General features: G+C 71.6%; 47 protein-coding genes and 2 tRNA genes (2 of these 49 running past the window's edge). 33 read left to right on the top strand and 16 right to left on the bottom strand.

Going from position 1 to position 57671, the window contains the following annotated elements:
• The 8 genes from ACFZBT_RS31175 to moeZ form a co-directional block, all read left to right on the top strand.
• On the top strand, positions 1–965 hold the 3' portion of the coding sequence (locus tag ACFZBT_RS31175; RefSeq protein WP_391110542.1) for an ABC transporter permease subunit. 70 nt of this gene lie to the left of the window's left edge; the window shows 965 of its 1035 coding nt (coding positions 71–1035); its start codon lies beyond the left edge, outside the window; it ends in the stop codon at positions 963–965.
• Entirely contained in the window at positions 962–1960 is a 999-nt protein-coding gene (locus tag ACFZBT_RS31170) for an ABC transporter permease subunit (RefSeq protein WP_391110539.1), read from the top strand. The genes ACFZBT_RS31175 and ACFZBT_RS31170 overlap by 4 nt, the downstream gene beginning before the upstream one ends.
• Entirely contained in the window at positions 1957–3549 is a 1593-nt protein-coding gene (locus ACFZBT_RS31165) for a dipeptide ABC transporter ATP-binding protein (protein WP_391110536.1), read from the top strand. Before ACFZBT_RS31170 ends, ACFZBT_RS31165 begins: the two co-directional genes overlap by 4 nt.
• Before the next feature lie 189 nt (positions 3550–3738).
• The gene (locus tag ACFZBT_RS31160; protein ID WP_391110534.1) at positions 3739–5433 is read left to right on the top strand and encodes a DUF3492 domain-containing protein; all 1695 of its coding nucleotides are present in this window, start codon (positions 3739–3741) and stop codon (positions 5431–5433) included.
• Positions 5430–6716, top strand: a complete 1287-nt coding sequence (locus tag ACFZBT_RS31155; protein ID WP_391110531.1) for a hypothetical protein — start codon at positions 5430–5432, stop codon at positions 6714–6716. Before ACFZBT_RS31160 ends, ACFZBT_RS31155 begins: the two co-directional genes overlap by 4 nt.
• A gap of 146 nt (positions 6717–6862) precedes the next feature.
• On the top strand, positions 6863–7822 hold the full coding sequence (locus tag ACFZBT_RS31150; RefSeq protein WP_391110528.1) for an NAD-dependent epimerase/dehydratase family protein: 960 nt from the start codon (positions 6863–6865) through the stop codon (positions 7820–7822).
• Entirely contained in the window at positions 7810–8568 is a 759-nt protein-coding gene (locus ACFZBT_RS31145; protein ID WP_391110525.1) for a spherulation-specific family 4 protein, read from the top strand. The genes ACFZBT_RS31150 and ACFZBT_RS31145 overlap by 13 nt, the downstream gene beginning before the upstream one ends.
• 63 nt (positions 8569–8631) lie before the next feature.
• Complete coding sequence (moeZ, locus tag ACFZBT_RS31140; protein ID WP_184590710.1) at positions 8632–9810, top strand: adenylyltransferase/sulfurtransferase MoeZ; 1179 nt, start codon at positions 8632–8634, stop codon at positions 9808–9810.
• A gap of 98 nt (positions 9811–9908) precedes the next feature.
• On the opposite strand, the gene ACFZBT_RS31135 is transcribed toward moeZ, so the two are convergent.
• The 3 genes from ACFZBT_RS31135 to ACFZBT_RS31125 all read right to left on the bottom strand — a co-directional run bounded on the left by ACFZBT_RS31135 (position 9909) and on the right by ACFZBT_RS31125 (position 15955).
• Positions 9909–11381, bottom strand: a complete 1473-nt coding sequence (locus tag ACFZBT_RS31135) for an alpha/beta fold hydrolase (RefSeq protein ID WP_391110522.1) — start codon at positions 11379–11381, stop codon at positions 9909–9911.
• Positions 11382–11518: 137 nt separating this feature from the next.
• Positions 11519–13066 carry an alpha/beta fold hydrolase gene (locus ACFZBT_RS31130; protein ID WP_391110519.1) on the bottom strand — a complete coding sequence of 516 codons (1548 nt, stop codon included), beginning with the start codon at positions 13064–13066 and terminating at the stop codon, positions 11519–11521.
• 132 nt (positions 13067–13198) lie between these two features.
• On the bottom strand, positions 13199–15955 hold the full coding sequence (locus ACFZBT_RS31125) for a lysylphosphatidylglycerol synthase domain-containing protein (protein WP_391110516.1): 2757 nt from the start codon (positions 15953–15955) through the stop codon (positions 13199–13201).
• 186 nt (positions 15956–16141) lie between these two features.
• On the opposite strand from ACFZBT_RS31125, the gene ACFZBT_RS31120 reads away from it, so the two are divergent.
• From ACFZBT_RS31120 to nudC, 5 genes are all read left to right on the top strand, one after another.
• Positions 16142–16564 (top strand): MGMT family protein, encoded by a 423-nt coding sequence (locus ACFZBT_RS31120; RefSeq protein ID WP_391110513.1) that lies wholly within the window; start codon positions 16142–16144, stop codon positions 16562–16564.
• 266 nt (positions 16565–16830) lie between these two features.
• Positions 16831–20181: a UvrD-helicase domain-containing protein gene (locus ACFZBT_RS31115; protein WP_391110510.1), complete on the top strand. Its 3351-nt coding sequence runs from the start codon at positions 16831–16833 to the stop codon at positions 20179–20181.
• A gap of 114 nt (positions 20182–20295) precedes the next feature.
• Positions 20296–23802, top strand: a complete 3507-nt coding sequence (locus tag ACFZBT_RS31110; RefSeq protein ID WP_391110507.1) for a UvrD-helicase domain-containing protein — start codon at positions 20296–20298, stop codon at positions 23800–23802.
• Positions 23803–23812: 10 nt separating this feature from the next.
• Entirely contained in the window at positions 23813–25216 is a 1404-nt protein-coding gene (locus ACFZBT_RS31105) for a dipeptidase (RefSeq protein ID WP_391110504.1), read from the top strand.
• A 76-nt stretch (positions 25217–25292) separates the two neighbouring features.
• On the top strand, positions 25293–26237 hold the full coding sequence (gene nudC / locus ACFZBT_RS31100) for an NAD(+) diphosphatase (RefSeq protein WP_391110501.1): 945 nt from the start codon (positions 25293–25295) through the stop codon (positions 26235–26237).
• A gap of 98 nt (positions 26238–26335) precedes the next feature.
• On the opposite strand, the gene ACFZBT_RS31095 is transcribed toward nudC, so the two are convergent.
• Positions 26336–26578: a mycoredoxin gene (locus ACFZBT_RS31095; RefSeq protein ID WP_031132359.1), complete on the bottom strand. Its 243-nt coding sequence runs from the start codon at positions 26576–26578 to the stop codon at positions 26336–26338.
• Between the two features lie 184 nt (positions 26579–26762).
• On the opposite strand from ACFZBT_RS31095, the gene ACFZBT_RS31090 reads away from it, so the two are divergent.
• The 5 genes from ACFZBT_RS31090 (at position 26763) to ACFZBT_RS31070 (ending at position 30670) form a co-directional block, all read left to right on the top strand.
• Positions 26763–28958 (top strand): UvrD-helicase domain-containing protein, encoded by a 2196-nt coding sequence (locus tag ACFZBT_RS31090; RefSeq protein WP_391110498.1) that lies wholly within the window; start codon positions 26763–26765, stop codon positions 28956–28958.
• A gap of 164 nt (positions 28959–29122) precedes the next feature.
• Positions 29123–29449 carry a hypothetical protein gene (locus ACFZBT_RS31085; RefSeq protein ID WP_391110495.1) on the top strand — a complete coding sequence of 109 codons (327 nt, stop codon included), beginning with the start codon at positions 29123–29125 and terminating at the stop codon, positions 29447–29449.
• Between the two features lie 172 nt (positions 29450–29621).
• A complete protein-coding gene (locus ACFZBT_RS31080; protein WP_190049450.1) occupies positions 29622–29990 on the top strand; it encodes a WhiB family transcriptional regulator in 369 nt (122 codons plus the stop codon).
• On the top strand, positions 29987–30310 hold the full coding sequence (locus tag ACFZBT_RS31075) for a hypothetical protein (RefSeq protein WP_391110493.1): 324 nt from the start codon (positions 29987–29989) through the stop codon (positions 30308–30310). Before ACFZBT_RS31080 ends, ACFZBT_RS31075 begins: the two co-directional genes overlap by 4 nt.
• 150 nt (positions 30311–30460) lie before the next feature.
• On the top strand, positions 30461–30670 hold the full coding sequence (locus ACFZBT_RS31070) for a hypothetical protein (protein WP_391110489.1): 210 nt from the start codon (positions 30461–30463) through the stop codon (positions 30668–30670).
• Positions 30671–30709: 39 nt separating this feature from the next.
• Here the strand turns inward: ACFZBT_RS31070 and ACFZBT_RS31065 are convergent, their stop codons facing one another.
• On the bottom strand, positions 30710–32080 hold the full coding sequence (locus ACFZBT_RS31065) for an AarF/UbiB family protein (protein WP_391110486.1): 1371 nt from the start codon (positions 32078–32080) through the stop codon (positions 30710–30712).
• Complete coding sequence (locus ACFZBT_RS31060; RefSeq protein WP_391110483.1) at positions 32073–33287, bottom strand: ThiF family adenylyltransferase; 1215 nt, start codon at positions 33285–33287, stop codon at positions 32073–32075. The genes ACFZBT_RS31065 and ACFZBT_RS31060 overlap by 8 nt, the downstream gene beginning before the upstream one ends.
• Positions 33288–33557: 270 nt before the next feature.
• On the opposite strand from ACFZBT_RS31060, the gene ACFZBT_RS31055 reads away from it, so the two are divergent.
• From ACFZBT_RS31055 to ACFZBT_RS31040, 4 genes are all read left to right on the top strand, one after another.
• Positions 33558–34166: a SprT-like domain-containing protein gene (locus ACFZBT_RS31055; protein WP_391110480.1), complete on the top strand. Its 609-nt coding sequence runs from the start codon at positions 33558–33560 to the stop codon at positions 34164–34166.
• 142 nt (positions 34167–34308) lie between these two features.
• A complete protein-coding gene (locus tag ACFZBT_RS31050) occupies positions 34309–36036 on the top strand; it encodes a TerD family protein (protein ID WP_391110477.1) in 1728 nt (575 codons plus the stop codon).
• An 11-nt stretch (positions 36037–36047) separates the two neighbouring features.
• Positions 36048–36728, top strand: coding sequence for an AIM24 family protein (locus tag ACFZBT_RS31045; RefSeq protein WP_391110475.1), 681 nt, complete (start codon positions 36048–36050; stop codon positions 36726–36728).
• Between the two features lie 16 nt (positions 36729–36744).
• The gene (locus ACFZBT_RS31040; RefSeq protein ID WP_328343207.1) at positions 36745–37500 is read left to right on the top strand and encodes an AIM24 family protein; all 756 of its coding nucleotides are present in this window, start codon (positions 36745–36747) and stop codon (positions 37498–37500) included.
• Positions 37501–37629: 129 nt separating this feature from the next.
• On the opposite strand, the gene ACFZBT_RS31035 is transcribed toward ACFZBT_RS31040, so the two are convergent.
• A complete protein-coding gene (locus tag ACFZBT_RS31035) occupies positions 37630–38163 on the bottom strand; it encodes an NUDIX domain-containing protein (protein WP_391110471.1) in 534 nt (177 codons plus the stop codon).
• The gene (locus ACFZBT_RS31030; protein WP_391110469.1) at positions 38160–39617 is read right to left on the bottom strand and encodes a zinc-dependent metalloprotease; all 1458 of its coding nucleotides are present in this window, start codon (positions 39615–39617) and stop codon (positions 38160–38162) included. Before ACFZBT_RS31030 ends, ACFZBT_RS31035 begins: the two co-directional genes overlap by 4 nt.
• A 193-nt stretch (positions 39618–39810) precedes the next feature.
• Here ACFZBT_RS31030 and ACFZBT_RS31025 point away from each other — a divergent pair, with 193 nt between their 5' ends.
• From ACFZBT_RS31025 to ACFZBT_RS31015, 3 genes are all read left to right on the top strand, one after another.
• Entirely contained in the window at positions 39811–40932 is a 1122-nt protein-coding gene (locus ACFZBT_RS31025) for an NAD-dependent epimerase/dehydratase family protein (RefSeq protein WP_391110466.1), read from the top strand.
• A 93-nt stretch (positions 40933–41025) separates the two neighbouring features.
• Positions 41026–41487, top strand: a complete 462-nt coding sequence (locus ACFZBT_RS31020) for a molybdenum cofactor biosynthesis protein MoaE (RefSeq protein WP_391110463.1) — start codon at positions 41026–41028, stop codon at positions 41485–41487.
• A gap of 379 nt (positions 41488–41866) precedes the next feature.
• Positions 41867–42958, top strand: coding sequence for a PDZ domain-containing protein (locus ACFZBT_RS31015; protein WP_391110460.1), 1092 nt, complete (start codon positions 41867–41869; stop codon positions 42956–42958).
• 122 nt (positions 42959–43080) lie between these two features.
• Here ACFZBT_RS31015 and ACFZBT_RS31010 read toward each other — a convergent pair whose 3' ends face one another.
• On the bottom strand, positions 43081–43626 hold the full coding sequence (locus tag ACFZBT_RS31010) for a PPA1309 family protein (protein WP_391110457.1): 546 nt from the start codon (positions 43624–43626) through the stop codon (positions 43081–43083).
• Positions 43627–43790: 164 nt separating this feature from the next.
• On the opposite strand from ACFZBT_RS31010, the gene ACFZBT_RS31005 reads away from it, so the two are divergent.
• The 4 genes from ACFZBT_RS31005 to ACFZBT_RS30990 all read left to right on the top strand — a co-directional run bounded on the left by ACFZBT_RS31005 (position 43791) and on the right by ACFZBT_RS30990 (position 49078).
• Positions 43791–46739: a UPF0182 family protein gene (locus ACFZBT_RS31005; RefSeq protein ID WP_391110573.1), complete on the top strand. Its 2949-nt coding sequence runs from the start codon at positions 43791–43793 to the stop codon at positions 46737–46739.
• A 57-nt stretch (positions 46740–46796) separates the two neighbouring features.
• Positions 46797–46870, top strand: a tRNA-Met gene (locus ACFZBT_RS31000).
• A gap of 234 nt (positions 46871–47104) precedes the next feature.
• Positions 47105–48925: a tetratricopeptide repeat protein gene (locus tag ACFZBT_RS30995; RefSeq protein WP_391110454.1), complete on the top strand. Its 1821-nt coding sequence runs from the start codon at positions 47105–47107 to the stop codon at positions 48923–48925.
• A gap of 79 nt (positions 48926–49004) precedes the next feature.
• Positions 49005–49078, top strand: a tRNA-Met gene (locus tag ACFZBT_RS30990).
• Between the two features lie 143 nt (positions 49079–49221).
• On the opposite strand, the gene ACFZBT_RS30985 is transcribed toward ACFZBT_RS30990, so the two are convergent.
• From ACFZBT_RS30985 to hisN, 3 genes are all read right to left on the bottom strand, one after another.
• On the bottom strand, positions 49222–49638 hold the full coding sequence (locus tag ACFZBT_RS30985; protein ID WP_391110451.1) for a transcriptional repressor: 417 nt from the start codon (positions 49636–49638) through the stop codon (positions 49222–49224).
• 91 nt (positions 49639–49729) lie between these two features.
• Complete coding sequence (locus ACFZBT_RS30980; protein WP_391110448.1) at positions 49730–50122, bottom strand: CBS domain-containing protein; 393 nt, start codon at positions 50120–50122, stop codon at positions 49730–49732.
• 131 nt (positions 50123–50253) lie between these two features.
• A complete protein-coding gene (hisN, locus tag ACFZBT_RS30975; RefSeq protein WP_391110445.1) occupies positions 50254–51054 on the bottom strand; it encodes a histidinol-phosphatase in 801 nt (266 codons plus the stop codon).
• Between the two features lie 409 nt (positions 51055–51463).
• Here hisN and ACFZBT_RS30970 point away from each other — a divergent pair, with 409 nt between their 5' ends.
• Positions 51464–52069: a TetR family transcriptional regulator gene (locus tag ACFZBT_RS30970; RefSeq protein WP_391110443.1), complete on the top strand. Its 606-nt coding sequence runs from the start codon at positions 51464–51466 to the stop codon at positions 52067–52069.
• A gap of 7 nt (positions 52070–52076) precedes the next feature.
• On the opposite strand, the gene ACFZBT_RS30965 is transcribed toward ACFZBT_RS30970, so the two are convergent.
• The 4 genes from ACFZBT_RS30965 to ACFZBT_RS30950 all read right to left on the bottom strand — a co-directional run bounded on the left by ACFZBT_RS30965 (position 52077) and on the right by ACFZBT_RS30950 (position 55708).
• Positions 52077–52400, bottom strand: coding sequence for a multidrug efflux SMR transporter (locus ACFZBT_RS30965; RefSeq protein WP_193481056.1), 324 nt, complete (start codon positions 52398–52400; stop codon positions 52077–52079).
• Between the two features lie 106 nt (positions 52401–52506).
• On the bottom strand, positions 52507–53517 hold the full coding sequence (rsgA, locus tag ACFZBT_RS30960) for a ribosome small subunit-dependent GTPase A (protein ID WP_391110438.1): 1011 nt from the start codon (positions 53515–53517) through the stop codon (positions 52507–52509).
• A gap of 17 nt (positions 53518–53534) precedes the next feature.
• Positions 53535–54875: a 3-phosphoshikimate 1-carboxyvinyltransferase gene (gene aroA, locus ACFZBT_RS30955; protein WP_391110435.1), complete on the bottom strand. Its 1341-nt coding sequence runs from the start codon at positions 54873–54875 to the stop codon at positions 53535–53537.
• A gap of 110 nt (positions 54876–54985) precedes the next feature.
• On the bottom strand, positions 54986–55708 hold the full coding sequence (locus ACFZBT_RS30950; RefSeq protein WP_391110432.1) for a M50 family metallopeptidase: 723 nt from the start codon (positions 55706–55708) through the stop codon (positions 54986–54988).
• A 50-nt stretch (positions 55709–55758) separates the two neighbouring features.
• Here ACFZBT_RS30950 and ACFZBT_RS30945 point away from each other — a divergent pair, with 50 nt between their 5' ends.
• The 3 genes from ACFZBT_RS30945 to sigR form a co-directional block, all read left to right on the top strand.
• Positions 55759–56574 (top strand): SOS response-associated peptidase family protein, encoded by an 816-nt coding sequence (locus tag ACFZBT_RS30945; RefSeq protein WP_391110429.1) that lies wholly within the window; start codon positions 55759–55761, stop codon positions 56572–56574.
• A 10-nt stretch (positions 56575–56584) separates the two neighbouring features.
• Positions 56585–57232, top strand: a complete 648-nt coding sequence (locus ACFZBT_RS30940) for an alpha/beta family hydrolase (RefSeq protein ID WP_391110570.1) — start codon at positions 56585–56587, stop codon at positions 57230–57232.
• 256 nt (positions 57233–57488) lie between these two features.
• Positions 57489–57671 carry the beginning of an RNA polymerase sigma factor SigR gene (gene sigR, locus ACFZBT_RS30935; RefSeq protein ID WP_189723136.1) on the top strand. The gene runs 504 nt beyond the window's last position, so only the first 183 of its 687 coding nucleotides appear in the window; its start codon is at positions 57489–57491; the stop codon falls past the right edge of the window.

Raw genomic sequence — 57671 nt, 5'->3', positions numbered from 1 at the left:
TCTGGTGGCGGCTGCGCACGCGGCGCGCCGCCCTCGCCGCGGCGGCCGTCGTCGCCCTGCTCGTCCTGGTCGCGCTGGCCGCACCCCTGCTCACGGCGCTGGAGGGCCAGGACCCGACCACCTACCACCCCTCCCTGGTGGACTCCGCGCGCGGGGGCGTGCCCATCGGGTCGCTCGGCGGCATGAGCGCCGACCACTGGCTCGGCGTCGAACCGCAGACCGGACGCGACCTGTTCGCCCGGCTGACGTACGGTGCGCGGGTCTCGCTGGGCGTGGCGCTGGCTGCGACCGTCGTGCAGGTCGCCATCGGGATCACCATGGGCGTCGCGGCCGCACTCGGGAAGCGATGGGTTGATCAACTGTTGAGCCGGTTCACGGACATCATCGTCGCGATGCCGCTCATGATCATGTCGTTGGCCCTGCTCGCGATCGTGCCGTCGAGCTTCCCGCGGCCCGTGCTGGTCGCGCTCGTCATCGGCCTGGTCGGCTGGGGCAACATCGCCCGGATCGTGCGCGCGCAGACGCTCACCCTCAAGGAACTCGACCATGTCTCCGCCGCCCGGCTCAGCGGCTGGGGCACCTGGAGCATCGCCCGCCGCGAGCTGCTGCCCGGGATCGCCGCGCCCGTCATCACGTACGCCGCGCTGCTCGTCCCGTCGAACATCACCGTCGAGGCCGCGCTGTCCTTCCTCGGAGTCGGCGTGAAGCCGCCGACGCCCTCCTGGGGACAGATGCTCACCGCCGCCGACGTCTGGTACCAGGCGGCCCCGCAGTACCTGTTGCTGCCCGCGGGAGCGCTGTTCGTGACGGTACTGGCCCTGACCGTCCTCGGCGACGGCGTGCGCATCGCGCTCGACCCGCGCGCGGCCTCACGCCTTCGCATCGGGACGGGGCGGAAGCGGGAGTCGAGGGCGGCCGAGGAGCGCGGGCATGACGCGCAGGCCGCCGGGGGAGGTGCGGCATGAACGGTCTCACCGGCTTCGTCCTGCGCCGGACCATCGGCGCCGCGGTCACCCTGCTCGCCATCTCGGTGATCGTCTACATCGTCTTCTACGTCACCCCCGGCAACGTCGCCCAGATCACCTGCGGCCCGCGCTGCTCACCGGAACAGGTGGACCAGGTCGCCCGGCAGCTGAACCTGGACGACCCGTTGTTCGCGCGGTACTGGCACTTCCTGCAAGGGCTCGTCGCCGGCCAGGACTACTCGACGGGTACGTCCGTGCAGCACTGCTCCGCGCCCTGCCTCGGCCTGTCGTACCAGAGCGACCAGCAGGTCACACAGCTGATCTGGGCAAAGCTCCCGGTCAGTCTGTCCCTGGTGTCCGGCGCGATGGTGCTCTGGCTGCTCCTCGGCGTCGGCACCGGCGTGCTCTCCGCCTGGCGGCGCGGCCGGTTCTCCGAGCGGGTGCTGACCGGCATCACCCTCGCCGGCACGGCCACCCCGGTCTTCGTCATCGGCCTGGTCCTGATGATCGTCGTCTGCGGGGAGCTGCGGTTGCTGCCCTTCCCGCAGTACGTCGCCCTCGGCGACGACCCCGAACAGTGGGCGTGGAACCTGGTGCTCCCCTGGCTGTCACTGGCCCTCATCGAGGCAGCCGCGTTCGCCCGGCTGACCCGGGCGTCGATGCTGGAGACGCTGGCCGAGGACCACATCCGCACCTTCCGCGCGTACGGCGTCGGCGAACGGTCGATCGTCGGACGGCACGCGTTGCGCGGGGCGTTCGCGCCGGTCATCGCGCTGAACGCCAACAACGTCGGGTCGGCGATCGGCGGCGCGGTGCTCACCGAGACGCTCTTCGGCCTGCCCGGCATCGGACAGGAACTCGTCCATGCCGTCAAGGTCGTCGACCTGCCGGTCGTGGTCGGCATGGTCCTGGTCATCGGTTTCTTCGTGGTCCTCGCCAACGCCGTCGCCGACGTGCTGTACGCGGTGGCCGACCGACGGGTGGTGCTGACATGAGCCTGGTCGACGTGACCGACCTGAGCGTGGACTTCGGCGAGCTGCGTGCCGTCGACGGACTCTCCTTCCGCCTTGAGCAGGGCGCCGCCCTGGCCCTGGTCGGCGAGTCCGGCTCCGGCAAGTCGACCGTGGCGTCCGCCCTGCTCGGCCTGCACCGCGGCACGGGAGCGCGGGTCGGGGGCTCGGTCGAGGTGGCCGGCACCGACGTGCAGCGGGCCTCCGACCAGGAGCTGCGGCGGCTGCGTGGCGGGCAGGCCGCGATGGTGTTCCAGGATCCGCTGTCCTCCCTCGACCCGTACTACGCGATCGGTGACCAGATCGCCGAGGTGTACCGCGCCCACGCGCGGGTGTCCCGGCGGGCGGCACGCGCGCGTGCCGTCGAGGTCCTCGACCGGGTGGGCATCGCGGACGCGGCCCGGCGGTCCAGTTCCCGGCCGCACGAGTTCAGCGGCGGTATGCGCCAGCGCGCCCTGATCGCCATGGCGCTCGCGTGCGAGCCCCGCCTGCTGATCGCCGACGAGCCGACGACCGCCCTCGATGTCACCGTCCAGGCCCAGGTCCTCGACCTGCTGCACACGCTGCGTGAGGAGACCGGCATGGGCCTGCTGCTCGTCACCCACGACGTGGGCGTCGCCGCCGAGAGCGTCGACGAGGTGCTGGTGATGCGGCACGGGCGGGCGGTCGAGCACGGCTCGGTGTCGGGTGTGCTGGGCGCGCCGGCCCAGCTGTACACCCGGGAGCTGCTGGCCGCCGTGCCACGGCTGGACGCGCCCCGGAAGGCCTCGTCGGCGCCCGAGGAGGTCGTGCTGGAGGCGACCGGGCTGAAGCGCGTGTTCGGGCGCGGGAAGCGGGCGTTCACGGCCGTGGACGAGGTGTCGCTGACCCTGCGGCGCGGTGAGACGCTCGGCGTCGTCGGCGAGAGCGGCAGCGGGAAGACGACCCTGGGGCGCATGCTCGTCGGGCTGCTGGAGCCGACGGCCGGATCGCTGAGGTTCGAAGGCCGCGCGCACACGGGGGTGAACCCGGCCGTCCAGATGGTCTTCCAGGACCCCGTCTCCTCCCTCAACCCCCGCCGCGGCGTGGGCGAGTCCATCGCCGATCCGCTCCGCGCGCGCGGCGAGTCCGAGGAGGGGCGCATCAGGGAGCGCGTGGCGGAACTGCTGGAGCGCGTGGGGCTCGAAGCGGCGCATCACGACCGCTACCCGCACGAGTTCAGCGGCGGCCAGCGCCAGCGCGTCGGGATCGCGCGGGCGCTCGCGGCCGACCCGCGCGTCATCGTCTGCGACGAGCCGGTCTCGGCCCTCGATGTCACCACCCAGGCGCATGTGGTCGAGCTGCTGGGGGAGTTGCAGCGCGAACTCGGGCTCGCGCTGGTCTTCATCGCGCATGACCTGGCCGTCGTACGCCAGGTCAGCGACCGGGTCGCGGTGATGCGCGAGGGCGTCGTCGTCGAGGAAGGTCCCGTCGCCGAGGTGTACGGGGCACCGCGGGAGACGTACACCAGGCAGCTGCTGGCCGCCGTACCGGCGCTCGACCCGGAGGCCGCCGCGCGACGCCGGGCGGAACGGCGGGAGTTGGCCGCGGCATGACGATCCGTGTCCGCTTGATCTCCTAGCGCGACAGAACGCGACCCGCACGGGAAAGTTACGACCGTTCACCCCTTTTGGTGGTGCGACGGACAACCGTCCGTCGCACCACCGCCTTGACCGCATACGTTCGTCCCGCTGCGAGCCGCCGGGCAACGGCGGCTCCCCATACGGGAGATCGGGGGTGCACACGTGCGCATCGGACTGCTTACGGAGGGTGGCTATCCGTATGTGAGCGGTGACGCCAGGCTCTGGTGCGATCGGCTGGTGCGCGGGCTCGCACAGCACGAGTTCGACGTCTACGCGCTCAGCCGCAGTGAACGCCAGGAGGACGAGGGCTGGACCCCGCTCTCGCCGAACGTCCGCAGGGTGCGCACCGCATCGCCGTGGATGACCGAGGGTGACGGAGCGATCCTGGGCCGCCGCGCACGCCGGCGGTTCACCGAGTGCTTCGGGGAACTGGCCGCAGTGCTGTGTGGGGCGTCGTCCGAGGACGGGACGCCGACCCCCGAGGCGGACCGTTTCGGCAACGCTCTGTACGGGCTCGCCGAACTCGCCCGCGAGGAGGGCGGCCTCGCCGGAACGCTCCGCTCCGAGGCCGCCGTACGCGCGCTGGAACGCGCCTGTCGTGCGCCCGGCGCCCACCGCGCCGCGCGTGAGGCCCGGGTCCCGGATCTGCTCGCCGTGGCCGCGTATCTCGAACGGGCGCTGCGACCCCTCTCCCTCGACTGGTACGAGGACGACGGACTCGGCGCGGTCGACCTCTGCCACGCCGCGTCCGGCGGCCCGGCCGCCCTGCCGGGCCTGCTGGCCCGCCACTTCACCGGTGTCCCCCTGCTGGTGACCGAGTACGGCGTGCGCCTGCGGACGCACTACCTCACCGCCCCCGACGCCCCGCCCGCCGTACGGTCCCTGCTGGCGGCCTTCCACGGCCGGCTCGCCGCCGAGGCCTACGGACAGGCCGAGGTCGTCGTCGCCGGCAACACGCATGCCCGCCGCTGGCAGGAGCGCTGCGGTGCCGACCGCGAGAAGCTCCGCACGGTCTACCCCGGCATGGACGCCCGGCCCTTCTCGGAGGTGGGCGAGTCCGTGGAGTGCGCCGATCCGGGAGCGCTCGTCTGGGTCGGCCGCGTCGAACCAGCCAAGGACCTGGTCTCGTTGCTGCACGCCTTCGCCGAGATCCGCAAGCAGGAGCCGAGGACGCGCCTGCGGATCGTCGGCGCCCCCACGGGGGCAGAGGGCGCGGCCTATCTCGACCACTGCAGGGCGCTGGCCGCCCATCTCTTCCCCGACGAGGCCGAGGGTCCGCACACCGCCGGCCACAACCCGGTGTCGTTCGAGGAGATCGGCGGGCCGGAACTCCCGGCCCTCGCCGACGCCTACGCCTCGGGTGCCGTGACCGTCCTGTCCAGCGTCGTCGAGGGCTTCCCGACCGGCTTGGTCGAGGCCATGCTCTGCGGGCGCGCGACGGTGTCGACGGACGTGGGCGCGGTCGTGGAGGTCATCGGCGGCACAGGGCTGGTCGTGCCCCCGCGCAACCCGCGAGCGCTCGCCGAGGCGTGCGTCGCGCTGCTGCGCGACCCGGAGCGCCGTGAGCGCCTGGGAGCAGCCGCCCGGGCTCGAGCCCTCGAACTGTTCTCGGTCGAGCAGAACATCGAGGCATTTCACGGCATTTACCTGGAGATCGTCTCGCGTGCTCCCGTCCGTCGTGCCGTCCTCGACGCGGCGGGGGAGCCACTGCCCTTCGCGGTGCCCGCCGAGGCCCGCGTCCCGGTCCGCTGGGCCGCCCCGACACCCGGCCCCGCCGCCCGCGGCGTCCCCGGCTGGGCCGGAGGCAGCCCCGTACGAGCCACCACTTCCGTCCCCGCCCCGGAGAGAGCGCGATGAACGACTTGGGCGAACTGGACCGTCCCGGAACACCGGCCGGCCCCGGAACACCGGCCCGCTCCGGAACCCCGGCAGGCCCGGGAGCGACGGATGCCCCTTCGGAGAAGGTACTCGGCCCTGCGGCCACGACCTCACCTGCCCCGGAACCGGCCGCCGACCGCGGTACGTCCGTGACACAGGGGCAGACCGCCGACCATGAGCCGCCCTCCCCGCGCCGCGGTGCCGACCCCGTGAAGGCGCTGATGCACCGTCATCGGGAACTCTGCGAACGCGCGGTGGACCCCCTCGAGATCGCGGCGGGACTGGAAGCGCACGGCATCACCGAGCGGACCGCGGCCCGCTTCCGTCACCGGGACGTCTTCTCCCTCGCCGAGGAGATGTACGCCCGCGCCACCCGGGACGGGGGCGCACCAGCGTCCCCGGCGCCCACGGCCCCCCGGGCACGTGCCGACTGGGTCCTCCTGACCCTCCTGCCGGGCGCGCTGTGCGCCGGCGCCGTGACCGCCGCGCACCTCACCCACGGCCGGACGCGCCTGATCGCCGTGGCAGCGGGCATCCTCGCCGTGGGCCTGGCCCTCCGCGCGGCACTCCGTCGAGGCCCCCTGAGCCGGACCGACCACACCTCCCCCCGTGGAAGCGCCTTCTGGATCTCCTGGCTCGTCGCCTACTCCGTCCTGGGCGACGGTTTGCTCCACAGTGCCGTCACCGGCGGCCCCGACGGTCTGCCCACCGGCACGGCCGACGACCCCTGGCTCCTCACCGCCGCCCCCGTCCTGGCCCTCGCCCTGGCGTGCGCGCCCGCGGCCTGGTCCGCCCACCTCTTCACCGCGCGTGGCCGCCGCAGGCTCGCGGCAAGCCGCGGCCTCGAGGACTTCGCCGCCGCCGTACGACCGCTGCTGCTCGGCACGGTCGTCCTCTTCCTGGGCGCCCTGGCGGGCCTGCTGGCCCTCTGCGCGGCAGTCCTCGACGAGCCCGCGGGCTACGCGGAGGTCCTCGCCCTGGGCGCCCTCCTCTTCATCGCCCGCCTCCTCACCACCCACGGCTTCCCTTACGCGCCGGCCGTGGTCCTCACCGCGACGGCCACGGTCCAGGCGGCCGCCCTCGCCACGGTCTTCATCGCCCGCCTCCCCGGACTCGGCTTCCTGAGCACCCCCGTGGAGACCCTCGTCACCCACTGGGGCACCGGCAGCGTCCCCACCCTCGCCTGCGGCGCGGCGGCCCTGGCCCTCCTCGTCCACGCGACGCGCCAGCTGACCAGGGCCTCGGCCCACGCACCGACCTAGAGAGCTCGCCCCCGAAGAGCCGTCACCTCGCAGCCACCGACACTGGCCCACCGCCGGGGGCAACCGCACCACCCCGCCCGCACCGCCCCAAGGAGAACCCCGATGACCACCCACCCAGGAGTCCCAGCCGCCCCAGGAGCCGCGCGATGAGAGTCCTGCTGATCGGAGCCAACGGCTACATCGGGCGCTTCGTCGCCGACCGCCTGCTCGCCGACCCCGCCGTGCAACTCACCGCACTCGGCCGCGGCGACGACGCCGACGTCCGCTTCGACCTCGCCTCCGGCAGCCCCGGTGCCCTCACCCGCTTCCTCGACGCGGTCCACCCGGGCGTCGTCGTCAACTGCGCCGGCGCCACCAGGGGCGGTGCCCGCGAACTCACCCGCCACAACACCGTCGCCGTGGCCACCGTCTGCGAGGCCCTGCGCCGCAGCGGCTGCGGCGCCCGTCTGGTGCAGATCGGGTGCAGCGCGGAGTACGGCCCCAGCCAGCCAGGCTCCTCCACGGCCGAGGACGCCGTCCCCCGGCCCGGCGGCCCGTACGGCGTCAGCAAACTCGCCGCCACCGAACTGGTCCTCGGCTCCGGCCTGGACGCCGTCGTCCTGCGCGTCTTCTCACCGGCCGGACCCGGCACCCCCGCGGGCTCCCCGCTCGGGCGTCTCGCCGAGGCCATGCGCCGTGCCATGCAGTCCGGCGACGGCGAGCTGAAGCTCGGCGGCCTGGGCGCGCAGCGCGACTTCGTCGACGTCCGGGACGTCGCCCGCGCCGTCCACGCCGCCTCGCTCTCCGCCGCGCAGGGCGTCATCAACATCGGCTCCGGCCGCGCCGTGCGCCTGCGCGACGCCGCCGCGGTCCTCGCCCGGGTGGCCGGATACGGCGGCGCCCTCCACGAACTCGACGGGCCTCCCGGCGCGCTTCGCCCGGCCATCGGCCACCCCCGCCCGGACTCGGACCACGCACCCCAGGTCACGTACCCGTACCCCGACGGCTGCGGCAGCTGGCAGCAGGCCGACGTGCGCACCGCCCGTGACCGGCTCGGCTGGCGTCCCCGGATCGGCCTCGAGGAGTCCCTCGCGGACATCTGGATGGAGGCGGCATGCCGCATCTGACCAGCACACAGCCGCGCACCTCCGGCACGGAACTCCGCCCCGGCGTCGGGGTCCCCGGCTATGCCCACCCCCTCCTCGCTCCCACCGAGTGGGGCGAACTCACCCGCCCCGGCACCCCGCTGCACTGGGTCGTCCTCAATGTGGCCGACGGCCCCGGTGCCCGCCCCGACCCGCACTGCCTGGCGGCGGCCGGCCGGCTGCGGAACGCGGGCATCCGGGTCCTCGGCCACCTCGACACCCGGTACGGCACCCGGAACTTCGGAGAGCTGATCTCGGATGCCCACCGGTTCGTCGACTGGTACCAGGTCGACGGCTTTCTCCTGGAGCGCTGCCCGGCGGACCACGTCGGGCTGCCCGAGGTGCGCCGCACGGTCGCCACCCTCCGCGTGATCCGTGACGCGGCCCACATCGTCCTCGGCCACGGCATCCACCCGCACCCGGGGTACGCCGAACTCGCCGACCAGCTGGTCACCTTCTCCGGCCCGTGGAGCGACTACCGCTGGTCGCAGGTGGCCGAGTGGACCGCCGACCACTCGCCCGAGCGCTTCTGCCACTTCGTCCACGGAGTGCCCCGCCCTCAGCTGGGGGAGGCGCTGGGCATCGCGCGCTGGCAGGGCGCCGCGACGATCTACTTCACCGACCGCACGGACCGCACGGACTGCGGCGGACACGCCGATCCCTGGGAGACCATGCCCGGCTACTGGGACGAAATCGTCTCGCGTGTCGGAACAGGTGTCTCGGAATGAAAAAGCACATGGCACTGTTACGGGGAGAACAACCGTAGTGATTGACCGACCAACGGAGCCCCCGTGTCGCTGCCACCCCTGGTCGAGCCGGCTTCCGAGCTCACCGTAGACGAGGTCCGCAGGTACTCCCGCCACCTGATCATCCCCGACGTCGGGATGGACGGGCAGAAGCGGCTGAAGAACGCCAAGGTGCTGTGTGTGGGCGCCGGCGGCCTGGGCTCGCCGGCGCTGATGTACCTGGCCGCCGCGGGCGTCGGCACCCTCGGCATCGTGGAGTTCGACGAGGTCGACGAGTCGAATCTGCAGCGCCAGATCATCCACAGCCAGGCCGACATCGGCCGCCCCAAGGCCGAGTCCGCCCGTGACTCCGTCCTCGGCATCAACCCGTACGTGAACGTGATCCTTCACGAGGAGCGGCTCGAGGCCGACAACGTGATGGACATCTTCAGCCAGTACGACCTGATCGTCGACGGCACGGACAACTTCGCGACCCGCTACCTGGTCAACGACGCCTGTGTGCTGCTGAACAAGCCGTACGTCTGGGGTTCGATCTACCGCTTCGACGGCCAGGCCTCCGTCTTCTGGTCCGAGCACGGCCCCTGCTACCGCTGCCTCTACCCGGAGCCCCCGCCCCCCGGCATGGTCCCCTCCTGCGCCGAGGGCGGCGTCCTGGGCGTGCTGTGCGCGTCCATCGGCTCCATCCAGGTCAACGAGGCCATCAAGCTGCTCGCCGGCATCGGCGACCCGCTGGTCGGCCGGCTGATGATCTACGACGCCCTGGAGATGCAGTACCGCCAGGTCAAGGTCCGCAAGGACCCGGACTGCGCGGTCTGCGGCGAGAACCCGACCGTCACCGAGCTCATCGACTACGAGGCCTTCTGCGGCGTCGTCTCCGAGGAGGCCCAGGCGGCGGCCGCCGACTCCACGATCACTCCCAAGCAGCTCAAGGAGTGGATCGACGACGGTGAGGGCATCGACATCATCGACGTCCGCGAGCCGAACGAGTACGAGATCGTCTCCATCCCGGGCGCCCGGCTGATCCCGAAGAACGAGTTCCTCATGGGCACCGCCCTGGAGAGCCTCCCGCAGGACAAGAAGATCGTCCTGCACTGCAAGACGGGCGTCCGCAGTGCGGAAGTCCTCGCGGTCCTGAAGTCGGCGGGCTTCTCGGACGCGGTCCACGTCGGCGGCGGCGTGATCGGCTGGGTCAACCAGATCGAGCCGGACAAGCCGGTCTACTGATCCGTGCGGCTCCTCTGAGCCGTATGCGCTCCTCCCTTCTGAGCGCTCCGAGCGGCGGGGGCTTCGGGCACCACGGGTGTGCGAAGCCCCCGCCGTCGTCATGAGCAGACCTTGCCGTCCTTCGGGACCGACCCGTCCAGCAGATACGCGTTCACCGTGGAGTCCACGCAGTCGCTGCCGCTGCCGTACGCGCCATGGCCTTCGCCCCGCCAGGTGAGCATGACGCCGACGCCCTTCCCCAGCTCGCCGGCCATCCTCCGGGCGCCCTCGTAGGGGGTGGCCGGGTCGCCGGTGTTGCCGATCACCAGGACGGGCGCCGCGCCGGGGGCGCTGACCTCCGGGGTGTCGTGCTGTCCGGGCACCGGCCAGTCGTGGCACCAGCCGGCCGTGTCCCAGCCCAGGAAGGCGCCGAAGACCGGGGAGATCTTCTCGAACTCCGGCAGCAGCTCCTTCGTCCGGGCCGCGGTCGGCCGCTGCCTGTCGTCCAGGCACGATATGACCCGCTGTGAGTGGGTCGTCGTGCCGTAGTGGCCCGAAGGGGCGCGGTCGTTGTAGCCGTCGGCGAGGGTGAGCAGCTCCGAGCCGTCACCCCGCTCGGCCGCGTCGAGGGCGCTGGTCAGGGTCGGCCAGCTCTCCTTGCTGTACAGCGGCAGGGTGAGGCCGGTGACCGCGAGCATCTGCGTCAGCTTCCGTCCGGGCGTGGACGTCGGCAAGGGCCGGGCGTCGATCCGTCGTAGCAGGTCCGCGATCTTCCGCGTGCCCTCATCCGGGTCCTGGCCCGTGGATTCGAGATAGCCGTTCAGCGCGCGTTGGAAGCCCCTGGCCTGGTTCTGGGCGTGGCCCACGGTGTCCGCGCCGGGGTCGACGACCGCGTCCAGCGTCATCCGCCCCACGTTCTTCGGGAACAAGTGGGCATAGGTGCCGCCCAGTTCGGTGCCGTACGAGATGCCGAAGTAGTTCATCCTCTCGTCACCGAGGGCGTCCCGGATGCGGTCCATGTCGCGGGCCGAGTCGGCGGTCGAGACATGCGCCATGAGTTTCCCGGCGTCCTTCCGGCAGCCCTTGCCGAAGTCGGCGGCGTCCTTGAAGTACGTCTTCTCCTCGGCCGGTGTGTCGGGGGTGACGTCCACCGACTCGGCGGCCTGGATCTCCTGGTCGCCGCGGCAGCGCACCCCCTCGCTCGCGCCCACCCCGCGCGGGTCCCAGCTCACCAGGTCGTACCGCTCACGGAGCGGGGAGACCGTCGGGGCGTACGACGGCATCATGGTCAGGCCCGAGGCGCCGGGCCCGCCGAAGTTGAACAGGAGCGAGCCCACGCGGTCGTCGCCGCGGGCCCTGGCGCGGATCAGCGCCAGTCCTATCGTCTTGCCGTCCGGCTTCGACCAGTCCAGCGGCACCTTCAAGGTCGCGCACTGCCAGTCGTTGCCCGGCGCGGGGGCGTCGGCGGTGGCCTTGCAGCGGCCCCAGGACAGCTCGCCGCCCTTGTCGTCGTCGGACGAGCCGCCGCCGCAGCCCGCCGCCAGCAATGCCGAGGTGACCGCCACAGCGGTCCACCGTACGAAGCGCGACATGCGCCCAGTCCCCCCTCGCAGGCCGTCCGCACCGTGCTGCGGATGGCGGTCAGGCCATGGTAGGCAGATCCCGCGTCGGCCGTTCCGGCCTGTGGATAACCTTCTGACCTGTGGCTTTGTCGAGGCTGTCGCTGTTCTCAGGTGCAGACGGTCCCCGCCTGCGGCACCTTGCCGTCCAGCAGATAGCCGTCCACCGCGCCCTTCACACACTTGTTCTTGCTGTTGTAGGCGCCGTGCCCCTGCCCCCGGTACGTCAGCTCGACACCGACGCCCTCGCCCAGCGCGTCCACCATCTTCCGGGCGCCTTCGTAGGGGGTGGCCGGGTCGCCGGTGTTGCCGACGACCAGGATCGGCGCCGAGCCCGGCGCGCTCACGTCCGGGTGGTCGGCGGCGCCCGCCACGGCCCAGTCGGTGCAGCCGATCATGCCCCACGCCAGATAGTCGCCGAACAGCGCGGACGCGGCCCGGAACTCGGGCAGCTTCCGCTCCACATAGGCGGTGTCGTAACGCGGCTTCGAGTCGGAGCAGCTGATGGCGGTGTGGGCGGCGGTCGAGTTGTCGTACTCGCCGTTCTCGCTGCGCCCGTTGCTCGAGTCGGACAGCAGCATCAGGATGCTGCCGTCGCCGTCGTACGCCTGCTCGAGGCCGTCCGTGAGGTACTCCCAGAAGTCCTGCGAGTACAGCGCCTGCACGATGCCGTTGGTCGCCGCGGACTGGGTCAGCTCCCGGGGGAAGACGCCCGGGATCGGCTTCCGGTCGAGGTCCTTCAGCAGCGTGGCGATACGGTCCTTCACATTCTGCGCGCTGTCGCCGATGGGGCACTCCTCGGTCTTGGACACACAGTCCTCGGCGAAGTTGTCGAGTGCGAGCTGGAAGCCCTTGGCCTGTCCGAGCGAGCCCTGCTCGGGGTTCTGTGTGGGATCGACGACGGCGTCGAACACGGCACGGCCGACCCGCTTGGGGAACAGGTGTGCGTAGACGCCGCCCAGTTCGGTGCCGTAGGAGATGCCGAAGTAGTGCAGCTTGTCGTCGCCGAGGACCTGGCGCATCAGATCGAGGTCGCGGGCCGCCTCGGTGGTGCGCACGTGCGGCAGGATCTTCTCGGAGTTCTCCTCGCAGGCGTCGTTGAACTCCGTGGTGCTGTCCAGGAGCTCGGTGCGTTCGGCGGTGTCGTCGGGCGTGGCGTCCTGCTGGAAGTACGCGTCGAGCTGCTGGTCGTTCTCGCAGATCACAGGGTCGCTGCGGCCGACTCCGCGCGGGTCGAAGCTGACCAGGTCGTAACGGGTGCGCAAGGTGTCGTAGTCCTCGGCGAAGCCGGGCAGCGCGGTGACGCCCGAGCCGCCGGGGCCGCCGAAGTTGAAGATGAGTGAGCCGATGCGTTCGCTCGCGGGGCCGCTGGTCCGGACCCGGATCAGCTCGATGCCGATCGTGTCGCCCTTGGGATCGTCCCAGTCGAGCGGCGCCTTCATGGTGGCGCACTGCCACTCGCCGTTGTCCGGCAGGGGAGAGGGCGGGGGGCCTTCGCCCTGGGCCTCGTCCGGCGCCGGGCACGCCTTCCAGCTCAGCTCCTGCCGCGTGAGGTCCTGGTCCTCGGCGCCGTCGTCGCCGCAGCCCGCCAGCACGGTCGACAGCAGCACGGCGGTGGCGGTCAGGACGACGGCGCGCAGCCGGAGGAGCGAAGGCATGGTTCCATCCTGCGGCGGCACGGGCGCCCACGCGCGGGACGCGTGTCGTACGAGGTAGGAGGGGCTGGTGTTGCCAAAAGGTGTGCCGGAATCCGGGCCCGCCGGACGGGCGGGCATCCGCGCCCGCCGGCGTCAGAGGGCCTGCTTGCGGGTGAGGTGGTTGAAGGCCAGCCAGCCCGGCAGTACGGGCAGCCACAGCGTCAGCAGGCGGAACAGCAGCACGGCCGGTGCCGCGACCTCCTTCGGGAGGCCGACGGCGATCAGACCGACCGTCAGGGTCGCCTCGACCGCGCCCACACCGCCCGGTGTCGGAGCCGCGGACCCCAGGGCGTTGCCCGCGAGGAAGACGACCGCGACGCTGGCGAGGCTGATCGAGGTGGACTCGTCGCCGAACGCGCGGATCGACGCGTCCAGGCACATCACGAAGCAGGCGGTCAGCAGCAGCATGCCGCCGATGCCGGTGACCAGCTTCTGCGGCCGCTGCAGCACGTCCAGCATGCGCGGCACGACACCCGCGAACAGCGACCGCACGCGCGTGACGACGAACTTGCGCAGGAAGGGCACCGAGGTCACCACGAGCACGAGCACCGCCACCGTCAGCAGCCCGGCGATGACCGTCCGGGACGGCGACAGCGACGGCGTCTTCTCCGTTCCGGTCAGATAGCCGAAGGCCAGCAGCATCAGGATGTGGCAGCCGAGCCCGAACAACTGCGACGCGCCCACGCTCGCCACCGCGAGCCCCGGCCGCACACCCGCGCGCTGCAGGAAGCGCGTGTTCAGGGCGACACCACCCACCGCCGCCGGGGCGACGATCTTCACGAACGAGCCGGCGACCTGTGCCGCAACGGTCCGCAGGAACGGCACCCGCTCGGGCACGAATCCCAGCAGCGCCATCGCCGCCGCGAGGTAACTGCACATCGAGAACAGCACCGCCGCGGCGACCCAGCCCCACTCGGCGTTCGCGATGAGCGGCCCGAACTCGATGTGCGTGAGCTGCGTCAGCAGGAAGTACGCGCCGATCGCCCCGGCCATGAAACTGATCAGCGTGCGCGGCCGTACCCGCTCCAGCCGGGCCGGCTCGACCGGTGCCTGCGGCCTGATCAGCAGCACCTCGTGGCGGATCTGCGTGAGCAGGTCCTCCTCGCGCGCTTCCTCCACGGCCTCGTCGATGGCCCGCTTCTCGGCCCGCTGCTCCGCCCGTACGGTCTTCTTGTCCGTCTTCTCCGGGACCGGCGCGGCCTCGTCCGACGAGGACTCCTCCAGGCGCGCCTGCTTGGCCAGCCGGGACGCCTCCAGAACCGCCTCGCGCTCGCGCTGCGCCCGCTCCCTGGCCAGTCTGCGCAGCGTCGCGCGCGTGGAGCGGCTGAGCGCGATGGGCTGGAGCATCGGCAGACAGTCCGCCACCGAGTCCGGGCCGAGCACGCCCACCGCCGAGGCCACCGCCCGCTCGGCGCCCACCCGGAGGCCGAGAGTCACCAGCAGCTGGGAGATGTCCATGCGCAACAGCAGCTCGCCGGCCGCGATCTCGCCGCCGCGCAGGTCGGTGAGGATCACCGTGCCGGAACGATCCACCAGGATCGCGTCGCCCACCAGCCTGCGGTGTGCGATACGCCGGGACTGCAGGGCCTTCACCTGGTGCCAGGTGTCGCGCAGCAGATCGTCGGTGATCTCCTCGTCCGGCAGCGAGTCGAGGGTGTGCGCGCCGCTGTGCTCGTAGACGAGCATGACCGCGTCGGGGCCGAGCTCGGAGGTGGCGATCAGCTTGGGGGCGTTGGCACCGGCCGCGATGGCCGCGTACGCCAGCAGCGCCTCCTGCTCCAGGGCCTGGCGCAGCGACTGGAGGCTGCTGCGGGTGGCGAAGCCGCGCAGGGTCAGATTGCGCCACGCGCGGTAGAAGAAGCCCTGAGCCTGCTGCTCCCGGTCGACCACCGTGACGTCCAGCGGCGGGCCGTCCTCGAGCGTGACGAAGTAGCGCCGGCCCCGGTCGCCGGTGTCCGGGTTGTCCGAGGCGTCCTCGCGTGACGCGCTGACCGGGCGGAAGCCGACGGTCCGCAGGCCGGCCATCAGGGTCTGCCCGGTCGGCCGGACATTGGGCGAGCCGACCGCGTACAGCGTGCCGTAGGCCACGGTCCAGCCGATCAGCACGGTCAGGATGATCGAGAACGGTGTCGTGTACCCGGTGACGAGCATCGAGAAGGCGTCGAGCAGCAGCACGACCCACAGCACTGTGCGCCACCTGGGTCTGCGTGACATGCCGACGGCGGTCATATAGGCGATGACCGGCGCCAGATAGCCGTGCACGGGATCGGTCAGCGCGTGGATGTCCCCGGGGGAGGGCTGGGTGAGCGCCTCCTGGATCGAGTCGGGGGCGGCCCGCGCGACCCACAGGTCGGTGGCGAGCGTCACACCGTGCGCCAGGACCGCCGCGAGCACGCCGTCGGCGATTCTGAGGCCGTCCCGCTTGATCAGCCGCTCGATGGCGAAGGCGACCGGCACCAGCAGGATCGCGATGCTGGAGGCCAGACCCGCGATCTTGATGAGCAGGTCGGGTGCCTGTCCGGTGCCCTTGTTGATGTCCTGTTCCAGGCCCGAGGTGGTGCCGTGCGCGAACGCGGCGATGCCGATCAGCACCGCGACGGCGAGCACGCCCACCAGGAGGCGCATCAGATCGGACGGGCGGTGCACGCGCGCGGGGAGCAGCGGTTCGTCGCCCTCCACCTCGTCGATGTGCGCGATGTCGGGCTCGTCGGCGACCGGCCGTTCCTTCGAGCCGGCCTCCTCGGTGCCGTTCCCGCCGGCCGTCTTCGGGCGGTCGTCCGGAGTGCCCGGGCGCGACGAAGCGTCAGAGGTGCCGCCCGTGTCCTCGGAATGCGCGCCCTGCTGCTTCATCGTCTCTTCTTGGTCTCGTATCACCGGTCACCGCCCGCACGATGGTGGCATGCCGCACCGACACACGGGGGCATCAGGGTGCACATGCGGGGGCGGACAGTCTGCCCGACGTGGTCCTGCCGGGCGAGGGAAACGCTCGTGGGTACCCGCCTCCCGTTGTCGGTGGGGTGGGGCAGGATGGGGCGGATGAGCGAGGAGAGCCTTCCGGAGGACGTCGGCGCGCAGGACACCCGCACGGGGGACGACGGCGCCCCCGCGGAGCCCGGGGAAGCCCTGCCCGCGTACGCCGAGCGGGTCCTCGACGTCGCCGAACTGATCCCGCCGGGCCGTGTCATGACATACGGGGATGTCGCCGAGTGGCTCGAGGAGGGCGGTCCGCGGCAGGTCGGCCGTGTGATGGCTCTTTACGGCGGAGCCGTTCCGTGGTGGCGGGTCGTCCGTGCGGACGGCGTCCTGCTCCCGGGGCACCAGCAACGGGCGCTCGGCCACTACCGCGCGGAGGGCACGCCCCTGAAGGAGGCGAGCCGGGCCGCCGAGGGCCACCTGCCGCGGATCGACATGCGACGGGCGCGGTGGGACGGCGGCGGACGCGCGGAGGGTCACACCTGACAGCTTCCGCCATCGGGCGGCCTCCCGTGTGGCCCGTGATCCGGACGGGGGAATCGGGGCACGTCGGTGCCATGACGTACGTTCGTGAGGCGAGGGGCATGAGTGGCGCGAGCGCCGCGAGTGACCGGCGGGAAGAAGGGGAAGCCCTGCTTCCGCCTCACTCGTCGGCGTAGCGTCGGCTGCGCGTGTCCCCGTCACCCCGCGGTCACCGCCCGCCACGCGCGGTGGCCCGCCAACCAGTACTTCCACCAGGACCGGCGAACCACGTGAGCTCCTCTTCCTCCACCAGCGGCCTGTCACACCCCCGGGTGCGGCGGGGGAGCCGTGGCGCTTACCGACTGGTACGTACCCCTCCCGCCCGGGTGGACCCCCCTCTTCTGGACGCCTCGCAGCGCTCCGTGGTTGACCACGAGGCCGGTCCGCTGCTCGTCCTCGCCGGTCCGGGCACCGGCAAGACCACCACGCTCGTCGAGTCCGTGGCCGAGCGCATCGCCCGGGGCGGGGACCCCGAGCGCGTCCTGGTCCTCACGTTCAGCCGCAGGGCGGCCGTCGAACTGCGCGACCGCATGGCCACCAGGGCCGGGTCGGCCCGCGCTCCCCGGGCGACCACCTTCCACTCGTTCTGCTACGCCCTGGTCCGCGCCCACCAGGACAGCGACCTGTTCGTGGAGCCGATGCGGCTGCTGTCAGGCCCCGAGCAGGACGTCTCCGTACGGGAGCTGCTCGCGGGCCAGGTGGACCTGGAGCGGCTCGGCCTCGCCCATGTGCGCTGGCCGGACGAACTGCGCGCCTGCCTGACCACGCGCGGTTTCGCCGACGAGGTCCGCGCGGTCCTCGCCCGCAGCCGTGAGCTGGGCCTCGGCCCCGACGCCCTGGACGCCTTCGCCCGCCGCACGGGACGCCCCGACTGGCGCGCGGCGGCCGCCTTCCTCGCCGAGTACCTCGACGTGCTCGACCTCCAGGGCGTGATCGACTACGCCGAGCTCGTCCACCGGGCGGTGCTCCTCGCCCGCAGGCCCGAGGCCGCCGCGTGGCTCGCCGCCCGGTACGACGCCGTCTACGTAGACGAGTACCAGGACACGGATCCCTCTCAGGTACGACTTCTGCACGCCCTGGCCGGAGGTGGGCGCACCCTTGTCGCCTTCGGGGACCCCGACCAGTCGATCTACACGTTCCGCGGGGCGGACGTGAACGGCATCCTCGACTTCCCGCACGCCTTTCCACGCGCGGACGGCCGCCCGGCCCCCGTCGCGGTGCTGCGCACGTCACGCCGCTCCGGAGCCGGCCTGCTGGCGGCCACCCGGCTGCTGACCCAGCGCATGCCGCTGACCCGCCTGCCCGCCGAGAAGGTGCGCGCCCACCGCGAACTCGCGCCCGTGAGGGACGGCGGCCGGGTCGAGGCGTACACGTACCCCACCTCCGGGACGGAGCTGGACAACATCGCCGACATCCTCCGCAGGGCCCACCTGGAGGACGGCGTCCCGTGGAGCGAGATGGCCGTGCTGGTGCGCGCCGGCTCCCGCACCGTCCCCACGGTCCGCCGCGCCCTCACGGCGGCCGGCGTCCCGGTGGACGTCGACGGCGACGACGTACCTCTGCGGCACGAACCGGCGGTGGCGCCGCTGCTGACGGCGCTTCGGGCGGTGGCCGCTGCGGAGGCGTCGGGAGGTCCCGAGGGGGAGGACTCGTCCAAGGACGGCCCTTCCGCTTCCATGGAGGGTCCTTCCGCCGCGCCGGCCCTCTCCTGGCTCGACACCGAGACCGCCCTCACCCTCCTCACCTCCCCCCTCGCGAGCATGGACGCCGCTGATCTGCGCCGCCTCGGCCGGGCCCTGCGGGACGAGGAGCGCGCCGCGGGCAACCCGCTGCCGCCGCCCTCCGACGTGCTTCTGGCCCGGGCGCTCGCCGAGCCGGAGCGGCTGGCCGTGCACGACCCCGCGTACGCGCGCGGCGCCCAGCGCCTCGGCGCTCTGCTCCGCAAGGCCCGCGAGCGCCTGGCGGGCGGCGGTACGGCCGAAGAGGCGCTGTGGGACCTGTGGGACGGCACACCGTGGCCCGCGAGGCTGGAACGTGCCGCCCGCCGGGGCGGCGCGGCCGGGCGCAACGCGGACCGCGACCTGGACGCGGTCTGCGCGCTGTTCGCGACGGCGGCCCGCGCCGAGGAGCGAACCGGAGGCCGGGGCACGCTGAACTTCCTGGAGGAGATCGAGGCCGAGGACATCGCCGCCGACACCCTCACACGGCGTGCCGTACGCCCCGAAGCGGTCCGCCTGATGACCGCGCACCGGTCCAAGGGCCTCCAATGGCACCTCGTGGTCGTCGCGGGCGTCCAGGAGGGGCTCTGGCCCGACCTGCGCCGTCGCGGCTCCCTCCTGGAGGCCGACCGCATCGGGCGCGACGGACTCGCCGAGCCCCTCACGCCCGGCGCGCTGCTCGCCGAGGAACGCCGCCTGTTCTACGTGGCCGCCACGCGCGCGCGTGAACGCCTGGTCGTCACCGCGGTCAAGGCCCCGGCGGACGACGGCGACCAGCCCTCCCGTTTCCTCACCGAACTCGGCGTCGAACCCAAGGACGTCACCGGACGCCCGCGCCGCCCGCTGTCCGTCGCGGCGCTCGTCGCCGAACTGCGCGCCACCACCGTAGACCCGCGCGTCTCCGACGCACTCCGGGAAGCCGCCGCCCGCCGCCTGGCCCGGCTCGCCGCCCTCGCCGACGAGGACGGCCGCCCCCTGGTGCCGTCCGCGCACCCCTACCGTTGGTGGGGCATGTTCGAGCCGACCCGCTCCAAGGTGCCGCTGCGCGACCGCGACCAGCCCGTCGTGCTCTCCGGCAGCGCCCTCGACCAGCTGGCCAACACCTGCGCCCTGCAGTGGTTCCTGGGCCGCGAGGTGAAGGCGGACGCGCCCGCGACCGCCGCGCAGGGCTTCGGCAACGTCGTGCACGTCCTCGCCGACGAGGTCGCCTCCGGGCACACCCCGGCCGACCTCTCCGTCCTCATGGAACGTCTCGACTCCGTGTGGAACGCCCTCGCCTTCGACGCACCCTGGAAGTCGGACCAGGAGAAGGACAACGCGCGCGTGGCGCTCGAACGGTTCCTCCAGTGGCACGTCATGGACCGCACCGGACGTACGCCGGTCGCCAGCGAGCACGATTTCGACGTCACCCTCGCAGCGGGCGATTACCAGGTGCGCATCCGGGGCCAGATGGACCGCGTCGAGGCGGACGGCGACGGCCGCGCCTACGTGGTCGACTTCAAGACCGGCAAGCAGGCGCCCACCGGCAAAGAGGTGGAGCGCCACCCGCAGCTCGCCGTCTACCAGCTGGCCGTCCGCGAGGGCGCCGTCGACGACGCCTTCGACGGACGGCGGCCCGAGCCGGGTGGTGCCGAACTCGTCCATCTCCGGCAGGGCGCCGCCCGGCGCGACGGCGGCGAGACCCTGCCCAAGACGCAGGCCCAGGAGCCGCTGGAGGGGGAGTGGGTCGGCGATCTGCTGGCCACCGCCGCCGGAAAGGTCCTCGACGAGCGGTTCACGCCGACCGCCGGGCAGCACTGCACGCACTGCTCGTTCCGGGCTTCGTGCAGCGCGCGCCAGGAGGGCCGCCATGTCGTCGAGTGAGCTATCGCACCACCTGCTCTGACCTGGTCTTCCTCCTCCCCTGGGCCTCCCCGGGCCCTCCCCGGAGACCGATCCGGCCGCCGCTGTCAGTGGTCACCACTAGCCTCTTTCGTTGTGCCCGCCCTGATCACCGATCCCGAACAGCTCAAGGAGCTCCTCGGCATCCCGTTCACCCCGGAGCAGACGGCCTGCATCACCGCGCCGCCCGCCCCGCAGGTGATCGTGGCCGGTGCCGGCTCGGGCAAGACGACGGTGATGGCGGCCCGCGTGGTGTGGCTGGTCGGCACCGGCCAGGTCGCCCCCGAGCAGGTGCTCGGCCTCACCTTCACCAACAAGGCCGCCGCCGAACTCTCCGAGCGAGTCCGCAAGGCACTGGTCAAGGCCGGTGTCACCGACCTGGACGCGATCGACCCGGACAACCCGCCGGGCGAGCCGGTGATCTCCACGTACCACTCCTTCGCGGGCCGTCTGCTGACCGACCACGGCCTGCGTATCGGCCTGGAGCCGACCTCCCGGCTGCTCGCCGACGCGACCCGCTTCCAGCTCGCCGCGCGCGTCCTGCGCGAGGCCCCGGGGTCCTATCCGGCCCTGACCCGTTCCTTCCCGGACCTGGTCGGCGACCTACTGGCCCTCGACGCCGAACTCGCCGAGCACCTCGTACGCCCCGAGGCGCTGCGCGCGTACGACGCCGAACTGCTGCTGACCCTGCGCGGCGTCAAGCTCGGCAACGCCGATCTGCGCAAGGTGCCCGAGGCGGCCGCCGCGCGCCGTGAACTGGCCGGGCTGGTGAACCGCTACCGGGCCGCCAAGCGCGAGCGGGACCTGCTCGACTTCGGCGACCAGATCGCCCTGTCGGCCCGGCTCGCCCAGATCCCCGAGGTGGGCCGCCTCCTGCGCGACGAGTTCCGGGTGGTCCTGCTCGACGAGTACCAGGACACCTCGGTCGCCCAGCGCGTCCTCCTGGCCGGCCTGTTCGGTGAGGGCACCGGCCACCCGGTCACCGCCGTCGGCGACCCCTGCCAGGCGATCTACGGCTGGCGAGGCGCCTCCGTCGCCAACCTCGACGACTTCCCCGAGCACTTCGCCCGCTCCGACGGCCGCCCCGCGACGCGCCAGGCGCTCAGCGAGAACCGCCGCAGCGGCGGCCGTCTCCTCGACCTCGCCAACGGCCTCGCGGAACCCCTGCGTGCCCTGCACGCGGGCGTGGAGGCACTACGCCCCGCCCCTGGGGCCGAACACGACGGCATCGTGCGGTGCGCCCTGCTGCGCACGCACGCCGAGGAGATCGACTGGGCCGCCGACTCCGTCGCCCACCTCGTGAGGACCGGGACGGCACCCGGCGAGATCGCGGTCCTGTGCCGCACGGCGACCGATTTCTCCGAGATCCAGGGCGCGCTGGTGGCCCGGGACATCCCGGTCGAGGTCGTCGGCCTGTCCGGGCTGCTGCACCTGCCCGAGATCGCGGACCTCGTCGCCGTGTGCGAGGTCCTCCAGGACCCCGGCGCCAACGCCTCCCTGGTCCGCCTGCTGACCGGCCCGCGCTGGCGCATCGGCCCGCGCGACCTCGCCCTGCTGGGGCGGCGGGCCCGGCTCCTCGTGACCCACGCGCGCGTGGAGGGCGACGACGACCCGGACCGGCGCCTCGCCGAGGCCGTCGAGGGGGTCGACCCGGCCGAGGTGATCTCCCTCGCGGACGCCCTCGACACCTTCCTGGAGACGCCGCTGGACGGCCACGAGGACGACGACCGGCTGCCCTTCTCGCCCGACGCGCGCGTGCGCTTCGCCCGCCTGGCCACCGAACTGCGAGACCTGCGACGCTCCCTGTCCGACCCGCTGATGGACGTCCTGCACCGTGTCCTCGCCGTCACCGGCCTGGAGGTGGAGCTGTCGGCGTCCCCGCATGCCCTGGCGGCGCGCCGCCGTGAGACCCTCTCCAACTTCCTGGATGTCGCCGCCTCCTTCGCCGCCGGCGACAACGAGGCGACCCTGCTCGCCTTCCTCGGCTTCCTGCGCACCGCCGCCCAGTACGAAAAGGGCCTCGACAACGCCCTTCCCGGCGGCGAGAACACGGTCAAGGTGCTCACCGCCCACAAGTCCAAGGGCCTGGAGTGGGACGTCGTGGTCGTCCCCGGCCTCGTCACCGGAACCTTCCCCAGCAGCCAGGGTCGCGAGAAGTGGACCTCCCAGGGCAAGGTCCTGCCGCACGAACTGCGCGGCGACGCCGACACCCTCCCCGGCATCACCTCCTGGGACGCCAAGGGCCTCAAGGCCTTCCACGAGGCCATGAAGGAGCACCAGCACACCGAGGAACTCCGCCTCGGCTACGTCACCTTCACCCGCCCCCGCTCCCTTCTCCTGGGCTCCGGCCACTGGTGGGGCCCCACCCAGAAGAAGCGCCGCGGACCCTCCGCGTTCCTCCAGGACCTCTACGACCACTGCGCGGCCGGGTACGGCGAGATCGAGGCCTGGGCGGACGAACCCGCCGACGACGAGGAGAACCCCGCCCTGCACCGGGCCACCGCCGACCAGGTGTGGCCCCTGCCCCTGGACGAGGCGGCCCTGGCCCGCCGCCGCGCCGCCGCCGATACCGTCCTGGCTCACCTGGAGGACCTCGCGTCCCCCGAGGACGGGCACCCCGCGGCCGTGCACGACCCGGACGCGTTCGACGACCCGGAGTGGCCCCCGCCTCCCGAGGACGACGAACCTCCGTACGACGAGGCTCCGTACGACGAGCCCGACCCCTTCGACTTCGCCGAAACCCCCTTCGCAGAGGCAGCGGCAGCAGGCGCGATGGCGGACGGAGACCCCCGGCCGGCGGACGGCCCCACGGTCCCCCACCAAGCAGGCCCACCGGAACCTCAGAACCCACACCCACACCGCAGCCCACACCTCACCCCGGAGGAAGCCCGCACCATCGCCTCCTGGGACCGCGACCTCGACGCCCTCACCGGCGAGCTCCTGCGCGCCCGCGACAGCGTCACCGAGGTCCCCCTGCCCGCCTCCCTCACGGCCACCCAGCTGCTGCTCCTGGCCGCCGACCCGGACGGACTCGCCCAGGAGCTGGCCCGCCCCATGCCTCGCCCGCCCCAGCCCGCCGCCCGCCGCGGCACCCGCTTCCACGCCTGGGTCGAGGCCCGCTTCGAAGAGCTGACGCTTCCCCTGCTGGAGCCGGAGGAGCTGCCCGGCGGCGAAGCGGAGATCGCCGACGAACGGGACCTGGAGGCCCTCAAGGAGGCCTTCGAGCGGACCGAGTACGCGCACCGCACGCCCTACCGAGTGGAGGCCCCTTTCCAGCTCGCGCTCGCCGGCCGCGTCGTACGGGGCCGCATCGACGCCGTCTACAAGGAGGGCGACGGTGAGGGCGCGACGTACGAGATCGTCGACTGGAAGACCAACCGCGCACGCACCGCGGACCCCCTCCAGCTCGCCGTCTACCGCATCGCCTGGGCCGAGCAGCAGGGCGTCCCGGCGGAGTCCGTCACGGCGGCGTTCCTGTACGTGCGCAGCGGCGAGGTCGTCCGCCCCGACGACCTGCCGGACCGCGCGGCGCTGGAGCGGCTGCTGAGCGAGGCGCCGCTCGGTGAGGAACCGCACTCCGAGGACGTCAGTGCGGGCCGATAGGCTCGTGACCATGAGCCAGACCCCGGACAGCGTCGTCCGTACGTACATCCAGCAGCATCGCGACGCCTTCCTCGACGACCTCGCCGAGTGGCTGCGCATCCCGTCGGTGTCCGCCCAGCCGGACCACGCGCCCGACGTACGACGCAGCGCCGACTGGCTCGCCGCCGAGCTGAAGGAGACCGGGTTCCCGACGGCCGAGGTCTGGCAGACCCCCGGCGCGCCCGCCGTCTTCGCCGAGTGGCCCTGCGACGACCCGAAGGCACCCACGGTGCTGGTCTACGGCCACCACGACGTGCAGCCCGCCGCCCAGGAGGACGGCTGGGACAGCGACCCCTTCGAGCCCGTCGTCCGCGAGAACCGTCTCTACGCGCGCGGGGCGGCCGACGACAAGGGCCAGGTGTTCTTCCACACCCTCGGTGTCCGCGCCCACCTCGCCGCCACCGGCCGCACGACCCCGGCCGTGCACCTGAAGCTGCTGATCGAGGGCGAGGAGGAGTCCGGCTCGCCCCACTTCCGGACCCTCGTCGAGCAGCACGCCGAGCGGCTCGCCGCCGACGCCGTGATCGTCTCCGACACCGGCATGTGGTCCGAGGACACCCCCACGGTGTGCACCGGCATGCGAGGCCTCGCCGAGTGCGAGATACGGCTGCACGGCCCCGACCAGGACATCCACTCCGGCTCCTTCGGCGGCGCGGTGCCCAACCCGGCGACCGCCGCCGCCCGCCTCGTGGCCGCCCTGCACGACGAGCACGCGCGCGTGGCGGTCCCGGGCTTCTACGACGGCGTGGTCGAGCTGACCGACCGCGAGCGCGAACTCCTCGCCGAACTGCCCTTCGACGAGTCGCAGTGGCTGCGCACGGCCAAGTCGTACGCCACCCAGGGGGAGGCCGGGTACACCACCCTGGAGCGCGTCTGGGCCCGCCCCACGGCGGAGGTCAACGGCATCGGCGGCGGCTACCAGGGACCCGGCAGCAAGACGATCGTCCCGTCCTCCGCCCTGGTGAAGCTGTCCTTCCGGCTGGTCGCGGGCCAGGACCCCGACCACGTGGAGAAGGCCGTCCGCGCCTGGGCCGAGCGGCAGGTGCCCGCCGGGGTCCGCTGCGAGATCACGTTCAGCGGGGCCACGCGCCCGTGCCTGACCCCGCTGGACCACCCGGCCCTCCAGTCGGTCGTCCGCGCGATGGGCCGGGCCTTCGAGAAGCCCGTCCGCTTCACCCGAGAGGGAGGCTCCGGGCCGGCCGCGGACCTCCAGGACGTCCTCGGTGCTCCGGTGCTGTTCCTCGGCATCTCCGTCCCGTCCGACGGCTGGCACGCCCCGAACGAGAAAGTCGAACTCGACCTGCTCCTCAAGGGCGTCGAGACCACCGCGTACCTGTGGGGCGACCTCGCCGAGAACTGGCGCGATGCGCCCTGAGCCTCCCGGGCCCGCCGTACGTCCCGCTGATCAGCCCGCCGAACCCGACCGTTCCACCGGGGAGTTGGAAGCACCAGTGACCACCTGGACCGACCAGAACGCCGACCGACCCATCTCGCTCACCGCCCCGAACGGCATCGACAGGGCCGCGCACCACCGGCTCGACGAGGCCTGGCTCGCGGCGGCGTGGAGCCATCCCTCGACGCGCTGTTTCGTGGTCTCCGGCGGCCAGGTCCTCATCGACGAGACGGCGGACGGGCACACCGAACTCGTCATGACCCCCTCCTTCGAGGCCCCCCTCACCGAGGCACACCGGTACTTCCTCGGCATCGACGAGGACGGCGTCAGCTACTTCGCCCTCCAGAAGGACTCCCTGCCCGGACGTATGGACCAGTCCGCGCGGCCGGCCGGCCTGCGCGAGGCGGGCCTGCTCCTGTCGGCCCGTGACGTGGGCCTGATGGTGCACGCGGTGGGTCTGGAGAACTGGCAGCGCACGCACCGTTTCTGCTCGCGCTGCGGCGAGCGCACCGTCATCGCCGCGGCCGGCCACATCCGCCGCTGCCAGGCCTGCGGAGCCGAGCACTACCCGCGTACGGACCCCGCCGTGATCATGGCCGTGACCGACGAGGACGACCGCATCCTGCTCGGCCGCCAGGTCCACTGGCCCGAGGGCCGCTTCTCGACGCTGGCCGGCTTCGTCGAGCCCGGCGAGTCCATCGAGCAGTCGGTGCGCCGCGAGGTCCTGGAGGAGGTCGGCATCAGCGTCGGCCAGGTGGAGTACGTCGCCAGCCAGCCCTGGCCGTTCCCGTCCAGCCTCATGCTGGGCTTCCTGGCCCGTGCCACCTCGACCGAGATCGAGGTCGACGGCGACGAGATCCACGAAGCCCGCTGGTTCTCCCGAGAGGACCTGCGCGCCGCCTTCGAGTCCGGCGAGGTGCTCCCGCCGTACGGCATCTCGATCGCGGCCCGCCTGATCGAGCTCTGGTACGGCAAGCCGCTCCCGATGAGGAGCGTGGCCTGACGCCCGTGCGAGCCGCGCACACGCTCTGACCGCAGATACGGAGAAGGCGGTTCCCGAGCCGCCTCAGGAACCGCCTTCCGCGCACAACCGCGCCGCGCCTACGCGCCGACCTTCTGCTTCACCTGGGCCAGCGACGGGTTGGTGAGGGTGGAGCCGTCCGGGAACAGAACGGTGGGCACCGTCTGGTTTCCGCCATTCGCCTTCTCCACGAACGCGGCGGACTCCGGGTCCTGCTCGATGTTGATCTCGGTGTACGCGATGCCCTCGCGGTCCATCTGGCTCTTCAGCCGGCGGCAGTAGCCGCACCACGTGGTGCTGTACATCGTCACAGTGCCCAGCATGTCTCTCGTGCTCCTTCGGTGGCTCGGGGGCGGGTGGTCGCAGAAATGGAACGTACGCGAAGGGGCCGCCATTCCCGGGGCCCGGACCGTGCGGGACGTGACGCCTGCCGCATTAGTACGACTATCGGGGCCCGCCTGTGGACAACCGGCACGCCCGTCTCCCGCGACCTGGCAGCATGGCCGTGTGACAGCAGCAACGCACTCCACCCTGTTCCCGCAGGTACCGGACTCGGCCGACGCGGTGCTCGACGGGCTCGACCCCGAGCAGCGCGAGGTGGCCACCGCCCTGCACGGTCCGGTGTGCGTCCTGGCGGGCGCGGGCACGGGCAAGACCCGGGCGATCACCCACCGCATCGCCTACGGGGTGCGCGCGGGCGTCCTCCACCCCTCCAGCGTGCTCGCCGTCACCTTCACCAACCGCGCCGCCGGAGAGATGCGCGGCCGCCTGCGGCAGCTCGGCGCCGCGGGCGTCCAGGCGCGCACCTTCCACTCTGCGGCCCTGCGTCAGCTCCAGTACTTCTGGCCGAAAGCGATCGGCGGCTCCATGCCCCGGCTCGTCGACCGCAAGATCCAGCTCGTCGCCGACGCGGCCGCGGCCTGCCGCATCCGGCTCGACCGGGGCGAGCTGCGGGACGTCACCGCCGAGATCGAATGGTCCAAGGTCACCCAGACCGTCCCCGCGGACTACGCGCCCGCCGTCGCGAAGTCCGGCCGGGAGGCTCCTCGCGACCCCGCGGAGATCGCCCAGCTCTACGCCGCCTATGAGGACGTCAAGCGCGAGCGCTCCGTCATCGACTTCGAGGACGTACTGCTGCTGACGGTGGCCGTCCTCCAGGACCGGCACGACATCGCCGAGCAGGTCCGCTCCCAGTACCAGCACTTCGTGGTCGACGAGTACCAGGACGTCAGCCCCCTGCAGCAGCGCCTGCTGGAACTGTGGCTCGGCGAGCGGGACAGCCTGTGCGTGGTCGGAGACGCCAGCCAGACGATCTACTCGTTCACGGGAGCGACTCCGGACCATCTGCTCGATTTCCGCACCCGCCACCCCGGAGCCACCGTCGTCAAGCTGGTCCGCGACTACCGCTCCACGCCCCAGGTCGTCCACCTCGCCAACGGCCTGCTCTCCCAGGCCAGGGGCCGCGCGGCCGACCACCGCCTGGAACTCGTCTCGCAACGCGCGCCGGGGCCCGAGCCGGCCTACACGGAGTACACCGACGAGCCCGCCGAGGCGGAGGGCGCGGCCCGCCGCATCCGTGAACTCGTCGACTCGGGGGTCCCGGCCGCCGAGATCGCCATCCTGTTCCGGACGAACGCGCAGTCCGAGACCTATGAACAGGCACTCGCCGACGCCGGGGTGCCCTACCAGCTGCGCGGCGCCGAGCGGTTCTTCGACCGCCCGGAGGTGCGCAAGGCGGGCGTCGCCCTGCGCGGCGCGGCCCGCTTCGGCGGCAACGACTCCCTCCTGGACGACGTCGTCGACCTGCCCTCGCAGGTGCGCGCCGTGCTGTCGGGCGAGGGCTGGACACCGCAGCCACCGGCCGGCTCCGGCGCCGTCAGAGAGCGCTGGGAGTCCCTGGCCGCCCTGGTGAACCTCGCCCAGGACTTCGCCGCCGCCAAACCCGGTGCCACCCTGGCGGACCTCGTGGCCGAGCTCGACGAACGGGCGAACGCCCAGCATGCCCCGACCGTGCAGGGCGTCACCCTCGCTTCCCTGCACTCCGCCAAGGGCCTGGAGTGGGATGTCGTCTTCCTGGTCGGCGTCGCCGAGGGCATGATGCCGATCACCTACGCGAAGACGGACGAACAGATCGAGGAGGAGCGCCGCCTGCTGTACGTCGGCGTCACCCGCGCGCGGGAACACCTCCATGTCTCCTGGTCCCTCTCCCGCTCACCCGGCGGCCGCCCCAACCGTCGCCCCAGCCGCTTCCTCGACGGGCTGCGCCCCGGCTCGACGGCCACCAAGGCCCGTGCAGCCGGAGGTGCAGCGGGCGGCATCGAGCGAGGAATCCCCGGAACCAGGGGCTCCGCCCCGAGAAGAGCGCAGCGAACCCCCGCCCGCTGCCGCGTATGCGGCCGCACACTGACCGACGCGGGCGAGATGAAGCTGATGCGCTGCGACGACTGCCCCTCCGACATGAACGAGGGCCTCTACGAGCAGCTCCGCGAATGGCGTGCCGACCAGGCACGGAGCAGTGGTCAGCCCGCCTTCTGCGTCTTCACCGACAGGACACTGGTGGCGATCGCCGAGACCGCGCCCGACGACGAGCACGAGCTGGCACGCATCCCGGGCGTCGGGATGCGCAAGCTCACCCGCTACGGCGCCGATGTCCTGGCCATCTGCGCAGGCCAGTACCCCGCGGGGGACACAGATCAGGACTGACACCAACTCGTCGAAAAAATAGTTTGCGCATGCCCCAGCAATCCCCATAGGTTCTTAGGCACGAGAGCAGCGGCCTTCTCGAAGGCCCTGATTCCGTGTTGTACTTGCATATCCGTCGGACTGGTTCATCCAGTCCCCCGAGACGCCGAGAGGAGGCGAGTCCAGTGATCAGCATCATCACCAGCTCCATCAGCACCGTGAAAATGACCGGTCGCTCGACCGTCTCCACGTGCATGCTCGGCGTTTCGAACCTGGGCACCGGTCTGTCCGGCATTCGTGCCGTCCGTCCGGCGTCCTCCTCCCTTGCTCCCGCGGGCCTTCCCGTCCGTGAGCGCAATGAGCGACCGACCAAGGCACTGGAAGCAGCAGTAAAGGCGCAGGCGCGGGCCTATGCCTTTGCGGCGACCGGTGCCGGATTCCGGAAGCAGACGACGCAGCACCACCAGATGTGGGCCTTCCGTGGGCCAGAACCCTGGAGTGATCCAGCCTGATTCGATCAGGCCGGCGCCTTCAGGGCCGCGGAACCCCATCCGGGATCCGCGGCCCTTCTGTTTGTCCCTGACCAGGGACGACGGACCGAAGGAGCCTCGGGACAAGAAAAGAACCGGGTACCAGCCGCCCCCGGCCAAACAGGCCGGAACGACCAGACGAGGAAGACGAACCGTGCAACTCGAAGCGCACGCCCCGTCCGTACCGCCTTCCGACACGATCCCCAAGCCCGGCCCCACGGAGGACTCCGCCTTGACCCCGCTCACCGCGCTCACCGCGCTCGACGACGCCATCGAGAACCTCGGCGTACCCGTCCCGTGCCGCTCCTACGACCCGGAGGTCTTCTTCGCCGAGTCGCCCGCGGACGTCGAGTACGCCAAGTCCCTCTGCCGCACCTGCCCGCTGGTCGAGGCCTGCCTCGCCGGCGCCAAGGAGCGGCGTGAGCCCTGGGGCGTCTGGGGTGGCGAGTTGTTCGTGCAGGGTGTCGTCGTCGCCCGGAAGCGGCCGCGTGGCCGCCCGCGCAAGAACCCGGTCACGGCATGAACACCCCAGGAACGATCGACCGTCCTCTCACGCACGACCCCCAGAAGCAGGCCCCGATGAAGCCGTCCACCCCAGAGCCCGCCGGCTCCGCGACTCAAGACTTCACCCCATGTGGCGCGAAGGACTCGCGTCAGAACAGGACCCGAGAGATGCAACTCATCCCAGAAGCCATGGCTCGTGCACATATGCGTGAGCGACTGCAGGAGGCGGAGCAAGACCGCCGGGCCGCGCGTGTGGTGGCCGCCCGCCGGATGCAGCGCAAGGCGGAGCGTGCCTCGCGGCGTGCCCGCCGGGCGCTCGCCATGGCGGTCATGCAGTAACCGACCCCGACTGAAGCGCCTTGTCTGAAGCTGGGCCTCCCGGACCGGGAGGCCCAGCTCACCCCGCGGGGGCCGGTCCGTGCCGAACGGACCGGCCCCCGCGGTGCGTTGTGTCCGCGATGCCGTCGGGCACGGAGATATCGTCGGCGTGTGACGAGTCCTCCCGGAGGAAACGACGACGACCGCTCCGCCGCGGAGCCGGAACGCCTTGTGTGCGCCCGCTGCGGCACCCCGGCCGAAGCCCCGCGGCTCACCTGGACCTTCTCCGTGGAGCACGGCGCTCGCCTGGACTTCTGCGAGACCTGCTCCCGGGAGAACCTCAGATCGATCGAAGGGCGGCTGGACTCTGACTGGTGGTAGAGCCCGGGCAACGGATCACCTGTGGCGCCCGGCCGGGGTTCACCCCTCCGCCGCCGACTCGTCCCCGTCCGCCGGGTCCTCCGGGACGAACCCCGGCAGCCACTCCTCCAACTCCTCGCGCAGACGCACCGCCGCCCCCAGCTGGCACAGCACCCCGATCGTGCTCAGGGTCACCCGGTGGATCAGCAGATAGGACGGGGGCAGGTTCAGCTGCTTGCCGAGCTGGTAGGCGGGGGAGCGGGGGTCGGCGACACGGGCCGCCTGGCTCCGCATCCAGCCGCGGGTGAAGGTGAACTCCTCGACCTGGGCCGGCTCGATGATCGGCAGCAGATAGTCCAGGACCGCGTCGGGATCGAGCTCTATCGTCTCCTTGACGAACCCCTCCGCGCACAGCAGCTCGTAGACCGCCTCGGCCTCCCCGTCGAGGGTCATCCGCAGGGACTCGCCGATGGTGGCGGGCAGACCACCCGGGAGACGGTCGACCGTACCGAAGTCCAGGACTCCCAGGCGCCACTCGTCCTCGTCCTCCGGCCCGCCGGGCAGCAGCCGGAAGTTGCCCGGGTGCGGATCCGCGTGCAGCAGGCCGGTGCGGGCGGGTCCGGAGAACAGGAAGCGGGCCAGGAGCTGGCCGGCGCGGTCACGCTGCTCCTGGGTTCCGTCCGAGATGATCTCCGACAGTGGGACGCCGTCGATCCACTCGGTGACCAGGACCTGGTCGGACTGGTGCACCACCTGCGGTACGACGACGTCCGGATCGTCCGCGAACTCGTCGGCGTGGGCCTGCTGGGCCTGGGCCTCCAGGCCGTAGTCCAGCTCCTCCGAGACGCGGTCCTTCAGCTCCGCGATCAGCGGCTTGATGTCCATCCCGGGGATCAGCGGCCCGAGCAGACGGGAGAAGCGGCTCAGCTGGTTCAGATCGGACAGCAAGGCCTCGCCGGCACCCGGGTACTGCACCTTGACCGCCACCTCACGGCCGTCGTGCCACACCCCTCTGTGCACCTGGCCGATCGAGGCCGCCGCGGCGGGCTTGTCCTCGAACTCCAGGAACAGCTCCTGCCAGCCCTCGCCGAGCCGCTCCTCGAGCACCGCGTGCACGGTGCGCGTCGGCATCGGCGGCGCCGCCTCCTGGAGCTTCGTCAGCGCCGCCCGGTACGGGCCGGCCACCTCCTCGGGCAGGGCCGACTCGAAGACGGACAGGGCCTGGCCGAACTTCATCGCGCCGCCCTTGAGCTCGCCGAGCACCTTGAAAAGCTGCTCCGCCGTGCGCTGTTGGAGCTCGCGGCCGACAAGCTCCGCGGACTCGCCGACGATCCGCTTGCCGAATCCCCAGGTCGCCCGCCCGGCGATGCCGAGCGGGAGTGCGGCGAGCTTGGCGGTCCGGGTGACCGCCTTCCGGGGAAGATCAGACATGCGCCCTCCAAGTCCCAGCCGGCCGCTCCGCCTCTGCCTCACGGCACTGCTCCGACGGCCGTTGCAACGCCATTGTCTCGTGTGGCTGCCCTTCCTCCGAGAGGCGCTCCCCCTTTCCTCTCTCCGCCGCAGCGCACGGGCATGCCGGATGCGCCCAGATCGGCCGACCATGCCAGTGGAGACCGGGGAGGGACACCTCCCAGCGTGCCCCGGCACTCGACGGAACCCGGCCGTCCAGAAAGGCGAGCGCGTGGGCGGCCGCCAGTCCGGCCACGGTCGTGGCGAGGGCCAGATCGCACGGGCGCACCTGCCGCTGCCTGCCGGAGCGCCACTGGGCGACCAGACGCGGCCAGGTCGGGTCCCGGTCGGCGCGGCTGTGGTGCAGACAGCCCGCGCAACTCGTCTCCCCGGGAAGGACGAGCGGGCCGACCATGCCGGTCCCCTCCACGACACCGGCGTACAGATGAGGTGTCCCGGCGGACATCAGCGACTCGGCGGCCGACGGGTCCGGCGCGTACATGGCCACATCGTCCCGCGGGGCGACGATCACGAGTGAGAAACCGGGGTCGCCTTCCTCCAGGGGCGCCTGCTCTGTCGCGGGGCGCGGCGGCCGGTCCGGGGCCGCCCGGCGCGCGGCGCGTCGGGCCGCCTCGTCGCGGCGGTCGCCGACGGCATCGGCGGGCAGCCCGCCCGGCGCGACGTCCCAGGGCTCCACCCGTCCGAGATCGCGCACATCGACCTCGCCGACGCCGGCCCCCGCCAGCAGCGAGGCCAGCACGGCGCCGACCCGGCCCGCACCCCGCACCTGGACCCGTTGCGCGCGCCGGGCGGCCAGCTGCCCGATCGCGTCGCCGGGAGCGGAGGTGGTCAGAGACAGAGAGGCCAGGTCGGGGCGGAGCCGGTCGAGGACCTCCTTCTTCCGGCGCAGGGCGTCGGCGGCGGGTCCGCCGCCCCGGGCGTCGTCCAGGAGCCCGGCCTGCGCCAGCCGCCGCACCAGCCCGTCCACATGACCGTCGGGCAGATCCATACGGCGGCCCTCCTCGCGCAGCAGCTCCAGCCCTCGTGTGCCGTTCAGCAGGTCGAGGAAGCTGCCCGTCGCCTGGTCCATGGGGCCGAGTGTCATCGCATGCGCCGGTGTCATCCCGAACTGCACCGTGTTGAGGTCGCGCCAGCCGCGCCTGAGCGCGGGTTTCACCATCGGATGCATGACAGGCCCCCGTATGTCAGAGAACGTCCCCGTATGCCGGTCTAATGCGGGAGCAGCCCGAGACCGGCCACAGGCCCGGTCCTGGTCCTGGGCCGAAACCCGCCCATCGCTTCGCCGACAAGAGCCAGCATGCCCAACCCCGCCGCGGGCTGCCGAAAGTTGTCCACAGGCGCGGGCATTCGTCGTACAAATCCGGCGGGCGGTGGGGGCATCAGCACCCAACCGTCCCGGAGCCGGGACTTCCCCGTGTGCAGCGGGTAACGTCGGGGCGTGCCCGCCGACCCACTGCACCGCGCCGGAATGCCACAGCGCAGCACGACGAGCCAGCCGCCGAGCGGCTCGAGGGCGAGCGCGATCGAGGTCCGCAGGAGCACCCGCCGACGCCGAACGGTCTCCGCGTACCGCGAGGGCGATCGCACCGTCGTACTCATCCCCGCCCGGATGTCCGAGGCGGAGGAGCAGCGCTGGGTGACCGTCATGCTCGACAAGCTGGCCGCCCAGGAGAGCAAGCGGGCCCTCGGCGACACCGAGCTGGCCGAGCGGGCCCGGCGCCTTTCGGACCAGTACTTCGGCGGACGGGCCCGGCCCGCTTCGGTGCGCTGGGTGACCAACCAGAACACGCGCTGGGGATCCTGCACCCCGTCCGAGGGCAGCATCCGCCTGTCGCACCGTCTGCAGGGCATGCCCGAGTACGTGGTCGACTACGTCCTCGTCCACGAACTCGCCCATCTCCTCGTCCCCGGACACGGACCCCGCTTCTGGGAACTGCTGGAGTCCTATCCGCGGACGGAGCGGGCGCGGGGCTACCTCGAAGGCGTGGTCGCCGCCGAGCGGTTGCCGCATGTGCCCGGTGCGCGGGGTGAAGGCCCCACGGGGTGAGTGCCCGCTTTGCGTGAGCGAGCAGCCGATACGGCCCCGCGCGGGTTGTGTACCGGGTCTGTACCGACTTCGTCCGGTGTCAGAGTTTGCCGTTAGCCTGGCGCGACGCAATCACGTTCTGGATGGGGGACGGTCGTTACGCATGGCCAGGGAATTCCAACGCGGCCACAAGGCCAGGATCAGTGACCTCACCGCGGGCACGGATCTGTACGTAGGCGTACAGATCTCCGGCCCCGGACTGAGCTTCGACATCAGCTGCTTCGGCCTCGACGCCGACGAACGGCTCTCGGACGACCGCTACTTCGTCTTCTTCAACCAGCCGAAGTCCCCCGAGGAATCCCTTCAGCTCCTGGGCGCCCAGGCGGGCGACACGGAGTCCTTCCGGGTGACGCTCGACCGGATCCCGCCGCAGATCCAGAAGCTGTCCTTCACGGCGACGATCGACGGCGCCGGCCAGATGTCGCAGATCGCCCCCGGGTACATCCGTATCGTCGCGGGCGGCGAGGAGGTGGCCCGGTACTCCTTCGACGGCTCGGAGTTCTCCACCGAACGGGCCGTGATGCTGGGCGACTTCTACCTCAAGGACGTCTGGCGGTTCGCCGCCGTCGGGCAGGGCTTCGACGGCGGTCTCGACGCGCTGCTGAGGAACTTCGGCGGCGAGGTGGCCGAGGAGGAAGCGCCCGAGCCCGCCCCGCAGCAGCCGCAGGCCGGCGCCGTCCCGGGCTTCGCACCGCCCGCGTTCGGTGTCCCCGGTGCTCCGGAACCGGCCCCGGCTCCGGCCCCTGCCCCGGCAGCTCCTCCGGCCACCGCTCCCGCGCCACCCGCACCCCAGCCCGCCGCGCAGGGCTTCGCGCCGCCTCCGGCGCCCGCTCCCGCGCCCGGAGTGCATGGCGCCCCGACCATCGCAGCGCCCATGAACACCCAACCGGACGGCGCCCCGGTGCCACCCCCGGCCCCGGCGCCCGCGCCCTACGGCCAGCCGGGCCAGCAGCCGCCGCCGTACGGCCAGGTCCCCGGCCAGACGACCCCGCTGCCTCCCGGCTATGGTCAGCCCCAGGCACCCCAGGCACCCCAGGCCCCGGCCCCGCCCCCCGGCTACGGCCAGCCCACCCCGCCCCCGGGCTACGGCCAGCAGCCGCCGTTTGGACAGGCCCCCTACGGTGCCCCGCAGCAGGGCGCCGTCCCGCAGGCCGCCACCGCTCCCCAGGGCGCCGGTGTGTCCGCCGCGCTCCAGCAGTTCAAGGAAACCCCCACCGGGCAGCGCTGGACGCAGCAGAACAAGAAGCTCGTCCGCGTCGACCTCGGCATCGGCGGACAGCCCGTGCTCGCCCGGCAGGGCAGCATGGTGCTCTACCAGGGCAAGGTCGACTTCAGCTACAAGGGCGCCGGCTTCGCCGGCCGGATCGTGGGCAACGCGACCGGCCAGGAGATGCAGCTGATGCGCTGTACCGGCCAGGGGCAGGTGTTCCTCGCCGAGAACTCGACCATGCTGCATCCGATCGAGCTCCAGGGCGACGCCGTCTGCGTCTCCGCCGAGAACGTCCTCGCGTTCGACGAGAGCCTGACCTACGAGGTCCGCCGCATCGAGGGACACGGCATCCCCGGCGGCGCACTGTTCACCATGCAGTTCCAGGGCACCGGCACCATCGTCGTGAAGACGCACGGCACGCCCGTCGTGCTGCCCGTCACGCCCACCACGTTCGCCGACTGCAACGCCGTGGTCGCCTGGTCCGCCGCCGCCCAGGTCGTCGTCTCCAGCCAGGTGCGGATGCGCCGCAACGCCTACCCCGGTGACACCGGCGAGAGCGTGAACCTCCAGTTCCGGGGAGCGCCCGGCAACTTCATCGTCGTCCAGCCGTACGAGGTCTGAGGGAGCCCGTCATGACACAGCAGCTCGCGGGCCACGCCCCCGCACCCGTCACCGCCCGCATGGAGAACCACGGCAACCACATGCTGAAGGTCGCCATGCAGACCGGAAACGACCTCCTCGCGCGCGTGGGGTCGATGGTCGCCTACGAAGGGTTCGTCCAGTACGAGCCCAACCCGCCGGCCGTGCGCCAGATCGCCAAGGACTGGATGACCGGCGAGGGCGCGCCCCTGATGAAGTGCTCCGGCGACGGCCTTCTCTACCTCTCCGACTACGGGGCGAACGTCGTCGTCATCAACCTGGGCGGCGACGGCATCTCCGTCAACGCCACCAACCTGCTCGCCTTCGACGCCCACCTCACCTGGGGCGTCGAGCGGGTCAAGGGCCTGGCGAAGTTCGCCGGGCAGGGCCTGTGGAACACCAGGATCTCCGGGCAGGGCTGGGTCGCTCTGACCTCCCGGGGCAAGCCGATCGTCGTCGACTGCGGAGGTGGCGAGGACGAGACGTATGTCGACCCCGACGCGCTCGTCGCCTGGTCCCCGAACCTCAAGGTCAAGGGCAAGCGCAGCTTCAGGGCACAGTCGCTGATCGGCCGCGGCAGCGGCGAGGCCTACCAGATGGCCTTCTCCGGTCAGGGCATCGTCGTCGTCCAGCCCAGTGAGGACAGCACCGACCGCCTCCGGGTCCGGGGCTGAGGGGGAGCAACACGCCATGCAGAGCCCGATTTTCGCCTACAACGAGCAGCAGACCCAGGATCGCTGGAGCCTGCAGAACAAGCAGATGCTGCGTGTCGCCCTGGAGGGCCACGACGACATCCTGGCCCGCAAGGGCACCATGGTCGCCTACCAGGGCCTCGTCGAGTTCGACGCCGAGTACCAGAGCAACGACCAGTCCCGCGCGCGTGCGCACACCGGTGAGGGACTCGACCTGATGCGCTGCCACGGGCAGGGCACGGTCTACCTCGCCAACCTCAAGCAGCACGTCCACGTCATGGAGGTCGAGCAGGACGGCCTCACCGTCGACAGCAGCTATGTGCTGGCGATGGACTCCTCCCTGCACCACGAGGTCATCGCCGTCGACAGCCTGTACGGCATCTCCGGCTCCGGGAAGTACCAGCTCAACATCACCGGCCGGGGCAAGATCGCCCTGATGACCTCGGGCATGCCGCTCCTCATGCAGGTGACCCCCGACAAGTACGTCAACTGCGACGCCGACGCGATCGTCGCCTGGTCGACGAGCCTGCGTGTGCAGATGCAGGCCCAGACGCACTCCTCCGGGGTGTGGCGGCGCCGCGGCAACACCGGTGAGGGCTGGGAGCTGAGCTTCATGGGCACCGGCTACGCGCTCGTCCAGCCCAGCGAGCTGCTGCCGCCGCAGAACGCGCAGGTCGGCTCGGGCCTCTCCGCGCAGTACGGCATGGGCCAGCAGGGGGCGCGCGGGCAGAACCAGGGCAACGTCTGGAGCTGAGCGCTCCGCGGGTTGGACCGTGGGGTTCGGGGGCTGTGCGTCTTTTCCGGGCTGCGGGCCGGTTGTGGTTGGTCGCGCAGTTCCCCGCGCCCCTGAGGGGGGCGACCGCCCATGGCGGCCGCGCCTCCCTCAGCCGGTTGTGAGCAGCCTCGCGCGTGTCGCCTCCAGCAGGCGAATGACCGACTTGTCCGCCACCTCCGCGACCTCGTCATATCCGAACCAGCGGACGTCGAGCGACTCGTCACTGACCTCGTGCGCGGCGTCCGGTGGTGCCACGACCGCGTACTGGACGTCGAAGTGCCAGTGGCACGGTGGCGGGATCGGGTGCCGGTCGAGGCGGACCGGGCCGCCAGGCAGCAGGGACAGCCCCGAGACGCCGGACTCCTCCGTCGCCTCCCGCAGGGCCGCCGCGGCCAGGGAGGAGTCGCCCGGTTCGCAGTGACCGCCCATCTGGAGCCACATCCGCAGCTTCCTGTGCAGGGTCAGCAGCACCCGGCCGCCCTCGGGGTCGATCACCAGGGCGCTCGCCGTGATGTGCCCGGCGTGGCACGCCTTCCACAGGCCGTCAGGGTGACCCGCCAGGTGGTCGAGGTAGGCCTGGCGCAACTCGGGCTGGTCCTCGTACCCCTTCAGCACGAGGACCGCGTCGTCGTAAAGGCTCACCCGGCGTCGTCGCCCTTGTTCTTGTCCTCGCCCTCGGACTTGTCCTTCTTCTTCAGATCGGGCTTGTCCGCCGCCTCGCCGAGCATCTTGTCCAGCTCGGAGAAGTCGATCTGCTCGCGGTGCACGAAGCCGTCCGGGTCGTCGAGATCGCTCGCCGTCGGCAGCATGTCCGGGTGGGCCCACAGGCCGTCCCGGCCGTCGACACCGCGCGCGTCCGTGAGCGAGGCCCACAGGCGGGAGGCGTCGCGCAGGCGGCGCGGGCGCAGCTCGAGACCGATCAGCGTGGCGAACGTCTGCTCGGCCGGGCCGCCCGAGGCGCGGCGGCGGCGCAGCGTCTCGCGCAGGGCGTCGGCGGACGACAGACGGGGCTTCGCGGCGGCGTGGACCACCGCGTCCACCCAGCCCTCCACGAGCGCCAGAGCCGTCTCCAGACGCGCCAGGGCGGCCTTCTGCTCCGGCGTGTCCTCCGGCTGGAACATGCCCTGCTGGAGAGCTTCCTGCAGCTGCTCCGGGTTCTGCGGGTCGAACTGGCCGACCACGTCCTCCAGCTTGGCCGTGTCGACCTTGATCCCGCGGGCGTAGCCGTCGACCGCGCCGAACAGATGCGAGCGCAGCCACGGCACGTGCGCGAAGAGGCGCTGGTGGGCGGCCTCGCGCAGGGCGAGATACAGCCGTACCTCCTCCTGCGGGACGCTCAGGTCCTTGCCGAACGTCTCGATGTTCACCGGCAGCAGCGCGGCCTTGCCGGCCGGGCCGAGCGGCAGGCCGATGTCGGACGAGCCGACGACCTCGCCCGCGAGCACGCCGACGGCCTGCCCGATCTGCGTGCCGAACATGGCGCCGCCCATCGAGCGCATCATGCCGATCAGCGGGCCGGCCATGGCCTGCATCTCCTCCGGCAGGACATCGCCCATGGCGGTGCCCACGCGCTCGGCGACCGGGTCGACGAGCTCCTTCCAGGCAGGCAGGGTCGCCTCGACCCACTCCGCTCGGCTCCAGGCCACCGCGGAGGCGGCGCCGGACGGCAGCGACGTGGCGTCGTCGAGCCAGAGGTCGGCCAGGCGGACGGCCTCCTCGACGCCCTTGTGGTCGGCGGGGCCGACGCTCGCGTCCTTGGTGCCGTCAGGGCTGCCCTGGGAGACCGTCTGGCGGGCGATCTGCTTGGCCATGTCCCAGTTCACAGGGCCGCCCTCGTAGGAGAGCATCTGGCCCAGCTGCTGGAACGCGGCGCCCAGGTCGTTGGGGTTCAGGGAACCGAACATGGCAGCGAACGGATTGTCCGCACCGGGGCCACCAGGGCCTCCGCCAAAGCCTCCGGCTCCTGGCAGGCCGCCGAAACCGAACGGATTGGCCGGCCCCTGACCACCACCGCTCTGCTGGTCCTTCTTCTTGCCCTCGTCGCCGTCGTCCGGCTCCTCCGGCGGAAGGCCGAATCCGAATGGGGTGTCACTCACGGGATTCCTCGGCTTGTAGGGCCGCCGGTTCTTTCCGGCGGCACGGCTGCCCGACATCACCACCCAGCGTAGACACCTCGGGGCGGATCGGGCCTCGGTGCTTCGCCGAGTGACGGCCTGCGGCAGGATGGATGCCACCTGGTACGCACGCTTCACTCGTGCTCGTACTGAAGACAACCGCTGGAGACGCCCGGTGAGTTCCCCAGATCCGCAGGTTCGCGCAGCGCGAAACCAGTCAACCAGTTCCGCGAGTCCCGCGGCGCGCGGGCCCGTCGTCGCGGTCACCGGTGCCGCCTACGGCATCGGAGCGCTGCTCACCGAGCAGCTCGCCGCGTCCGACGAGGTCAAGCAGGTCGTCGCCATCGACGAGCGGCGCGGCGAGTGCGCGGCGGCGCAGTGGCACATCCTGGACGTCCGGGATCCGGCCATCGCGGACAAACTGCGCGGCGCCGATGTCGTGGTGCACCTGGCGCTGGATCTCGACCTGGAGACCGACGCCGCCGCCCGGACGGCCTACAACGTACGGGGGACGCAGACCGTCCTGACCGCGGCGGCCGCGGCCGGAGTGCACCGGGTCGTGCTGTGCACCTCGGCGATGGTCTACGGGGCGCTGCCGGACAACGAACTGCCGTTGTCCGAGGACGCCGAGCTGCGGGCCACGGCCGAGGCGACGGGCGTCGGCGACCTGCTGGAGATCGAGCGGCTGGCGCGACGGGCCCCTCGGGCGCACCCGGGGCTCAATGTCACCGTGGTCCGGCCCGCCGTACTGGTGGGAGGCACGGACACCGCGCTGACCAGGTACTTCGAGTCTCCTCGACTGCTCGTTGTCGCCGGGTCGAGGCCCGCGTGGCAGTTCTGTCATGTCGAGGACCTGTGCAGCGCGCTCGAGTACGCCGTCCTGGAGAAGGTCGACGGGGAACTGTCCGTCGGCTGCGACGGGTGGCTCGAACAGGAAGAGGTCGAGGAGCTCAGCGGTATCCGGCGGATGGAGCTGCCGTCGGCGGTCGCGCTGGGCGCGGCCGCGCGACTGCACCGGATCGGGCTCACGCCGTCTCCGGCCGGGGACCTGGCGTACACGATGTACCCCTGGGTGGTGAGCGGGAGCCGGCTGCACGACTCCGGGTGGCGCCCGCAGTACACCAACGAGGAGGTGCTGGCGGAGCTTCTGGAGGAGGTCTCCGGCCGGCACACGGTGGCCGGGCGGCGCCTCGGCCGCAAGGACGCGACGGCCGCGGGCGCCGCGGGCGCGACGGTGGCGCTGCTGGGTGCGGCGGCGGTGGTTCGCCGGGCCCGGAAGGCCCGGCGGCGGATCTGAGAGACGTCCCTGTAGGAGACTCCAACCGGCACGCGCGTGTGCCGGTCGATGGCTCTATTCCGTGCTGTCCGCCGCGTGCGGCACGATGGAGGCATGGCATCCACGAGCGATCACCCCGGTGAGCAGGCCGCGCAGGACCCGATCAAGCTGATCGGGATTCGGGACACGGCCCTCTCCGTGGACGAGGTGTTCCGGGCGGTCGGGGACGACGCGGCCGGGGGCACCGCGCTCTTCGTGGGGACCGTGCGGAACCACGACGGGGGTGCCGATGTCGCGGAGCTGGGGTATTCCTGCCACCCCAGTGCCGAGGCCGAGATGCGGCGGATCGCCGAGAAGGTCGTCGCCGACTTCCCCGTGCGGGCGCTGGCGGCCGTGCACCGGGTGGGGGAGCTCCGGGTCGGGGACCTCGCCGTGGTCGTGGCCGTCTCCTGTCCGCATCGGGGAGAGGCTTTCGAGGCCTGCCGGAAACTGATCGACGACCTGAAGCACGAAGTGCCCATCTGGAAGCACCAGACGTTTTCGGACGGTACCGAGGAATGGGTCGGCGCTTGCTGACCCCGAACCGCCTCCGGTTGCGTAACCGCACCCCTGGCGTGAGCGTTGTCACTGCGGATGGTTAATCTGCTGATCAGTCAGTTGCGGACGCTCAATGGGGTAGGAGGTCGGCATGGCGGCTCTCGCCTGGTTGCTGATTCCGCTTGTGGCTGCCATCGGCGCGGGGCTCTGGGGCAGTTGGGCCAACCGGACTCGCAGGTCGCGCGGCGACGGCCCGGAACTCACCGGGTACGCCCGCTTCCGAGAGGCCATGGAGAAGCCCGGGCCGGGTAGCTGAAGGCCAAGAAAACAGCAGGTCACAGACGGTATAGCGCACAGGGCCGCCCCGGACGGGCGGCCCTGACGGTGCGCTGACAGGCACGTCCCGTACTGTCGAGTCATGCCACGCCGCACCGCGACGATGCTCGCCTCCACCCTGATGCTGATCGCGCTCCTGTGCGCGGGAGTGTTCATCCCCGTTCCGTATGCGGAGATGTCCCCGGGGCCGACGGTGAACACGCTCGGCGATCATGACGGTGAGCCGGTGCTGCAGATCTCCGGGCGCAAGACCTACGCGGCCAGCGGCCACCTGAACATGACCACGGTCCGGGTCACGAGCGCCGACTACCGGATGAACCTGGTCGAAGCCGTCTACGGCTGGCTCGCCCACGACAACAAGGTCGTGCCGCGCGAGACGCTCTACCCGGACGGCAAGACCGAGGAGCAGTCGACCCAGGAGAACGCCGAGGAGTTCAGCCAGTCCCAGGAGAGCGCCAAGGTCGCCGCACTGAAGGAACTCGACGTTCCGGTGAAGTCGTGGGTGATCGTCTCGACGGTCGTCAAGGGGTCCCCGGCCGAGGGCAAGCTGCACGCCGGGGATGTGATCAAGTCCGTCGACGGCAAGACGGTCAAGGAGCCGGCCGACGTCGCGAAGCTCGTCACGCAGCACAAGCCGGGCCAGGACGTCCGCTTCACGATCGTGCCGGCGAAGGAGCAGGCCGACGCGGAGAAGGAGAAGCGGACGCCGACGAAGACGCAGGACATCACCATCACCACGACGACCTCGGACGACAAGGGCGAGAAGCGCGCCATCGTGGGGATCTCCGCGGGGACCGACCACACGTTCCCGTTCACCGTCGACATCAAGCTGGCCGATGTCGGCGGGCCGAGCGCCGGGCTGATGTTCGCGCTCGGCATCTACGACAAGCTCACGCCGGGCAATCTGACCGGCGGCAAGTTCGTGGCCGGCACCGGCACGATCGACGACACCGGCAAGGTCGGCCCGATCGGCGGCATCGAGATGAAGACCGTGGGTGCCCGGGCCAAGGGCGCGCAGTACTTCCTGACGCCCGCCGACAACTGCGCCGCCGCGGTCAAGGACACCCCCGAGGGCCTCACCCTCATCAAGGTGGACACCATCCAGGACGCCCTCGGCGCCCTCAAGGACCTCCGCAGCGGCGACACGGCGAACCTGCCGACGTGCGGCAAGTAGTCCGCGGGGCCGAGGACGGGTCGGGGCAAAGCGACCGACGCGGCTGAGGGGGCCTGCGGGACCGGTGGGGCCCGAGGGTCCCATGGGGCCGGCGAGCCCTCTCACGCCGCGGCGCTCCCGCTCTACTCCTCCTCGAACGTCGCCGCCAGCGCCTCCGCCAGGCCCGGGACCAGGTCGGAGCCGGTGAGGACCTCCGTGGCGGAGTCCTTCTCACGCAGGCGCAGGGCCGACTCGCGGGCGCCGTCGCGCAGAACCGCGACCGTCATCCGGACCTCCTGGCGGTCCGGGTGGTCCGCCACCCACTTCGTCAGCGCGGCCTCGCCCAGGCCCTTGGGAACCTGCGCCTCCGCGGACGGCGGCAGCATCAGACGCTCCACGGCGAGGGCACAGCCGACCACCGCGTCGGGCCAGGCGATGGTGGCGAGGAACTCGTCGAGCGGCTTGCCCGTTGGAACCTCGTCCTGCTCGATCGGGGTGAGGCCGGAGTTCTCCGACTCCTCCCCGAGACCGAGCCGGTCGGCGAGCGAGGGTTGTTCGGCCCGCAGCCGTGCGGTGTCGACGAGGGCGAAAAGGCGGGCGGGCTGGTCCCAGCCGAGGCCCGAGACGTACTCGTCGATCTCGAGAACGGCCCGGGTGAGCGGGTTCGCAGCCATGGGAGTGTTGGACATGGTCACAATCCTGCCTCGTTCCTGGCCGGAATCGGGAACCGAGTAAACGGTGAGTAAGTTGCATAGGTGGGGGCCCACGATCACCGGGGGCCACGCATGGTCCGTGAAGACGCGGGCCTGACGGATCAACAGCGAACTTCGAGGTGCGCACCTTGGCTTTCCAGATGCCGGACCGCGGCGGAGGCCCGACAGGGCCGCGGATGAGAGTGGGCCGCCCGTCCCGGCGTGTCCGCACCCTGCTCATGACGCTGGGCGTTTTGGCCGTCCTCGGCATGGCGTTCACCATGTTCGCGGGCTTTTGGACGGACTGGCTCTGGTACCGGTCGGTGGACTACTCGTCGGTCTTCACCACGACCCTGTGGACCAAGATCGGCCTCTTCTTCGTCTTCGGCCTGCTCATGGCCGCCGCCGTCGGCGTCAACATCTGGCTGGCGCACCGGCTGCGGCCACCGCTGAGCGCCATGTCGATGGAGCAGCAGAACCTCGACCGCTACCGGATGGGCATCGCGCCCTACAAGAAGTGGCTGCTGTTCGGGATCACCGCCCTGGTGGGCCTGATCGCCGGCGCCTCCGCGTCCGGCCAGTGGCGGACCTGGCTGATGTGGGTCAACGGCGTACCGTTCGGTGAGAAGGACCCGCAGTTCAAGCTGGACGTCTCGTTCTACGCCTTCGACCTGCCCTGGTACCGGTTCCTGCTCGGCTTCGGCTTCGCCGCCGCGATCCTCTCCGTGATCGCCGCCGCGCTCACGCACTACCTGTACGGCGGCCTGCGCGTCACCAGCCCGGGCGCGCGCGCCACGGCGGCGGCCACCGGGCACCTGTCCGTGCTCATCGGCATTTTCGTGGCCCTCAAGGCGGTCGCGTACTGGCTCGACCGGTACGGACTCGCGGTCAAGTCCAGCGACTTCAGGGCCACCGACAACTGGACGGGCCTGAGGTACGTCGACGCCAACGCCTACCTGCCGGCCAAGACGATCCTCTTCTGCATCGCAGTCATCTGCGCGCTGCTGTTCTTCGCCACCCTGTGGCGCCGCACCTGGCAGCTCCCCGTGATCGGCTTCGGCCTGATGGTGCTCTCCGCGATCCTCATCGGCGGGCTCTACCCGGCGATCGTGCAGAAGTTCCAGGTCCAGCCGAACGAGCAGGCCAAGGAAGCGCCGTACGTCGAGAAGAACCTCGAGGCGACGCGCAAGGCCTACGGCATCGACGGCACCAAGGTCACCGACTACACGGGCACGAGCAAGACCGAGGACAAGACCAAGCTCCGCGATGACGTCGACGCCACGGCGAGCATCCGGATCATGGACCCGAACATCGTCTCGCCGACGTTCCAGCAGCTCCAGCAGATCAGGAACTATTACGCGTTCCCGAACAATCTGGACGTGGACCGTTACGCCAAGGACGGCAAGGACCAGGACACGGTCATCGGTCTGCGTGAGCTGAACCTCGCGGGCATCCCGAAGAAGAACTGGATCAACAACCACTTCCGTTACACCCACGGCTACGGAGTGGTCGCCGCCGAAGGCACCAGCGCCGACGCCCAGGGCCGTCCGAACTTCACGGAGTCCGACCTGCCCTCCGAGGGCGACCTCGGCTCGTACGAGCAGCGGGTCTACTACGGGGAGAAGACCACCACGTACTCGATCGTCGGCGGTCCCCAGAAGGAGATCGACTACTCCGACGACAACGGCGAGAAGACCACCAGCTACAAGGGCGACAGCGGAGTCAACCTCTCCAACCCGGTCAACCGGGCCGCCTACGCGGTGGCGTTCGGCGAACCGCAGATCCTCTACTCCGGCGCCATCGGCGAGGGTTCGCGGGTCCTGTACAACCGCACGCCCAAGGAGCGCGTCGAGGCGGTCGCCCCCTGGCTGACCATCGACGGCGACGCCTACCCGGCGGTCGTGGACGGCCGTATCCAGTGGATCGTCGACGCGTACACGACGACGAACGGATACCCGTACTCCTCGCGTACGACCCTCGGTGACACCACGGCCGACTCGCTGACCGCCACCAACGACAACCGCGCGGTGGTGGCCCAGCAGAACCAGGTCAACTACATCCGCAACTCGGTGAAGGCGACCGTCGACGCGTACACCGGCAAGGTCAAGCTCTACCAGTGGGACACCAAGGACCCGGTCCTGAAGACCTGGATGAAGGCCTTCCCGGACACGGTGGAGCCCAAGAGCGACATCTCCAAGCCGCTGATGGACCACCTGCGTTACCCCCAGGACCTGTTCAAGGTCCAGCGGGAACTGCTCACGCGCTACCACGTGAAGGACGCGACGACGTTCCTCAGTGGCAGCGAGGTCTGGCAGGTGCCGGACGACCCGACGAACCGGTCGGGCAGCGCGGTGCCGCCGTACTACCTGAGCATGAAGATGCCCGACCAGAAGGCCCAGGCGTTCTCGCTGACGACGACCCTCACGCCCAACGGCCGGGACAACCTCAGCGCGTTCATGGCCGTCGACGCCGAGGCGGGCGCCAGCGACTACGGCAAGATCAGAATCCTGAAACTGCCGACGAACACAACGGTCAACGGACCCAAGCAGGTCCAGAGCCAGTTCAACTCCCAAGAGGACATCGCCGAGTCCATCAGGCTCCTGAGAGGCGGTGACTCCGAGGTCGAGTACGGCAACCTGCTGACGGTGCCCCTCGACGGAGGGCTGCTGTACGTGGAGCCGGTCTACGTACGCGGTGGCGGACTGAAGTACCCGCTGCTGCGCAAGGTGCTGGTCACCTACGGAGGCCAGACGGCCTTCGAGAACACGCTCGACGAGGCCCTCAACAAGATCTTCGGGGCGGAGGGCGCGACGCCTGAGCCACCGGACGACGGCGATACGACGCCACCACCGACGTCCGAGGACCCGACGGTCAAGCAGGCCCTGGAAGACGCCCAGAAGGCGTTCACCGCGGGTCAGGACGCCCTGAAGGAGAACGACTGGGAGGCCTACGGCAAGGCGCAGAAGGACTTGGAGGACGCCCTGCGGCGCGCCGAGGAGGCGCAGGCCGCGGCGGACAAGGCCGGCGGTGCCGGGGGCGGCGAGAGCAAGCCCAGCGGCAGCCCCAGCGCCGACCCGAGCGGCAGTCCGAGCCCGAAGCCGAGCAGCTAGGCCTCCGGCCTGGTCAAATGCTCCACCCGCGCCGTGATACGGTTGTGAACACAACGGCGCGGGGTGGAGCAGCTCGGTAGCTCGCTGGGCTCATAACCCAGAGGTCGCAGGTTCAAATCCTGTCCCCGCTACTGAAATCGCGAAGTCCGAGTGACGGAGCGACATCGAAGGCCCGGATTCCACAAAGGAATCCGGGCCTTCGTGATGTGTGAACGCATGTGCTGGTGGGGTCTGCGGCCGTGCCGCCGGGGCGAGTTGGGGGATCTGTGTTTGACTTGTCTCTCTGTGGGCATGTCGACAAAACGCTGTAGTGACCTCAATGGCTGCGGTATACCAGGTGTACCCCGGTTGCAGGTGGTGCGACGATGGACGTTATGGGGGACAAGGCAACTCTGTTCGAGACAGGGCGTTTTGTGCAGCCTTCCAGCCGGGAGGACACCGACACCCCGGACGAGACCGGGGAAATCGCCGATGAGGCGGCCGAGGAGCTGCGTCAGCGGCTCGCCGCGGAGACCGGCGACGTAGAGGCGATGAGTGTCCTCGGGGCCATGCTGCTGCGCCGTGGTGATCTCGACGGTGCCGAACCTCATCTGCGTGCCGCCACCGCCGCGGGCGACCGGGCCGCGGCCAACAACCTGGGAGTCCTGCTCCACCAGCGGGGATACGCCGACGAGGCCGCCGGATGGTGGCGGATCGCCGCCGTCGCCGGATCCACGGCGGCAGCGCACGCCCTCGGCCGGCACCACCGCGAGCGTGGCGACGAACCCGCCGCCGAGTACTGGCTGCGCCAGTCCGCGGAACAGGGCCACACCCTGGGCGCGTACGCCCTGGCCGACCTGCTGGAGCACCGCGGTGACGCGGGGGCCGAGCACTGGATGCGGGCCGCGGCCGAGCGGGGGCACCGGGAGGCGGCGTACCGGCTGGCGCGGGCGCTGGACCGCAAGGCGGCGCGGGACGCCGACGACGACGGCGCACCCGTGCCGGACGAGGCCGAGCAGTGGTACCGGCAGGCCGCCGCGCGCGGTCACCGGCGGGCCGCGCTGCACCTCGGGACGATCCTGGAGAAGCGCGGCGAGCTCAAGGAGGCCGGGCGCTGGTACCTGACGTCCGCCAAGGACGGTGAGGCACGGGCCGCTTGCGCGCTCGGATTCCTGCTGCGCGACGCGGGCGACACCGAGAACGCCGCCGTGTGGTGGCTGCGGGCCGCTCAGGACGGCGACGGCAACGCGGCCAACGCCCTGGGCGCGCTGCACGCCGAGCGGGGCGAGACCCAGACCGCCGAGCGGTGGTACCGGGCCGCGATGGACGCGGGCGACGTCAACGGCGCGTACAACCTCGGGCTGCTCTGCGTCGAGCAGGGGCGCACCCCGCACGCCGAGCAGTGGTACCGGCGCGCGGCCTACGCCGGGCATCAGGAGGCCGCGAACGCGCTGGCGATCCTGCTGCTGCGGGCCGGGGACGAGACGGGCGCGGAGCCGTGGTTCTCCAAGGCCGCGGAGGCCGGCAGCGTGGACGCCGCCTTCAACCTGGGCATCCTCCACGCCGGACGGGGCGAGGAGCAGGCCGCGCTGCGCTGGTACGAGCGGGCCGCCGCGGCCGGGCACACGGAGGCCGCGCTGCAGGTCGGCATGGCGCTGCTGCGGGACGGCGAGGACCAGGAGGCCGAACGGCACCTGAGGTGTGCGGCCGGGGGCGGGAGCGCCGAGGCCGCGTACCGGCTGGCGACCGTGCTCGACGCTCGCCGGCCGCCGGAGCCGGCGCATGAGCTCGGGGAGCCTGTGCACCGGCGGAGCGAGTGCGAGGAGTGGTACGAGCGGGCGGCCTCGCAGGGGCACCGGCGGGCGCAGGTGCGGGTCGGCATGCACGCGGCGGCCCGCGGGGACGTCGTCGAGGCGGCCCGGTGGTACCGGGAGGCGGCCGAGGCCGGGTCCCGCAACGGCGCGTTCAACCTGGGGCTGCTGCTGGCCAGGGAGGGCAGCGAGCCCGAGGCGGCGGTCTGGTGGACGAGGGCGGCCGATGCGGGGCACGGGCGGGCGGCGTTGCGGCTGGCCCTCGTCTACGCGCGTCGGGGAGAGCTGGCGGAGGGGCAGCGGTGGGCCGACCGCGCGGTGGCTCTCGGGCCTGAGTCCGTCGCGGAGCGGGCGGCCCGGCTGCGGGACGCGTTGCGGCAGGAGCTGTCGGCGTAGCGCGGAGCCGGCTGCGAAGCGCCGCCGCGTAAGCGATTTGCATCCGGCCTCTGCGTTCACGTAACGTTGCATTCACCGACGCGGGGTGGAGCAGCTCGGTAGCTCGCTGGGCTCATAACCCAGAGGTCGCAGGTTCAAATCCTGTCCCCGCTACTGAAGGCCGAGGGCCGGAATCCGAAAGGGTTCCGGCCCTCGGTGTTTGTTCAGGGCGGTGGCCCGCTGTCTCCTCGACCTGTCTCCTCCACGGACAAGCCCCGGCATCCATCGATGCCGGGGCTTGTCGGGAAGGGATGGGGCTAGGCGGCCACGCAGTTCGGGCAGACGCCGCGGTACGTCACCTCGACGTCGGAGACCGTGAAGCCGAAGCGCTCCGAGTCGGGGAGGTCCGCCAGCGGGTTGCCGATCGGGTGGACGTCCCGGATCGCGCCGCACTGGGCGCAGACCAGGTGGTGGTGCGGCTGGTGGGCGTTCGGGTCGTACCGCTTGGCGCGCTGGTCGGTGGAGACCTCCAGCACCTCGCCGAGGGTCACGAGCTCGCCGAGCGTGTTGTAGACGGTCGCCCGGGAGATCTCGGGCAGCTTGGCGACGGCCCGGGAGTGGACCTCGTCGGCCGTCAAGTGGACGTGTTCGCCGTCGAGGACCTCGGCCACGACACGCCGCTGCGCGGTCATCCGCCATCCGCGTCCGCGCAGCCGTTCCAGAAGGTCACTCATAGCCACCAGCCTAACAGCAAAACGGACCAGGTCCCGAACAGGTGTGAGTTTAGAATCTATCCTGTTTTAGACCTTGTCTACTGCGGGACTGTCAGGCGGGTACCTGCTGGCGAGCCGGAACCCAGCAGCGGATGATGTCGCGGACCGAGACGATGCCGGCGGGCTCGTCGTGGTCCAGGACGATGAGATGGCGGAAGCCGCCGTGCGTCATGGCTCGTGCCGCCTCCTCCAGGGTCCAGACCGGAGCCGCGAACACGACGTCGGTGGTGGTGTGGGCATGGGCGCGTTCCGTGTCCGGGTCCTGGCCCCTGCCCACGGAGTTGAGGATGTCGCGTTCGGTGAGGATGCCGATGCCGCCGGCGTCGGGGTCGTGGACCACGGCCGCCCCGACCCGGCGCGCGGACATCAGTGCGGCGGCCTGCCGCAGGGTGTGGTTCGGGCCGATGGTGAGGACGACGGTGCTCATGGCGTCACGGACGAGCATGGATGGAGCCACCTCCCGGGAGTGCCCCCGCTGTTTGTTCAGCGTTTCACAAGTTCACAAGATGGGGGACTCTCAGAGTGGCAGGCAAAGGGAGGGTCAACAAGGGGGCGCTCGGTAACAGCGGGGCGCGCTCAGTAGCGCTGGTTGAGATATCCGAGCAACTCGTCGTGCAGCAGGCCGTTCGACGCGGCCGCGTCGCCGCTGTGCGGCCCGGGGCGGGCGTCGAGTCCGGTGAAGGTACCGCCGGCCTCCGTGACGATGATCGCGGTGGCGGCCATGTCCCACAGGGACAGCTCCGGCTCGGCGCACATGTCGACGGAGCCCTCGGCGACCATCATGTACGGCCAGAAATCGCCGTACGCGCGCGTGCGCCACACCTCTCGGGTGAGGTCCAGGAAGCCGTCCAGCCGGCCCTGCGCCTCCCAGCCGCTGAGCGACGAGTACGCGAAGGAGGCGTCGGCGAGCTTGTTGACGCGGGAGACGTTCAAGCGGGAGGCCTTGGTGAGGCTGCGGCCGGTGAAGGCGCCGTGGCCCTTCGCGGCCCACCAGCGGCGGCCCAGGGCGGGGGCGGAGACGACACCGACGACGGGCTGGAAACCGCCCTCGCCTGCCTCCATCAGGGAGATGAGGGTGGCCCAGACGGGGACGCCGCGCACGTAGTTCTTGGTGCCGTCGATCGGGTCGATGACCCAGCGGCGGGGGCCGGTGCCCTCGACGCCGTACTCCTCGCCGAGGATCGCGTCCCGCGGGCGGGCGCGCTGGAGTTGACCGCGGATGAGCTCCTCCGCCGCCTTGTCCGCTTCGCTCACCGGTGTCATGTCCGGTTTGGTCTCGACCTTGAGGTCGAGGGCCTTGAACCGGTCCGTCGTCGCGGCGTCGGCGGCGTCGGCGAGGACGTGGGCGAGACGCAGATCGTCGAGGTAGTCGGGCATGCAACGAACCTATCTGCCGAGGTGGGGGTGGGGCTACCGGGGGTTTGTGCCGGGTGTGGGGGCGTTGTGGTCGCCCGGGGTGTTGGGGGCTCGGCGTTCGTGCCCCGGCGGGGTGGGTGCGCAACCCGGCGCCGCGGGGTGCCGCTGCGCCCACCCGTGCCGCCCTTAGGGCCCTTCTGATGGATCTCCGCGGCGTCGCGACGCCCGGCACGCCGAGAGCACGCACCGAACGCCGCCCCTTCTTCCACGGAGATCCATCAGAAGGGCCCGAGGCCGTCTCCGCAGCTCTGTGAACGCACCGCGCAGGTCGGCTCAAAGGCGCCCCCTGTGTGCCCCCGTGGACTCTTGACAGTGGTTGCGGGCGCGTCAAACCTGGGCGCAGAGCCGCCGGCCCCAAGGGGAGGCAACGATGCCTGCAGCGCGGGAATCTCTGTTGGACGCCGCCTACGCGGCGCTGGCGCGCCGGTCGTGGTCCGCCGTGCGGATGGTGGACGTCGCCCTGGCGGCCGGAGTGTCCCGGCAGACGCTGTACAACGAGTTCGGCAGCAAGGACGGCCTCGCCCGGGCGCTCGTGAGAAGAGAGGCCGACGGGTATCTCGCCGGAGTGGACCGCGCGCTCGCCGGGCACCGCGATCTCCGCGACCGGCTCACCGCCACCGCCGAGTGGACCACCTCGGCGGCCCGCGAGAACGCCCTGGTCCGCGCCATGCTCACCGGCTGCTGGAGCGAACGGCTGCCCTCGCCGGCCCTCTCGGCCGTGCCCTCCACCTCCGCCGTACCTGCTCAACGCCGCGCCGACGGCCCGCTGCCCTCACCCGGAGACCTCGTCACCCTCATCCGCGACCGGGCCGTCACCGTCCTGTCCGCACCCGGCACGCCCAAGTCCGACACCGCCGACCTGGCCCGCTCCTGCGAACTCGCCGTCCGGCTCGCCCTGTCCTGCGTGGCCGCGCCACCCGGCGAGGGCGGCGTCACCGACCTGGTCCGCAGCGCCCTGCACCGGCAGCCCGGGTGACAGGGCGTCAGTGCGCCGAGCCCGACAACTGCAGCCCGATCACGCCGACGATGACGAGACTGATCGACACCAGCTTCAGCGTCGACACCAGGTCGCCCAGGAACACCATGCCGTAGATCGCCGTCCCCGCCGCCCCGATGCCGGTCCACACCGCGTACGCGGGACCCACGTCGAGTCTCCTCAGCGCCAGGGTCAGCAGCCCGAAACTGCCGAGGGCGAAGACGCAGAACGCGACCGTCGGCCAGAGCCGGGTGAAGCCGTGCGACAGCTTCAGACACACGGCGAAGCCGGTCTCCAGCAACCCGGCCACGATGACCAGCAGCCACGCCATGAGCCGTTCCTCCCGTGTCACGCGTTCAGTGACCGCATGCATTCGGCTTGGTGCGATTAGTGATTATGCACTTACCGTCTGCGCGCTCCGACAAACAACGCTGAGGTCAGTCGCCTTCCTTTCGCTCCCGGGTGGCCAGCAGCCGCCGCAGCGAGTACAGCCGCGCCGGGTCCGCGTGCCCCTCGGCCACCCACGCGTCCAGCGCGCAGTCCTGCTCGTCATGGCTGCACGCGCGCGGGCAGCCCTCGGTGCCCGGCTCCAGGTCGGGGAAGGCGTGGATGACCCGGGACGGGTCCACGTGGTGCAGCCCGAAGGACCGCAGGCCCGGGGTGTCGATCACCCAGCCGTCACTGTCCGACAGCGGCAGCGCCAGCGCCGAGGTGGTGGTGTGCCGGCCGCGGCCCGTCACCGCGTTCACGTGCCCGGTCGTACGCCGCCGCTCCTGCGGCACGAGCGCGTTGACCAGGGTCGTCTTGCCCACTCCGGAGTGCCCGACGAACGCGGTGATCTTGCCGTCGAGCTGCTCGCGCACCCGGGTGAGGGCGGTGCCGTTCTGCAGCTCCTCGCGGCTGGTGACGACGTAGGGGGTGTCGAGATCGCCGTACAGCTCCAGCAGCTTGTCGGGCGGGGCGAGGTCCGACTTGGTCAGCACCAGCAGCGGCTCCAGGCCACCGTCGTAGGCCGCGACCAGACAGCGGTCGATCAGGCGGGGTCGGGGCTCAGGGTCGGCCAGGGCGGTGACGATGGCCAGCTGGTCCGCGTTGGCGACGACCACGCGCTCGAACGGATCGTCGTCGTCCGCCGTACGGCGCAGCACGGACGTGCGCTCCGCGATGCGGACGATCCGGGCGAGGGTGTCCTTCTTGCCGGACAGGTCGCCCACGAGGGCCACGCGGTCGCCGACCACGGCGGCCTTGCGGCCCAGCTCGCGGGCCTTCATCGCCATCACCACATGGTCATCGACGAGGCAGGTGAGCCGCCCCCGGTCGACGGTGAGGACGAGGCCCTCGGCGGCGTCCTCGTGCTTGGGCCTGATGTTCGTCCGGGGCCGGGTGTTCCGGCGGCCGGGACGGGTGCGGATGTCGTCCTCGTCGGTGTGCTTGCCGTAGCGGCGCATGACGTGATCCCCGCGTCCTACGCCCCGAGCATCCCGGTCCACAGATCGGGGAAGTCGGGCAGGGTCTTCGCCGTCGTCGCCACGTTCTCGATCTGCACTCCCTCCACCGCGAGGCCGAGGATCGCGCCGGCCGTGGCCATGCGGTGGTCGTCGTAGGTGTGGAAGATCCCGCCGTGCAGCCGGCGCGGGCGGATGTGCAGGCCGTCGGCGGTCTCGGTCACATCGCCGCCGAGCTCGTTGATCTCCTTCGTCAGCGCGGCCAGCCGGTCCGTCTCGTGCAGCCGCAGATGGGCCACGCCGCGCAGGGTCGAGGGGGAGTCGGCGAGGGCCGCGACCGCCGCGATGCCGGGCGTCAGCTCACCGACCTCGCTCAGGTCGACGTCGATGCCGTGGACCGAGCCGGAGCCGGTGAACGCGAGACCGTACTCGGTCAGTTCGCAGGAGCCGCCCATCTCGGTGAAGATCTCGCGCAGCCGGTCACCGGGCTGGGTGGTACGGGCCGGCCAGGCCGGGACGACGACCTTGCCGCCGGTCACCAGCGCGGCCGCCAGGAACGGCTGGGCGTTGGACAGGTCCGGCTCGATGACCAGGTCCCGGCCGAGCAGGGCGCCCGGCGTGACCCGCCAGACGTTCGGCTCGCCGCCCGACTCGGGCGTGTCCACCTGGGCGCCCACCGCGCGCAGCATGTCGACGGTCATGCGGATGTGCGGCATGGAGGGCAGTGCGCTGCCGGTGTGGCGGACCTCGACGCCCTGGTTGAAGCGCGGCCCGGACAGCAGCAGCGCGCTCACGAACTGCGACGAGGAGGACGCGTCGATCGCGACCTGGCCGCCCTCCAGGGCGCCGCTGCCGTGCACGGTCAACGGCAGCGCGCCGCGGCCGTCGTCGTCGATCCGGGCGCCGAGCTGACGCAGCGCGTCGATGACTCCGTTCAGGGGACGCTCGTACGAGCGGGGGTCGCCGTCGAACCGGACGGGACCGTCGGCGAGCGTGGCGACCGGCGGCAGGAACCGCATCACCGTGCCGGCGTTGCCGACGTCGACCGTGGCCGGTCCGCGCAGGCCCGTGGGGAGCACCCGCCAGGCCTCACCGGCGCCGTCCGGGCCCCCCGCGACGGAGGAGCTCGAGGACACCGTCTCCTCGATCTCGATGCCCATCGCGCGCAGGGCGCCGGCCATCAGGAGGGTGTCGCGAGAGCGCAGGGGGCGGCGCAGCCAGCCGGGCTCGGAGGCGAGGGAGGCGAGGACGAGGGCGCGGTTGGTGACCGACTTGGACCCGGGCACGTGGACCGTCGCGTCGACGGCTCCGCTCGCGTGCGGGGCGGGCCAGAGGGCGGTTTCTGCGGTGTTCGGGGCCATGCCTTTACTTTATAAGCAGGCAGGGAGGCGAGTAGTTCTTCGGGTGCGGCACCGTCGTGGTCGCGCGCGCCGTTCCCCGCGCCCCTGTGACGCTGCCCCTTCGGGGCGCATCACAGGTCCAAGAGCCACCTGCCCCCGCCTATGAGCGAGCACAGCGACACCGCGTGGAACAGGAAGAACCACAACGCCGCCGGCACATGCGTCAGCCGCGACAGCTGGTCCGCGTCCGAGTCGCCCGCCCCGCCCCGCGACCGCTTCGCCTGGAGTTCGAACGCCGGGCGCACCCCGCCCAGCAGCAGGAACCACACCACCACATAGGCGAACGCCGCCTGCACCTGAGGGCCGGCCAGCCAGGACACCAGGACGAACAGGCCGCCGGTGACGATCATGGTCAGGGCGCCGTACGCGTTGCGGATCATCACGAGCATGATCAGGAGCAGGGCGGTGGCCAGCCACAGCAGGAGCGTGATGCGGCCGGCGCCCAGCAGGGCCGCTCCGCCCAGGCCCAGCAGGGGAGGGGCGGTGTAGCCGGCGGCGGCCGTGAGGATCATGCCGATGCCGTGCGGCTTGCCGCGGCTGACGGTCAGGCCGCTGGTGTCCGAGTGCAGCCGTATGCCGGTGAGGGTGCGGCCGGTGAGGAGGGCCACGAGCCCGTGGCCGCCCTCGTGGGCGATGGTGATGGCGTTGCGGGAGACGCGCCACAGGCCGTGCGGGATCACCACGGCGAGCGCGGCGGCCAGAGTCGCGAGCACCACCCACAGGTCGGGGTCGGGCTGCGTGCCGGAGACCTCGTCCCAGAGGGAGGCGAGCGAGGCGGTAGCGGTGCTGTCCATGTGTGGCGTTGGCTCCCTGTGGTCGGATGGAATCTGGCAGTGTGGCACGTATGTGCGGACGGTATTCAGCGAGTCGCAGGCCAGAGGATCTCGCAGGAATCTTTGAGATCGAGAAGTGGGAGCCCGAGGAGACCCTCGAGCCGGACTACAACGTGGCGCCCACCAAAGAGGTCTACGCCGTCCTCGACCGCCCTCTGAAGGACGTGGACGACCCGCGGCCGGTTCGGCAGCTGCGAAAGCTGAAGTGGGGGCTCGTCCCGTCCTGGTCGAAGACCCCGGAGGGCGGCGCCCGGATGATCAACGCCCGCGCGGAGACCGTCCACGAGAAGCCGTCCTACCGCCGTGCCTTCACCTCCCGGCGCTGCGTCCTGCCCGCCGACGGCTACTACGAGTGGGTCACCGGCACGCAGGAGCGCGAGCTGGAGGTCGAGGGAAAGAAGAAGCGGCCCCGCAAGCAGCCGTACTTCGTGACACCGGCGGACGGGTCGGTCTTCGCCATGGCCGGGCTGTACGAGTTCTGGCGGGACCGGACGCTGCCCGACGACCACCCGCAGTCCTGGTGGGTGACGTGCTCCGTCATCACCACCGAGGCCGAGACGAGCCCGCTGGCGGTGTCCCCGGCGGACGGTCCCCGGGCCCTGGCCGAGATCCACCCCCGGATGCCGCTGATGCTGACCCCCGACCGCTGGGACGCCTGGCTCGACCCCTCCCGCACCGACCCCGACGAGCTGCGCGAGCTGCTCGCCCCGCCGCCCGCCGGGCTGATGCGCGCCTACCCCGTCACCACGGCCGTCAGCAACGTCCGCAACAACGGGCCGGAGCTGCTGAAGGAGCTGGAAGGGCCCGAAGAGGGCACACTCTTCTGACGTGACGCATGTGACGAAAGCGACCAGCACGGCCACCGAGACCGTCGAGACCGACGCCGGAACCGCCCGCATCACCTGGCACCGGGCGAAGAAGGCCCGGCTCGTGCTCGCCGTCAGCCACGGCGCGGGCGGCGGTATCGAGGCCCGCGACCTGATCGCCCTGGCCGAGGCCCTGCCGGCCCACGGCGTGACCGTGGCCCGGGTGGAGCAGCCCTGGCGGGTGGCCGGGAAGAAGCTGGCGCCCGCGCCGAAGACCCTGGACGTCGGCTGGCGCGGCCTCTGGCCCGCCCTCGCCGCCCCCGGACTGCCGGTGATCTCCGGGGGCCGCAGCGCCGGGGCCCGGGTCGCCTGCCGGACCGCCACGGAACTGGGCGCCCACGCGGTCCTCGCCCTCAGCTTCCCCCTCCACCCGCCGGGCAAGCCGGAGAAGTCCCGGGCCGACGAACTGCTCGGTTCCGGGGTGCCCACCCTGGTCGTCCAGGGCGGGAACGACCCCTTCGGGAAGCCGCAGGAGTTCCCCGCTGGGTCGTACGAACTCGTCGAGGTGCCGTACGGCGATCACGGCTTCGCCGTCCCCAAGCGGGCGGAGATCTCGCAGGACGAGGCCGTGAAGCTCATCACGGACGCGGTCGTGGAGTGGACCGGGTCACTCGGGTAAAGCTTCGGGAATGCCGGGACGGCGGTCACTGTTGTGCGGGACGTACGTGCTGGAGACCAGCGCAGACGCCGTAGGAGAGGAAGTCCGCCGCATGGGTTCGACCATCTGCCCGACCCGCAGCAGCCGCGCCGACCTGGACTGGACGGTGCTGCACGCGGCCAGGACCGCCCCTGTTCGGGCGGCGGGCGGACCGGATCGTCGTCTATCCTCCGATTCGGGTGAGACCGGTCTCGGTCTCACGAGAACACTCGAGGAGGTGGGTCCGGTCACAGGGACCGACGCAGGGACCGAACACGGCCAGGCGGAGCAGCCCGAGGGCCAGGGCGGCACGGGCGCGGAGACGGCCGCGGAGCGCAGTGCGCGCTTCGAGCGGGACGCGCTCGAGTTCCTCGACCAGATGTACTCGGCCGCGCTGCGCATGACGCGCAACCCGGCCGAC

This window comes from Streptomyces sp. NPDC008137, from assembly GCF_042957035.1.
Classification (GTDB): Bacteria; Actinomycetota; Actinomycetes; order Streptomycetales; family Streptomycetaceae; genus Streptomyces.
The sequence above is the reverse complement of the archived record's forward strand: the minus strand, read 5'-3'. Positions and strand labels throughout refer to the sequence as shown.

Coding starts and splice junctions, on each gene's coding strand:
- ACFZBT_RS31170 (WP_391110539.1), top strand. CDS start 962: ATGAACGGTCTCACCGGCTTCGTCCTGCGCCGGACCATCGGCGCCGCG.
- ACFZBT_RS31165 (WP_391110536.1), top strand. CDS start 1,957: ATGAGCCTGGTCGACGTGACCGACCTGAGCGTGGACTTCGGCGAGCTG.
- ACFZBT_RS31155 (WP_391110531.1), top strand. CDS start 5,430: ATGAACGACTTGGGCGAACTGGACCGTCCCGGAACACCGGCCGGCCCC.
- ACFZBT_RS31150 (WP_391110528.1), top strand. CDS start 6,863: ATGAGAGTCCTGCTGATCGGAGCCAACGGCTACATCGGGCGCTTCGTC.
- ACFZBT_RS31145 (WP_391110525.1), top strand. CDS start 7,810: ATGCCGCATCTGACCAGCACACAGCCGCGCACCTCCGGCACGGAACTC.
- ACFZBT_RS31135 (WP_391110522.1), bottom strand. CDS start 11,381: ATGTCGCGCTTCGTACGGTGGACCGCTGTGGCGGTCACCTCGGCATTG.
- ACFZBT_RS31130 (WP_391110519.1), bottom strand. CDS start 13,066: ATGCCTTCGCTCCTCCGGCTGCGCGCCGTCGTCCTGACCGCCACCGCC.
- ACFZBT_RS31125 (WP_391110516.1), bottom strand. CDS start 15,955: ATGAAGCAGCAGGGCGCGCATTCCGAGGACACGGGCGGCACCTCTGAC.
- ACFZBT_RS31120 (WP_391110513.1), top strand. CDS start 16,142: ATGAGCGAGGAGAGCCTTCCGGAGGACGTCGGCGCGCAGGACACCCGC.
- ACFZBT_RS31105 (WP_391110504.1), top strand. CDS start 23,813: ATGAGCCAGACCCCGGACAGCGTCGTCCGTACGTACATCCAGCAGCAT.
- ACFZBT_RS31095 (WP_031132359.1), bottom strand. CDS start 26,578: ATGCTGGGCACTGTGACGATGTACAGCACCACGTGGTGCGGCTACTGC.
- ACFZBT_RS31075 (WP_391110493.1), top strand. CDS start 29,987: ATGAACACCCCAGGAACGATCGACCGTCCTCTCACGCACGACCCCCAG.
- ACFZBT_RS31065 (WP_391110486.1), bottom strand. CDS start 32,080: ATGTCTGATCTTCCCCGGAAGGCGGTCACCCGGACCGCCAAGCTCGCC.
- ACFZBT_RS31060 (WP_391110483.1), bottom strand. CDS start 33,287: ATGCATCCGATGGTGAAACCCGCGCTCAGGCGCGGCTGGCGCGACCTC.
- ACFZBT_RS31050 (WP_391110477.1), top strand. CDS start 34,309: ATGGCCAGGGAATTCCAACGCGGCCACAAGGCCAGGATCAGTGACCTC.
- ACFZBT_RS31045 (WP_391110475.1), top strand. CDS start 36,048: ATGACACAGCAGCTCGCGGGCCACGCCCCCGCACCCGTCACCGCCCGC.
- ACFZBT_RS31040 (WP_328343207.1), top strand. CDS start 36,745: ATGCAGAGCCCGATTTTCGCCTACAACGAGCAGCAGACCCAGGATCGC.
- ACFZBT_RS31020 (WP_391110463.1), top strand. CDS start 41,026: ATGGCATCCACGAGCGATCACCCCGGTGAGCAGGCCGCGCAGGACCCG.
- ACFZBT_RS31015 (WP_391110460.1), top strand. CDS start 41,867: ATGCCACGCCGCACCGCGACGATGCTCGCCTCCACCCTGATGCTGATC.
- ACFZBT_RS31010 (WP_391110457.1), bottom strand. CDS start 43,626: ATGTCCAACACTCCCATGGCTGCGAACCCGCTCACCCGGGCCGTTCTC.
- ACFZBT_RS31005 (WP_391110573.1), top strand. CDS start 43,791: ATGCCGGACCGCGGCGGAGGCCCGACAGGGCCGCGGATGAGAGTGGGC.
- ACFZBT_RS30995 (WP_391110454.1), top strand. CDS start 47,105: ATGGACGTTATGGGGGACAAGGCAACTCTGTTCGAGACAGGGCGTTTT.
- ACFZBT_RS30985 (WP_391110451.1), bottom strand. CDS start 49,638: ATGAGTGACCTTCTGGAACGGCTGCGCGGACGCGGATGGCGGATGACC.
- ACFZBT_RS30980 (WP_391110448.1), bottom strand. CDS start 50,122: ATGCTCGTCCGTGACGCCATGAGCACCGTCGTCCTCACCATCGGCCCG.
- hisN (WP_391110445.1), bottom strand. CDS start 51,054: ATGCCCGACTACCTCGACGATCTGCGTCTCGCCCACGTCCTCGCCGAC.
- ACFZBT_RS30970 (WP_391110443.1), top strand. CDS start 51,464: ATGCCTGCAGCGCGGGAATCTCTGTTGGACGCCGCCTACGCGGCGCTG.
- ACFZBT_RS30965 (WP_193481056.1), bottom strand. CDS start 52,400: ATGGCGTGGCTGCTGGTCATCGTGGCCGGGTTGCTGGAGACCGGCTTC.
- rsgA (WP_391110438.1), bottom strand. CDS start 53,517: ATGCGCCGCTACGGCAAGCACACCGACGAGGACGACATCCGCACCCGT.
- aroA (WP_391110435.1), bottom strand. CDS start 54,875: ATGGCCCCGAACACCGCAGAAACCGCCCTCTGGCCCGCCCCGCACGCG.
- ACFZBT_RS30950 (WP_391110432.1), bottom strand. CDS start 55,708: ATGGACAGCACCGCTACCGCCTCGCTCGCCTCCCTCTGGGACGAGGTC.
- ACFZBT_RS30945 (WP_391110429.1), top strand. CDS start 55,759: ATGTGCGGACGGTATTCAGCGAGTCGCAGGCCAGAGGATCTCGCAGGA.